The sequence below is a fragment of the Pacificoceanicola algae genome (assembly GCF_049341065.1).
Classification (GTDB): domain Bacteria; phylum Pseudomonadota; class Alphaproteobacteria; order Rhodobacterales; family Rhodobacteraceae; genus Pacificoceanicola.
On record NZ_JBMPIX010000016.1, the window covers coordinates 1 to 53,541 of the forward strand.

59 protein-coding genes and 3 tRNA genes (1 of these 62 only partly in view) are annotated in these 53,541 nt (G+C 62.6%); 35 read left to right on the plus strand and 27 right to left on the minus strand.

Annotated elements, in window-relative coordinates:
• Positions 1–903: 903 nt before the first annotated feature.
• The 8 genes from ACOYQJ_RS18580 to ACOYQJ_RS18615 all read left to right on the plus strand — a co-directional run bounded on the left by ACOYQJ_RS18580 (position 904) and on the right by ACOYQJ_RS18615 (position 11,445).
• Positions 904–3,996, plus strand: coding sequence for a Hint domain-containing protein (locus ACOYQJ_RS18580; protein ID WP_422907501.1), 3,093 nt, complete (start codon positions 904–906; stop codon positions 3,994–3,996).
• Positions 3,997–4,758: 762 nt separating this feature from the next.
• Positions 4,759–5,934, plus strand: a complete 1,176-nt coding sequence (locus tag ACOYQJ_RS18585) for a tyrosine-type recombinase/integrase (protein WP_422907502.1) — start codon at positions 4,759–4,761, stop codon at positions 5,932–5,934.
• Positions 5,925–6,455 (plus strand): hypothetical protein, encoded by a 531-nt coding sequence (locus ACOYQJ_RS18590; RefSeq protein WP_422907503.1) that lies wholly within the window; start codon positions 5,925–5,927, stop codon positions 6,453–6,455. The genes ACOYQJ_RS18585 and ACOYQJ_RS18590 overlap by 10 nt, the downstream gene beginning before the upstream one ends.
• A 100-nt stretch (positions 6,456–6,555) precedes the next feature.
• A complete protein-coding gene (locus ACOYQJ_RS18595; RefSeq protein WP_422907504.1) occupies positions 6,556–6,753 on the plus strand; it encodes a helix-turn-helix transcriptional regulator in 198 nt (65 codons plus the stop codon).
• Positions 6,750–9,263, plus strand: coding sequence for a bifunctional DNA primase/polymerase (locus tag ACOYQJ_RS18600; RefSeq protein ID WP_422907505.1), 2,514 nt, complete (start codon positions 6,750–6,752; stop codon positions 9,261–9,263). The genes ACOYQJ_RS18595 and ACOYQJ_RS18600 overlap by 4 nt, the downstream gene beginning before the upstream one ends.
• A 253-nt stretch (positions 9,264–9,516) precedes the next feature.
• Positions 9,517–10,179 carry a hypothetical protein gene (locus tag ACOYQJ_RS18605; protein ID WP_422907506.1) on the plus strand — a complete coding sequence of 221 codons (663 nt, stop codon included), beginning with the start codon at positions 9,517–9,519 and terminating at the stop codon, positions 10,177–10,179.
• 169 nt (positions 10,180–10,348) lie between these two features.
• Positions 10,349–10,972: a recombinase family protein gene (locus tag ACOYQJ_RS18610; RefSeq protein ID WP_422907507.1), complete on the plus strand. Its 624-nt coding sequence runs from the start codon at positions 10,349–10,351 to the stop codon at positions 10,970–10,972.
• Positions 10,969–11,445: a hypothetical protein gene (locus ACOYQJ_RS18615; RefSeq protein WP_422907508.1), complete on the plus strand. Its 477-nt coding sequence runs from the start codon at positions 10,969–10,971 to the stop codon at positions 11,443–11,445. The genes ACOYQJ_RS18610 and ACOYQJ_RS18615 overlap by 4 nt, the downstream gene beginning before the upstream one ends.
• On the opposite strand, the gene ACOYQJ_RS18620 is transcribed toward ACOYQJ_RS18615, so the two are convergent.
• Positions 11,446–12,135, minus strand: a complete 690-nt coding sequence (locus tag ACOYQJ_RS18620) for a HEPN domain-containing protein (RefSeq protein WP_422907509.1) — start codon at positions 12,133–12,135, stop codon at positions 11,446–11,448.
• 130 nt (positions 12,136–12,265) lie between these two features.
• Between ACOYQJ_RS18620 and ACOYQJ_RS18625 the strand changes: the two genes are divergently transcribed.
• The 3 genes from ACOYQJ_RS18625 (at position 12,266) to ACOYQJ_RS18635 (ending at position 13,616) form a co-directional block, all read left to right on the plus strand.
• Complete coding sequence (locus tag ACOYQJ_RS18625; protein WP_422907510.1) at positions 12,266–12,994, plus strand: hypothetical protein; 729 nt, start codon at positions 12,266–12,268, stop codon at positions 12,992–12,994.
• Complete coding sequence (locus ACOYQJ_RS18630) at positions 12,994–13,254, plus strand: hypothetical protein (protein WP_422907511.1); 261 nt, start codon at positions 12,994–12,996, stop codon at positions 13,252–13,254. The genes ACOYQJ_RS18625 and ACOYQJ_RS18630 overlap by 1 nt, the downstream gene beginning before the upstream one ends.
• Positions 13,255–13,478: 224 nt before the next feature.
• Positions 13,479–13,616 carry a hypothetical protein gene (locus tag ACOYQJ_RS18635; RefSeq protein ID WP_422907512.1) on the plus strand — a complete coding sequence of 46 codons (138 nt, stop codon included), beginning with the start codon at positions 13,479–13,481 and terminating at the stop codon, positions 13,614–13,616.
• A gap of 103 nt (positions 13,617–13,719) precedes the next feature.
• On the opposite strand, the gene ACOYQJ_RS18640 is transcribed toward ACOYQJ_RS18635, so the two are convergent.
• From ACOYQJ_RS18640 to ACOYQJ_RS18655, 4 genes are all read right to left on the minus strand, one after another.
• Positions 13,720–14,064, minus strand: coding sequence for a hypothetical protein (locus tag ACOYQJ_RS18640; protein ID WP_422907513.1), 345 nt, complete (start codon positions 14,062–14,064; stop codon positions 13,720–13,722).
• 118 nt (positions 14,065–14,182) lie between these two features.
• Positions 14,183–15,304 carry a DNA cytosine methyltransferase gene (locus ACOYQJ_RS18645; protein WP_422907514.1) on the minus strand — a complete coding sequence of 374 codons (1,122 nt, stop codon included), beginning with the start codon at positions 15,302–15,304 and terminating at the stop codon, positions 14,183–14,185.
• Positions 15,305–15,373: 69 nt separating this feature from the next.
• The gene (locus ACOYQJ_RS18650; RefSeq protein ID WP_422907515.1) at positions 15,374–16,399 is read right to left on the minus strand and encodes a NotI family restriction endonuclease; all 1,026 of its coding nucleotides are present in this window, start codon (positions 16,397–16,399) and stop codon (positions 15,374–15,376) included.
• A gap of 150 nt (positions 16,400–16,549) precedes the next feature.
• Positions 16,550–16,624: transfer RNA gene (locus ACOYQJ_RS18655), tRNA-Thr, on the minus strand.
• A 263-nt stretch (positions 16,625–16,887) separates the two neighbouring features.
• On the opposite strand from ACOYQJ_RS18655, the gene ACOYQJ_RS18660 reads away from it, so the two are divergent.
• From ACOYQJ_RS18660 to ACOYQJ_RS18670, 3 genes are read left to right on the plus strand one after another with little or no spacing between them, the layout of a single operon-like run.
• The gene (locus tag ACOYQJ_RS18660) at positions 16,888–17,016 is read left to right on the plus strand and encodes a hypothetical protein (protein ID WP_422907516.1); all 129 of its coding nucleotides are present in this window, start codon (positions 16,888–16,890) and stop codon (positions 17,014–17,016) included.
• A gap of 5 nt (positions 17,017–17,021) precedes the next feature.
• Positions 17,022–18,293: a UDP-N-acetylglucosamine 1-carboxyvinyltransferase gene (murA, locus tag ACOYQJ_RS18665; RefSeq protein WP_422907517.1), complete on the plus strand. Its 1,272-nt coding sequence runs from the start codon at positions 17,022–17,024 to the stop codon at positions 18,291–18,293.
• Positions 18,290–18,766: a DUF2948 family protein gene (locus ACOYQJ_RS18670; RefSeq protein ID WP_422907518.1), complete on the plus strand. Its 477-nt coding sequence runs from the start codon at positions 18,290–18,292 to the stop codon at positions 18,764–18,766. The genes murA and ACOYQJ_RS18670 overlap by 4 nt, the downstream gene beginning before the upstream one ends.
• Before the next feature lie 31 nt (positions 18,767–18,797).
• On the opposite strand, the gene ACOYQJ_RS18675 is transcribed toward ACOYQJ_RS18670, so the two are convergent.
• Positions 18,798–21,989, minus strand: a complete 3,192-nt coding sequence (locus ACOYQJ_RS18675; RefSeq protein ID WP_422907519.1) for a 2Fe-2S iron-sulfur cluster-binding protein — start codon at positions 21,987–21,989, stop codon at positions 18,798–18,800.
• 111 nt (positions 21,990–22,100) lie between these two features.
• Here ACOYQJ_RS18675 and ACOYQJ_RS18680 point away from each other — a divergent pair, with 111 nt between their 5' ends.
• The 7 genes from ACOYQJ_RS18680 to ACOYQJ_RS18710 all read left to right on the plus strand — a co-directional run bounded on the left by ACOYQJ_RS18680 (position 22,101) and on the right by ACOYQJ_RS18710 (position 27,762).
• Positions 22,101–22,691, plus strand: coding sequence for a Maf family protein (locus tag ACOYQJ_RS18680; protein ID WP_422907520.1), 591 nt, complete (start codon positions 22,101–22,103; stop codon positions 22,689–22,691).
• A complete protein-coding gene (locus ACOYQJ_RS18685) occupies positions 22,688–23,722 on the plus strand; it encodes a ribonuclease E/G (RefSeq protein WP_422907521.1) in 1,035 nt (344 codons plus the stop codon). Before ACOYQJ_RS18680 ends, ACOYQJ_RS18685 begins: the two co-directional genes overlap by 4 nt.
• Positions 23,719–23,913, plus strand: coding sequence for a DNA gyrase inhibitor YacG (locus ACOYQJ_RS18690; protein ID WP_422907522.1), 195 nt, complete (start codon positions 23,719–23,721; stop codon positions 23,911–23,913). Before ACOYQJ_RS18685 ends, ACOYQJ_RS18690 begins: the two co-directional genes overlap by 4 nt.
• Complete coding sequence (locus tag ACOYQJ_RS18695) at positions 23,913–25,154, plus strand: aminotransferase class V-fold PLP-dependent enzyme (protein ID WP_422907523.1); 1,242 nt, start codon at positions 23,913–23,915, stop codon at positions 25,152–25,154. Before ACOYQJ_RS18690 ends, ACOYQJ_RS18695 begins: the two co-directional genes overlap by 1 nt.
• Positions 25,155–25,229: 75 nt before the next feature.
• Entirely contained in the window at positions 25,230–25,979 is a 750-nt protein-coding gene (locus ACOYQJ_RS18700; RefSeq protein WP_422907524.1) for a 5-oxoprolinase subunit B family protein, read from the plus strand.
• On the plus strand, positions 25,976–26,986 hold the full coding sequence (locus ACOYQJ_RS18705; RefSeq protein WP_422907525.1) for a 5-oxoprolinase subunit C family protein: 1,011 nt from the start codon (positions 25,976–25,978) through the stop codon (positions 26,984–26,986). Before ACOYQJ_RS18700 ends, ACOYQJ_RS18705 begins: the two co-directional genes overlap by 4 nt.
• Positions 26,983–27,762 (plus strand): LamB/YcsF family protein, encoded by a 780-nt coding sequence (locus ACOYQJ_RS18710; protein WP_422907526.1) that lies wholly within the window; start codon positions 26,983–26,985, stop codon positions 27,760–27,762. Before ACOYQJ_RS18705 ends, ACOYQJ_RS18710 begins: the two co-directional genes overlap by 4 nt.
• Here the strand turns inward: ACOYQJ_RS18710 and ACOYQJ_RS18715 are convergent.
• The gene (locus tag ACOYQJ_RS18715; RefSeq protein ID WP_422907527.1) at positions 27,759–28,658 is read right to left on the minus strand and encodes a zinc ABC transporter substrate-binding protein; all 900 of its coding nucleotides are present in this window, start codon (positions 28,656–28,658) and stop codon (positions 27,759–27,761) included. The two genes, ACOYQJ_RS18710 and ACOYQJ_RS18715, sit on opposite strands and share 4 nt — an antisense overlap.
• A 98-nt stretch (positions 28,659–28,756) precedes the next feature.
• Here ACOYQJ_RS18715 and ACOYQJ_RS18720 point away from each other — a divergent pair, with 98 nt between their 5' ends.
• From ACOYQJ_RS18720 to ACOYQJ_RS18730, 3 genes are read left to right on the plus strand one after another with little or no spacing between them, the layout of a single operon-like run.
• Complete coding sequence (locus tag ACOYQJ_RS18720) at positions 28,757–29,236, plus strand: transcriptional repressor (RefSeq protein ID WP_422907528.1); 480 nt, start codon at positions 28,757–28,759, stop codon at positions 29,234–29,236.
• Complete coding sequence (locus ACOYQJ_RS18725) at positions 29,233–29,979, plus strand: ATP-binding cassette domain-containing protein (RefSeq protein ID WP_422907529.1); 747 nt, start codon at positions 29,233–29,235, stop codon at positions 29,977–29,979. The genes ACOYQJ_RS18720 and ACOYQJ_RS18725 overlap by 4 nt, the downstream gene beginning before the upstream one ends.
• A complete protein-coding gene (locus ACOYQJ_RS18730; protein WP_422907598.1) occupies positions 29,972–30,757 on the plus strand; it encodes a metal ABC transporter permease in 786 nt (261 codons plus the stop codon). Before ACOYQJ_RS18725 ends, ACOYQJ_RS18730 begins: the two co-directional genes overlap by 8 nt.
• Before the next feature lie 147 nt (positions 30,758–30,904).
• Here the strand turns inward: ACOYQJ_RS18730 and ACOYQJ_RS18735 are convergent.
• Positions 30,905–30,988: transfer RNA gene (locus ACOYQJ_RS18735), tRNA-Tyr, on the minus strand.
• A gap of 130 nt (positions 30,989–31,118) precedes the next feature.
• Between ACOYQJ_RS18735 and rlmB the strand changes: the two genes are divergently transcribed.
• The 6 genes from rlmB (at position 31,119) to ACOYQJ_RS18765 (ending at position 35,192) form a co-directional block, all read left to right on the plus strand.
• Positions 31,119–31,892, plus strand: coding sequence for a 23S rRNA (guanosine(2251)-2'-O)-methyltransferase RlmB (rlmB, locus tag ACOYQJ_RS18740; RefSeq protein ID WP_422907530.1), 774 nt, complete (start codon positions 31,119–31,121; stop codon positions 31,890–31,892).
• A 131-nt stretch (positions 31,893–32,023) separates the two neighbouring features.
• On the plus strand, positions 32,024–32,449 hold the full coding sequence (locus ACOYQJ_RS18745) for a hypothetical protein (RefSeq protein ID WP_422907531.1): 426 nt from the start codon (positions 32,024–32,026) through the stop codon (positions 32,447–32,449).
• A 93-nt stretch (positions 32,450–32,542) separates the two neighbouring features.
• Positions 32,543–33,670, plus strand: a complete 1,128-nt coding sequence (gene ribB, locus ACOYQJ_RS18750; protein WP_422907532.1) for a 3,4-dihydroxy-2-butanone-4-phosphate synthase — start codon at positions 32,543–32,545, stop codon at positions 33,668–33,670.
• Positions 33,670–34,221: a 6,7-dimethyl-8-ribityllumazine synthase gene (locus tag ACOYQJ_RS18755; protein WP_422907533.1), complete on the plus strand. Its 552-nt coding sequence runs from the start codon at positions 33,670–33,672 to the stop codon at positions 34,219–34,221. The genes ribB and ACOYQJ_RS18755 overlap by 1 nt, the downstream gene beginning before the upstream one ends.
• The gene (gene nusB, locus ACOYQJ_RS18760; protein ID WP_422907534.1) at positions 34,218–34,691 is read left to right on the plus strand and encodes a transcription antitermination factor NusB; all 474 of its coding nucleotides are present in this window, start codon (positions 34,218–34,220) and stop codon (positions 34,689–34,691) included. The genes ACOYQJ_RS18755 and nusB overlap by 4 nt, the downstream gene beginning before the upstream one ends.
• Positions 34,692–34,859: 168 nt before the next feature.
• Positions 34,860–35,192, plus strand: a complete 333-nt coding sequence (locus ACOYQJ_RS18765; protein ID WP_422907535.1) for a hypothetical protein — start codon at positions 34,860–34,862, stop codon at positions 35,190–35,192.
• Between the two features lie 386 nt (positions 35,193–35,578).
• Here the strand turns inward: ACOYQJ_RS18765 and ACOYQJ_RS18770 are convergent, their stop codons facing one another.
• Positions 35,579–36,322 carry a COG3904 family protein gene (locus ACOYQJ_RS18770; protein WP_422907536.1) on the minus strand — a complete coding sequence of 248 codons (744 nt, stop codon included), beginning with the start codon at positions 36,320–36,322 and terminating at the stop codon, positions 35,579–35,581.
• Entirely contained in the window at positions 36,319–37,629 is a 1,311-nt protein-coding gene (locus tag ACOYQJ_RS18775; protein ID WP_422907537.1) for a hypothetical protein, read from the minus strand. Before ACOYQJ_RS18775 ends, ACOYQJ_RS18770 begins: the two co-directional genes overlap by 4 nt.
• A gap of 142 nt (positions 37,630–37,771) precedes the next feature.
• Here ACOYQJ_RS18775 and ACOYQJ_RS18780 point away from each other — a divergent pair, with 142 nt between their 5' ends.
• Together ACOYQJ_RS18780 and ACOYQJ_RS18785 are read left to right on the plus strand one after the other, a co-directional pair.
• On the plus strand, positions 37,772–38,203 hold the full coding sequence (locus tag ACOYQJ_RS18780) for an MmcB family DNA repair protein (protein ID WP_422907538.1): 432 nt from the start codon (positions 37,772–37,774) through the stop codon (positions 38,201–38,203).
• Between the two features lie 145 nt (positions 38,204–38,348).
• Positions 38,349–39,383, plus strand: a complete 1,035-nt coding sequence (locus ACOYQJ_RS18785; protein WP_422907539.1) for a fatty acid desaturase — start codon at positions 38,349–38,351, stop codon at positions 39,381–39,383.
• Positions 39,384–39,463: 80 nt separating this feature from the next.
• On the opposite strand, the gene infA is transcribed toward ACOYQJ_RS18785, so the two are convergent.
• The 12 genes from infA to ACOYQJ_RS18845 form a co-directional block, all read right to left on the minus strand.
• Positions 39,464–39,682, minus strand: a complete 219-nt coding sequence (gene infA, locus ACOYQJ_RS18790; protein WP_005978431.1) for a translation initiation factor IF-1 — start codon at positions 39,680–39,682, stop codon at positions 39,464–39,466.
• A gap of 84 nt (positions 39,683–39,766) precedes the next feature.
• On the minus strand, positions 39,767–40,651 hold the full coding sequence (locus tag ACOYQJ_RS18795; protein ID WP_422907540.1) for a carbon-nitrogen hydrolase family protein: 885 nt from the start codon (positions 40,649–40,651) through the stop codon (positions 39,767–39,769).
• Between the two features lie 21 nt (positions 40,652–40,672).
• On the minus strand, positions 40,673–41,968 hold the full coding sequence (locus ACOYQJ_RS18800) for a TRAP transporter large permease (RefSeq protein ID WP_422907541.1): 1,296 nt from the start codon (positions 41,966–41,968) through the stop codon (positions 40,673–40,675).
• Positions 41,965–42,537 (minus strand): TRAP transporter small permease, encoded by a 573-nt coding sequence (locus ACOYQJ_RS18805; protein ID WP_422907542.1) that lies wholly within the window; start codon positions 42,535–42,537, stop codon positions 41,965–41,967. The genes ACOYQJ_RS18800 and ACOYQJ_RS18805 overlap by 4 nt, the downstream gene beginning before the upstream one ends.
• Positions 42,538–42,589: 52 nt before the next feature.
• On the minus strand, positions 42,590–43,606 hold the full coding sequence (gene dctP / locus ACOYQJ_RS18810; RefSeq protein ID WP_422907543.1) for a TRAP transporter substrate-binding protein DctP: 1,017 nt from the start codon (positions 43,604–43,606) through the stop codon (positions 42,590–42,592).
• Positions 43,607–43,751: 145 nt separating this feature from the next.
• Positions 43,752–44,540 carry an HpcH/HpaI aldolase family protein gene (locus tag ACOYQJ_RS18815; protein ID WP_422907544.1) on the minus strand — a complete coding sequence of 263 codons (789 nt, stop codon included), beginning with the start codon at positions 44,538–44,540 and terminating at the stop codon, positions 43,752–43,754.
• Between the two features lie 107 nt (positions 44,541–44,647).
• The gene (locus tag ACOYQJ_RS18820) at positions 44,648–45,232 is read right to left on the minus strand and encodes a GNAT family N-acetyltransferase (protein ID WP_422907545.1); all 585 of its coding nucleotides are present in this window, start codon (positions 45,230–45,232) and stop codon (positions 44,648–44,650) included.
• Positions 45,232–45,627, minus strand: a complete 396-nt coding sequence (locus ACOYQJ_RS18825; RefSeq protein WP_422907546.1) for a ketosteroid isomerase-related protein — start codon at positions 45,625–45,627, stop codon at positions 45,232–45,234. The genes ACOYQJ_RS18820 and ACOYQJ_RS18825 overlap by 1 nt, the downstream gene beginning before the upstream one ends.
• 2 nt (positions 45,628–45,629) lie before the next feature.
• Entirely contained in the window at positions 45,630–46,070 is a 441-nt protein-coding gene (locus tag ACOYQJ_RS18830) for an arsenate-mycothiol transferase ArsC (protein ID WP_422907547.1), read from the minus strand.
• 2 nt (positions 46,071–46,072) lie between these two features.
• A complete protein-coding gene (locus tag ACOYQJ_RS18835; protein ID WP_422907548.1) occupies positions 46,073–46,552 on the minus strand; it encodes a UPF0262 family protein in 480 nt (159 codons plus the stop codon).
• Positions 46,553–46,639: 87 nt separating this feature from the next.
• Positions 46,640–47,941 (minus strand): histidinol dehydrogenase, encoded by a 1,302-nt coding sequence (gene hisD / locus ACOYQJ_RS18840; protein WP_422907549.1) that lies wholly within the window; start codon positions 47,939–47,941, stop codon positions 46,640–46,642.
• A gap of 18 nt (positions 47,942–47,959) precedes the next feature.
• The gene (locus tag ACOYQJ_RS18845) at positions 47,960–48,154 is read right to left on the minus strand and encodes a DUF6324 family protein (protein ID WP_422907550.1); all 195 of its coding nucleotides are present in this window, start codon (positions 48,152–48,154) and stop codon (positions 47,960–47,962) included.
• Between the two features lie 81 nt (positions 48,155–48,235).
• Between ACOYQJ_RS18845 and ACOYQJ_RS18850 the strand changes: the two genes are divergently transcribed.
• The 3 genes from ACOYQJ_RS18850 to ACOYQJ_RS18860 all read left to right on the plus strand — a co-directional run bounded on the left by ACOYQJ_RS18850 (position 48,236) and on the right by ACOYQJ_RS18860 (position 49,872).
• On the plus strand, positions 48,236–48,715 hold the full coding sequence (locus tag ACOYQJ_RS18850) for a GNAT family N-acetyltransferase (RefSeq protein WP_422907599.1): 480 nt from the start codon (positions 48,236–48,238) through the stop codon (positions 48,713–48,715).
• A gap of 51 nt (positions 48,716–48,766) precedes the next feature.
• A tRNA-His gene (locus ACOYQJ_RS18855) sits at positions 48,767–48,843 on the plus strand.
• Positions 48,844–48,942: 99 nt separating this feature from the next.
• Positions 48,943–49,872, plus strand: a complete 930-nt coding sequence (locus tag ACOYQJ_RS18860; RefSeq protein ID WP_422907551.1) for an SMP-30/gluconolactonase/LRE family protein — start codon at positions 48,943–48,945, stop codon at positions 49,870–49,872.
• Between the two features lie 19 nt (positions 49,873–49,891).
• On the opposite strand, the gene ACOYQJ_RS18865 is transcribed toward ACOYQJ_RS18860, so the two are convergent.
• The 5 genes in view from ACOYQJ_RS18865 to ACOYQJ_RS18885 are tightly spaced (at most 49 nt apart) and all read right to left on the minus strand, a layout consistent with a single transcriptional unit that may run on beyond the window.
• Complete coding sequence (locus ACOYQJ_RS18865) at positions 49,892–50,623, minus strand: SDR family oxidoreductase (protein ID WP_422907552.1); 732 nt, start codon at positions 50,621–50,623, stop codon at positions 49,892–49,894.
• A 49-nt stretch (positions 50,624–50,672) separates the two neighbouring features.
• Positions 50,673–51,401, minus strand: a complete 729-nt coding sequence (locus tag ACOYQJ_RS18870; protein ID WP_422907553.1) for an SDR family oxidoreductase — start codon at positions 51,399–51,401, stop codon at positions 50,673–50,675.
• A 26-nt stretch (positions 51,402–51,427) separates the two neighbouring features.
• Positions 51,428–52,156, minus strand: a complete 729-nt coding sequence (locus ACOYQJ_RS18875; RefSeq protein WP_422907554.1) for an SDR family oxidoreductase — start codon at positions 52,154–52,156, stop codon at positions 51,428–51,430.
• Between the two features lie 12 nt (positions 52,157–52,168).
• Positions 52,169–52,933 carry an SDR family NAD(P)-dependent oxidoreductase gene (locus tag ACOYQJ_RS18880; RefSeq protein ID WP_422907555.1) on the minus strand — a complete coding sequence of 255 codons (765 nt, stop codon included), beginning with the start codon at positions 52,931–52,933 and terminating at the stop codon, positions 52,169–52,171.
• A gap of 1 nt (position 52,934) precedes the next feature.
• Positions 52,935–53,541, minus strand: the 3' portion of a protein-coding gene (locus tag ACOYQJ_RS18885) for a D-tagatose-bisphosphate aldolase, class II, non-catalytic subunit (RefSeq protein ID WP_422907556.1). It continues 677 nt past the right edge of the window; 607 of the gene's 1,284 nt are visible here — the last part of the coding sequence; its start codon lies off the right edge, out of view; it ends in the stop codon at positions 52,935–52,937.

The following is a 53,541-nucleotide window of genomic DNA, read 5'->3' on the forward strand; positions in this document are numbered from 1 at the left end:
GATCATGGCTGCGCCATGACCCTGCCGGGCAGTGCATGCGGCGCAAATGACGAATTCCTCCTCGCTGCAACCGCCCAAAACCTCCGGAAACTGGCCAAGACCCTTCCTGCACCGCAGCAACCGCGAAAAGCCTGACAGGAAAGGCGCTCGCGCCACGTTCAGCCGTCGATATTCTGCGCCAGCGAACGGGTGTTTTTCCACGGAATCGGCGGACAACGGACTTTCGCCGCAGTTGCGGTAGATAATTGGGTCAACGGCGAAAGCCGACATTCAAACGTTCAAGGATCAGGAGTTTGTTCTGCTGTGGGGAAGCTGGCTGTGAGAACGGTTTGCCCAATGCTTACAAATGCGAGAAGTCGAGCTTGGAAGGGGGCGATCTTTGGGCCCCCTACAGCGTGTATTAACAACATCGTCCAGAGCCATGCCGCAGTATCGTCAATCCGGCCGGTCCCTCAATGACGAGTGCCCAACAAAATAAGACGCATATCTACTTTGGCACGCTTGCTTTCCAACGCGCGGTCGCACAGACCCTGCCGGTCGATCGCGATGACAAGGGACGCTGAAAATTGGCTGGCCGCTCGCTTATCAAACCGCTCGATGGGCGCACGGATGGAAGTGGCCGCGATGCATGGGTGCCCACGCGAGGCAACACCGCTGAATTCTGCTCAACTTTTCAAGAAAAAGTCGATGTCGACTTACGCTCGTGCAATCCAAATAGGCGAAACTGAACACTAAACGTGGCGCATGGCACACCTGAGAAGCCCATTCACCGCAAGGCAGAGAATAGAGAATGATGGATGCTGTAGGGACCGCAATTATCCGGTTTTCCTGGTCGGCGCCTATTGGTGGCCGGGCCGGAAGGCATGTGTGCATCGCAGCCGGATGTGATGGCGACGGGGCGGCATGAGCACCACCTTTGACGTCTTCTTTCTTGGCAATATCGCCGATCTCGATCCAACCGAGGGCAATAGTGCCGCAGAAAATGCGGGCACGATTGTCGGCTCTACCTTTGGGTCGGCAGGCGACCCGCTTTATGACCACATCCAAAGCCTTTCACCGGGGACGGCGGGATTTTCCGGTGGGAATACATCCGGCTACGATACAGACAACCTCGTTACAAACGATCAGTTCAGAATAGACGGCGGCGCGGACCAGACCTTTGACAGCACCGTCATTTACAACGCGACCATCACCTATTTCGATGGCACAACGGCCACGATCACGGCCACCCTGATTCAGGACACGGCCGGCAATCTCTACCTGCTTCCCGAAACCGCCGCCGGTGCGGAGCAGGACGCGCTCGAGGCGGCGTCAATCCGATCCCTGACGCTTGACAGCGTCAACGCAACCCCAACCTGGGCATTTGCTGACCGCTTTGATGGCGATTTCGTCGAGGTTGTCGACGGCACCGCTGGCGACGACGCAATGGGCAGCGGCGATAGCGATTCCAATGGCGACCAGATTGATGGCGCCGATGGCGACAAAGACCTGATTGATACCGGGGCTGGCAACGATACGGTAAGTGCGGGCGCTGGCGATGACACCGTCTACGGCGGGACTGGTAACGATGTCATTGGTGTCTTTGGACCGGGCGACGCCGGAAATGACGTCATGTACGGTGGCGACGGGGACGACACCATCGTTGGCGGCGACGGCAACGATACGGTGTACGGCGATGCCGGAAACGATAACCTGTCCGGTGGTGCTGGGTCAGATACGCTCTATGGCGGTGATGGCGGTGATGTCTTTGCGATAACGGACGACCACAATACCGATGTCATAACTGGTGGCGAGGGCGGCAATGATTTTGACGCCATTGCTTTCAGCAATTTCCTCTCAACACAGGGCGTTACGGTCACGTTCAGTGGCCCCTCGGCGGGGGGTTATGACTATGGCGGGGGCTTTGCCTCTGGCACGTTCACAGAGATCGAGGCGATCTGGTCGACAGGCTACGCCGATTTCATCAATGGCGCGTCGGATACGCTGGGACTTTTCATTGGCGGCTTTGCTGGCGACGATACGCTCACTGGCGGCTCCGGCGTGGATTACATCTGGGGCGGCATCGGCAATGATGTGATCGACGGCGGCGGCGGCTCTGATAACCTGAGCGGCGAAGCGGGCGCAGACGCGATCACCGGCGGGGTCGGTGCGGACACCCTTGACGGTGGCACGGGCGCCGACACCCTGAGCGGTGATGCTGATGCGGATACCTTCCTTCTGGCGGACAGCTTCGGCAACGATAGCATCCTTGGTGGCGAAGGCGTCTCGACCGGAACCGACAGCGATACCATCGACGGCAGCGCCGTCACCACGAACATGTCCGTCAGCTTCAGCGCGGATGAAGTGGGCACAATCGTCTCCGGCGCGGATACGATCACCTTTTCGGAAATCGAGAACGTGTTCACCGGCAGCGGCAATGACACGCTCGACGCCAGCGCCGATGGCGTGGGCATCGGGCTGTTCGGCAACGAAGGCACCGACACGATTACAGGTGGCAGCGGTGCGGACTACATCGACGGCGGGGCCGACGACGACAGCCTGATTGGCGGGGATGGCGACGACACGATGGAGGGAGGAGCCGGGAACGACACCATAGCGGGTGGGCTCGGCGATGACAGCATCTCCGGTGGTGCCGGCAATGACGACCTACACGGGTTTGATGGCAATGACGTCATAGATGCCGGAGCTGGGGACGACACGATCCGTGCCGGATTTCATACTGGTCCAGGCGACACTTATATCGGTGGCACCGGCATCGATGTCATGCAGATCGAGGCTGAGGAAACGGATGTTCTTGGGTACGCATACGATCTTAACCTGACCACTGGCACTGACCAGTATGGCAACACCTATTCAGGCATCGAAAACGTCAACTCTGGCGGCGGCGATGATACTCTGACGGGCGACACCGAAGATAACGTGCTTTCGGGCGGCGATGGCGCAGACACAATCTTTGGCGGCATCGGTGACGACACACTCATCGGTGGTTCGGGCAATGACGCCGTTACCGGCGGTGCGGGGGACGACACGTTTACCTACACCCCCGGCGACGGTGCTGACACGATCAGCGATTTCAACGCCGGCAATACTGGCACGCTCTCAGACAGCGACGCCACCAACAATGACTTTCTGGACCTGAGCGCCTTCTACGACGACATCTGGGAACTGCATGCAGATCAGGCCGACGACGGCGTGCTCAATCAGTCGAATGACGGCGTGGGAGACGTCGACTATTCCGACAACACTCAGTTCGCGCCCGGCGATAGCCTGACCTTAACCGGAGCGGCCGCCGATGGCAGCAGCTTTACCGTCGAGAACACCGGCGTCGCGTGTTTCGTGCGCGGCACCCGCATCCGGACCCCGGACGGTGAGGTCGAGATCCAGAAACTGCAGGCAGGCGACACGATCCTCACACAAGACAACGGCCCGCAAAAGATCCGCTGGATCGGGTCTTCGCGGGTACCGCGAAGTGACAGGCTGCGACCGATCCGGATCGCGCGCGGTGCGCTCGGCGACGCAATCCCGAACCGAACGCTCTTCGTCTCGCCACAGCACCGCATGCTGATCCGCTCGGACATCGCCTGGCGCATGACCGGCATGCCCGAGGTCTTCGTCGCCGCCAAGAAACTGATCGACATGCGCGGCATCCACGCCGACACGCGCGAGGGCCACGTGCGCTATTTTCACATTCTCTGCGACAGCCATGAGATCGTGTTCGCCAATGGCGCCCCGGCCGAAACCCTACTGCCCGGCCCACAGGCCCAACAGATGATGGGTTCCGATGCCTGGCGCGAAATCACCGCGATTTTCCCCGGGATCGGCGACCGCCTGGCCGGAATGATACCCGCCCGTCCCGTGATCTGCGGCAAACAAAAAGCCAACCTCACCCGCCGCCATCGCCGCAACGGCGTGGTATTGGTCCAACCGGTTTCAAAGTACCAACAAATCGATTTTACGCGATTTGCGTCCGACTGGGGCCGCCGCACAAAGCGATAGCTGGGGTGGGACCGCCGTTGTTGCAGAAGCGCTTCACACGCTTGTCCCGGCGGAAGGTAAGAGTCCAAGCGAACCTCTTCGTCCGCGGGCCCTCTGGGCGAAATACCAGGCAGTTAAACGCCTCCAGCGATAAGCTGACACCGGCAATTGCATCCGAACTGGGCAATGGTCCGCATCTTCCCAATTCGCGGCCGGCTCGATTTCGCACCTGCAGCGAAAGTCCGGAATGACGGGCCGCACCGCAGCGTTAGCAAGGTCGTGCGAAAGGTAGCAAAGGGCCGAACGAGTATGAATTTACCCTAATGTATTGGCGCTACGCGGCAATATACAAGGAATATGTCTACGATACAGCCCTCAAACAGGGGGCTGTATGCAACGCTTACGGTTGAACTTATATCGCTCGTTGCGAGTCTTCGTTCCTTAGACCTTTCGCGTCTTCATACTGCGTCCGATGTGCCAAGTGTGATTGGCACCTCAGTTGGCACAATGGTTGGCACACCGCCAGACCGCCAAAGCCCTGTTTTTCTAAAGATTTTGATTTCCATGGGAAGAAAGTGGTGCTGCTGGAGAGAATTGAACTCTCGACCTCTCCCTTACCAAGGGGCGGGCCTACGGTTTCCCACGGTATCCGTCAGGCTCCGCGCATAGCCTAAACCCCTATCTTTGCAGGCACTTGGACGCTATAGTCGGCTCCGATGGTATCGGCCCGTAAAGCCGAATAGCCCCCTAGTCCGTTACCCGAGCGTTACCCCGGAGCCGCATATGAAGAAGAAGCTGACAGAGATGGCCGTGTCCAAGATCGCACCAGAAGCGGGGCGACGGCTGGAGGTGTTCGACACGCTGACGCCGGGCCTCGCCCTGCGCGTGACAGAGCGCGGCAAAAAGAGCTGGTCGGTGATGTATCGGGTCGCGGGCCGGGGCGCAGGCGGCAACCGAGGGACGCTGCGCCGGATGACCCTCGGGGCCTATCCCCTGATCGACCTCAAGGCGGCGCGTGAGCGGGCGCGGGCCGCAATCGACCTTGCCGACCGGGGCGACGACCCAGCGGACAAGCGCAAGGATGAAATGCGCCAGAAGGGTGAGCGGGTGTTCGAGGTCATCTGCGCCCGGTTCATCGAGCTTCACGCAAAGGCCCACACCGTCAAGTGGCGCGACACTGAGCGGCTTCTGGACACCTACGCCGTCCCGGCTTGGCGGGGCAGGCCCATCGACCAGATCGACCGGGCGGCGGCGCACGAGCTGCTGGACGACATTGCGTTGGAACACGGGACCGGCGCGGCGCGCGAGGTCCGCAAGCACATCACCAAGCTGTTCAACTGGGCGGTGGACCGGGGACTTTTGGCCGCGAGCCCGGTGGCCGGGATGCGCCGTCCCGAGCTGGGATACACGCCGCGAGAGAGGGTGCTGTCGATGGACGAGCTGCGCGCCGTCTGGGCGGCGGCGGGCAAGATGGGATACCCGTTCGGGCCGATGGTGCGGCTGCTGATCCTGACTGCGCAGCGCCGGGCGGAGGTAGCCAACCTAGAGCGCGGCTGGCTGCTGCCCGACCAGCAGGCATTCGAGGTCCCGGCCAGCCACTACAAGACCGACCGCCCGCAGGTGGTGCCGCTGTCGGCCCCGGCGCTGGCCGTTGTCGAGGGCCTGCCCAAGTGGAACAGCGGGGACTTCATGCTGTCTACCACGGCGGGCAAGCGGCCCGTCTCCGGCTTCTCCAAGGCAAAGGCCCGGCTGGACAAGCTGTCGGAGGTGGAGGGCTGGACCTTGCACGACCTGCGCCGCTCCGCCGCAACGCACATGGCGCGCCTCGGGGTGGCGCAGGAACACATTGAGCGCGTCCTGGGCCACGCTATCGAGGGCGTGGCAGGAACCTACAACCGATACAGCTACCTGCCGGAGAAGCGGGCGGCTCTAGACGCATGGGGGCAAGAATGGAATTGACTGACGAGGAATTGGCCCGTGTGCGTGAAGCCTATGACCGGGTTGCCCAGATGGCAGTCTGGGAGGGCTATGCCGACGACAAGGCCCGGGGCGAGCGGCCCGCGCTGATGCGCCTGATGAAGGCGTGGAACAAGCTCGACATTGAAGAGCGGGCGGCGGTGTCGCTTGAGCTTGCGCAGATGGTCTCACCCGATGCCGACCCGCACGACCTTGACGTTGGGCTGGCGGCAACGCGGGCGGCTGAATACGGGCGAGGCCGCGCCGGGGCGAAGGTCCGTGCGCCGGGTTTCCGCGAGGCAGTGCGTGAGGCGGCGCAGGTCTGGGTTGACCGGGGCAACGAATGGAGCCGGGGCAACATCCACCGCAACACTAACCGCTATGAGCCATACCAGATGCTGGCATTCGTAGTGAACGCCGTGACCTGCGCCCTGCCACCCCATGCCATTGCCCGGGCCACCTTGGGCAACCCCCCGAGCCCTGAGGAGGTCATGGCAGCGGTAGACAGCCAGCTCCGCTCGTAGCGGCTATGTCGGTCGGAAACGCCCCTGAATGGCGCGACCGACTGCGTGGGTAGGCCCCCGTAGTCTCTCCCCAGATGAAGCCATATCCGGGGATAAACCGATGCCTGAGACCGACACACTGCTGACGATAGAGGAGGTTGCCGTGCGCACCCGCCTCTCCAAGCCCACCATCTACAAGCTGATCCGGCAGGGGGACTTCCCACGCCAGCTCCGCCTCTGCGCCAACAAGGTCGCATGGCTTGAGCGCGAGGTAGGCGACTGGGTTGCCGCCCGAGCTGAGGCGAGGACCACGGGATGAAGGGGGCGGAAAGGAACGCCCCCGGCGCGGGAAAGCAGGCCGGGGGCGAAGGAGAGGACAGGACCCATCATCAAAACCCTGATGCCAAGAGTATAGCTGGGAACGCCTCACCGACCGACCAGAAAGAATTGTTAGACGCCGCGCGCGGATACCTAGCGCGGGGAATGACGCCAATCCGGCTGGGGCCGGGGAGCAAGGTTCCGCCGGGCAAGCATGACCCGAACACCGTCAGCAGCGACAACGCTGCGAAGTTGCTGAATATGGGCGGCTTCAACCTCGGGCTCCGGTTGGGGCCGGACCACGGCGGTCTGGTGGACTTCGACCTTGACTGGCCGGAGGCGCGGCGGCTTGCGGAGCTGAACCTGTTTGCGCTGGCCCGGTTCGGGCGGTTCGGCGCACCCGGCTCGCACCGGCTGGTCCTCTGCCCAGAATTGAAGGGCATCAAGAAGTACGACATCCCCGAGCTGAAGGGCATGGACGGGCTGCCCGAAGAACACGCCACATGCGTATTGGAGGTCCGGGCAAACGGCCACACGATGGCACCGCCGTCGATCCACCCCGGCGGTGAGGCAGTGGCTTGGGAGAACGACCGGACGCCGCCACGCTGGGAGGCCGCGCTTGTGCTGTCATCGGCGGGCCTGCTGGCCTTCTTGTCGGTGGTGGCGCGGTTCTACCCTGCGCAGGGCTCGCGTGATGATTTCTGTATGGCGCTCGCTGGCGCGCTATTGTCGGCTGGGCTCCCCACGGAGGATGCGGACAGGTGCATCGTAGCGGTTGCCGAGGCGGCAGGCGACGAGGAGGCAGGCAAGCGCCGCAAGGCAGGCCAGACCGCCGCGAAGATGGAAGATGGCGAGGCCGCGACGGGCATCCCGCGGGTGGTCGAGATGCTGTGCCTGCCCGAGCCTGTCGGCAAGCGTTTCCGGCTCTGGCTGGGCATGTCTGGGCGCGAGGACGAGCGGACCCGGGTGGAGTTATCGGAGAACCGGCTGCATGAGACGCAGGACGCGGCGGAGGCCGCGATGATGGCCGCCGGGCTACCGGTCTACCAGCAGATGGGGCGGCTGGTCCGCGCCGTCAGGCTCGACGTGTCCGAGCTAGATGGCGACGTGGTGCGGCAGGAGGGGGCGCTTGTCGTCCGCGACGTGCAGCCCCACAGCCTGCGGGACCTGATGACCCGCGTGGCCAACTTCGTGAAGGTGGTCGAGACAGAGGAAGGGACCAAAGACAAACCCGTTGGCCCGCCGGTTTCACTGTCGCTGGCCTACATCCAGCGGGTGCGCGAGGGCGACGGGCGGCTGCCCGTCTTGCGCGGCATCGTGGAATGCCCGACGCTCCGAGCCGATGGGACAGTGCTGGCGCAGGAGGGGTATGACGCGGCCTCCGGCCTGATATTGGACACCGGCGGCGCGACCTTCGACGCCGTTCCTGATGCGCCGACGCAAGAGGATGCGGTTGCGGCGCTGGCAAAGCTCAAGTGGATCATCGAAGGCTTCCCGTTCGTGGAGGACGGTGACGGGCGCTCGCCGTCGCGCTCTGTGGCCCTGTCCGCGATGCTGACGGCGGTGTGCCGCCGGTCCCTGCGCACGGCCCCGATGCACGGCTTCACGGCCCCGACCATGGGGACCGGAAAGAGTCTGCTGACCGACGCAGTGGCGCTGCTGGCGATGGGCCGCGCCGCGACCGTGCTGAACCAGTCGGGCGACGGGGACGGGGAGGAGGAGCGCAAGCGCCTCATGTCGGTCTTGATGCAGAGCGATCCCGTGGTGGTGATCGACAACGTGGACCGCCCGATGGGAGGCGCGCGCATGTGTTCGATCCTGACGCAGGAGACGTGGCAGGACCGGATGCTGGGCGGCAACGACCAAGGCCATGTCTCGACGCGGACGCTTTGGCTGGCCAACGGCAACAACCTTGAGTTCCGGGAGGACATGAGCCGCCGCGCGATCCTCTGCACCATGGACGCAGGAATGGAGCGGCCTGCCGAGCGGAAGTTTGAAGTTGACCTCAAAGTGGAGGTGTCGAGGCGGCGGCATGAGCTGGTCCCGGCGGCGTTGACGGTCCTGCGCGCTTTCATCGTTGCCGGACGCCCCGGGCTGGAAGAGCTGACGCCGTTCGGCGGCTTCGAGGACTGGTCCAATCTCGTGCGCGGCGCGCTGGTCTGGGCAGGCGAGCCCGACCCGCACGACACGCAGGCCGATGTGGCTGCTGTCGATTCAGTCCGTGAGGAGCTTTCGAGCCTGATCGAGGCATGGGAGCAGACGATTGACCTCGGCATGGTGGTGACGGCGGGCGAGTTGGTTCGGAAGGCGGGCGAGGAGGCCGCTGGTGGCCCCGGGCGCGATGGGCTGATGCTGGCGCTTGATGCCGCCTGTCCGAGGGGCGCAAGCCCGAAGGCCGTGGCGCGGTATCTGAAACGGGTGAAGGGCCGGATCGTGCGTGGCCGCAAGATCGTGGCTTTCCAAGGGGAGAACAACGCCCTCGCTTACAAGCTGGTGCAGGTGTTGCAGTGATCGCCGCCGGGCATTCAGGGCTTTCGGGGCTTCTTTCCCCCCAGCCGCGCGCGGCGGTCCGTTCCAACCGTATCCGGAGGGCTCCGCCGGGCTGCGTTCTTCGCGGATACCGGCCTTTACTGTTCCTTTCTGTGAATCTTCCGCGCCGGGGGAGAAGAACCCCTGAAAACCCTGAATGCCCTGAGATGGATGAATGACCCACTGGGAAAACACCGAACCGCGCGCTGTGCGCCGCATAAAAAGGAGACTGTAAATGACACCGACTGAATTGGCCGACTGCTATCTGGCGGAGAAACACCCCGAGGGGCTGCACTTCACCAAAAGGGCCTTCTACCCCGCGTCCGGCGGTAAGCTCTGGCCGGGCGACGTGCACAATGAGCCCTGTGACCTGATGGAGGGTCTGTCACACGCATGGACCGCGCGCGAGATGGAAGGCCAGCACCGGAAGATCCGGGCCGCTGTCCGCCTCCTCGGCAAGCAGAACGCCACGCCTCCGCGCCCGATGAGTGGCGATGCGCTTGCGGCATGGCTGGACAGCTTCCATCGGTTCGTGGAGGTCAAGAACCGGCATGAGGTGTCGCGCGACCTGCCGCTTTTGAACGGGGGCAACTGGGCAGAGGCGTATCCGGTGCACCACACCGAGCGCCCCCGTGGAATGTCATTTGTCCCGCGCCATGCGGCAGGCGAGGCGGTTCTGCGGGTGCGCAACTATGATCCGTTCGCGGCGGGATGGAGCTTCTGTTACCGCGTGATCCAGCCGGGCGCAGTGACACGGGCCTTCTGGCGCGGGCTCGCCCCCGACGCCACGGAACCGATGCCACAGGGCCTTGACCGTCCGCTTGATGGCGCGGGCGGCTCTTGGAACCAGCGCCTTGCGCGATGGGTGCCAGACCGGCCTGAAATCGCGGCGCGCTGACCCCCACCCGCAAAGGGTCTGCCGGTCTGCCGCCATGTCGGCCCATCTTCGCTGGCGTCCCGGCGGCTCCGCTTTCCACACCTGTATCCGTTCGGTTTGCGGGTAGACCGCCCCATATCGTTCACGGTATGTTCTGCCTCAGGTTGAGCGAAGAAATGGAGCAACAACAATGCACTGTCAGACCAATCCGCGCCGCGCCGCGATCTACGCCCGGGTATCGACCGGCCAACAGGACACCGAGAACCAGCTAGGGGTGCTCAGGGACACGGCAGAACGTGCGGGCTGGGGGATAGTCCATGAATACCGCGAGACGGCATCCGGTGCCACCGCCCGCCGCCCCGAGCTGGACAGGATGCTGGCCGACGCCGCGCGCCGCCGCTTCGATGTGGTGATGGTTTGGGACATATCGCGTCTGGGTCGGTCCCTCCGCGACCTCCTGAACACCTTTGAGACGCTGCGCGCCGTGAAGGTGGACCTGATGATCCAGCAGCAGGGGATCGACACCGCTACCCCCTTGGGCGAGGCCATGATGCAGATGAGCGGCATCTTCGCCCAGTTTGAGCGGACCATGATTGTCGAGCGCACCAAGGCCGGGATGGAGCGCGCCCGCGCGAAGGGCAAGCGCATCGGTAGGCCCCCGGCGGGCGAGGCCATCGTGGCATCCATCCGCGCCCTGCGCGCCAAGGGTCGCGGGATGGACGCAATCGCCAAGGAATTGAAATGCGGCAAGTCGCTTAGCCTGCGCGTCTGCCAAAAATACGACCGTGAACAGACGGAGGCGAACGCCCCATGACCGACGAACAAAATGACGACCTGCCCGCGCGCCTTGTCTCGCCCGGCCCCGGCGGCGAAGGTCGCACCCGCTGGGAGGTGACGGCCAAGGGACTGGCGATCATAGAGGAGCTGGCCGGGCGCGGCTGCCACCTCACAACCATCGCGCAGGTGTTGGGGATGCACGTCGCCACGCTGCGCGAGGTCCGAAAGCGCGACCCCGAGGTTGACGAGGCTTACCAGCGCGGCCTCGCCCGAGAGCATGACCAGCTTGTTGGAAACCTGCGGACACTTGCAGATGAAGGCAACGTGGTGGCGAACATCTTCCTCCTCAAGGCCAAGCACGGGTTCAAAGAAGGGGAAGCACAGGCCAACCTGAGCCTGAGCGTCAACACTGGCGGGGTATTGGTGGTGCCACAGAAACAGAGCGTTGAGGACTTCCTCAGGGATGCCGAGATGCGAGACGTGACCCCCAGAATTGCGCGTGATGAATGACTATTTCTTCTTGGGTCGCGGCCTCGCCCAGAGGCGCTTGCCAGTAACTTTCATGCAATGCGAGTTGACCACACCGCCGGTCTTTGGGACGAGTATTTGAACGAATTCAAAATAGTCCGTCACGTTCTGCTTGGTGACGCTGGTTTCATGTTTCCCCCTGTGAGCTATTGCTCCTCGGAGGGTGACATACTTATCTAATTTTTCAGAAGCGCGGGCGGATTTCATTTTGTTGGGCCAATGCCAATTTCCTGACATTTTCTCGATGCCCACTGCGGCTTTGAATAGGTCATTGATCTGATCTGTCTTTGGGGTGTTTAGGCGGCGATCACGTTCCTTTTTCAAATCCTCAAGGTGGCCTGACAGGTAGTCTCGCCATCCATCGTCAGCGACCTTCCAAATCTCCAACTCGTGCTTTTCCGCTTTCAACTTCTTGGCGATCTGCTTCTTCAGTTCATCCGGCAAAGCATCGGCGGATTTGGCGTGCTTCACTATGTGCTCTAACCCTTCTGCTGCGATGTCTTCACAGTACGCCTCCCAGAATGCGGTCATCAGAACAATTGCGGACTTGTTCAGGACCTCTAGGCCATACCTGCGCCCGGGGGCCGTTCCGCCGACATCCTCGTGCAACTTCAACAGGCGCTGAATATCCTTTGCGTTCTTGTCGAATGCCGCTCTTGCTTTGCTTGCCATTACACAGACCTCTCTTTTCGCAATCCTATGGCAAGCGCTATTGCTTGAACAACAATCCTTTCCAGTCGCCTCTCAGACCAGCGGCGCGGTATTCTCTGGGCGAAGGGACGGCAATGGAGCCGCCCACGGCATGAGGAGCCCGACAATGGCAGACCCCGCCCCATCACTCCCCCTAGACATCCCTGACAAGCCCATCCTGTCCACGGCTGAGGTGGTCAGCCTCGCTGAGGTCGCGGCCCGCCGTGCTGAGAAGTTCGGGACGCTGATCGACACGCTGGACGCTGGCGTTGCCAAGCGTGCGGCAGATGCCGCTGAGAGCCTCTCCCGGGCGGGCTTCCAACCCAAGGACCAGCAGACGGCGGCTGACAAGGCGGCGGCCATCGCCCGCCGCGAAGTCGTCACCAACTCCTCCGATGCCCGCTGGGCTCACCTCAAGGAGTTGAGCGCGGCGTCTGACAGCCTCGCCACCACGGCCCAGCTCTGGGCCTCGCCCGTGACCGTCCTAGCCCGCGCTGGCCTCGGGACGCCGGAGCGCTCTGCATATCAACAGCAGCTTGACGGCTCGGGCGTCGTGGACCTGAAGAACGCCGCGCTGCTGGCGGTCGCCACGAACAACAAGGCTCTGGGCGCGGCCATCGTCTCAATCATCGACCGGATGCCCGCGCGGTCCCGCCCGTTCAGCGCTCAGGACCTTGCCGACAAGCTGGTAGGTGAGGAGACGCGCAGCGTCCAAGCCGCCATCGCCGCCGTGAAGCTGGCGGCCCAGCGCGCGATCAACCGCAACCGCGAGTATGAGGCCGGGCGCGTTCGCCCGATGGACCGCGTGAAGCTCGCTCTCAACAAAAAGGATGCCAACTGATGCCCCTCTACCTCGTCACCCGCCCCAAGGGCGCTGCCCACCTCAAGAACCCCTCCGCAATCCACTCCGCTCTCGTGAACGCGGCGGACGGCCCGGCGGCGGTCCTTGCCGCAGACGCCCTCACGCCGCACCTGAACACCCCTTTCGCGGGCTTCGACACAACGCAGGTCGCGGCCACGGCGGCGGGCGGCTTTGTCCCCTGCGTGTTCCAGGGCGATGCCTTGGGCGCAACCTACACCGGCCCGGGGCGCGGCGCGTGAAGATGGACGCAGACCGGCTGACAGACGCCTACGGGCAGTTGTTCCCCCGGCGTCTCCAACTGGCGCACCTCGCGCTGGTGGCCCACGCGGAGGAGGCGAGCGCAGACGGCTGGGCCACGCCCGATATGGTTGTCCAGTTCTCGCGCCTCTACCGCGTTCCCCGCGCCCGGTTAGGGGCCTTGGTTGGGCTCCTCTGTCAGCGATACCCGGGGACCCGGCGCGACGTGTGGACAGATGCCGTCCGCGACCCTGAGCGGGCCACGCCGCATTTGATCCAGCAGCACGACCGCGCCGTGCGTGTTGCGCTTGGCTGGTGCCTGTTCGCCCGCGACCTCTGGCTGCCACGCCCCGTCCTGCACTGACCCGTAAACCGACCGTTTCCGGCGGTGGTCCGGCTGGCCTTCCTTGGACCCACAGAAACAGGGCCGCGCGGCGATAGTCCGGCGCGGCCCTTTTCGGGTGAGGTCAGCACCTGTCGAAGGTGACGGTCAGTGAGAGCCCCAAATGATTGGTCGGAATGTCTAGGGCCACGAAGGGCAGCGAGTGGTTGACGGCCCACGTAAGGACCTCAGCAGCATGGTGAATCTTCTCCAGCACGTCATCACTCAGAAGCGGGCGCTCCCTCGGGATGATGTAGGGGTTGACCACCACTCGCTTCCTGCCCCGGCGCTCCTCCAAACTGGCCCAGCCGGTCCCCCCGAGAAGCCGCCTCGCCGCCGCCAGCGTCTCCGCCGCGCCGACGATCTCCGCCAGCGTCGGCTTCTGTTCCGGCAGGACTGCCTCCGAAATCAATTCTTGTTTCTGTTTCACGTCTGTCTCTCCTTTTCCATCCGGCTCCATCGGCCAGTGGTTGAGAAGTGACACACCGCGCGCCCTGCGTCGGTCGCGCCAATCGCGCGCTGAATCGGCGGGGATTAGTGCGACAGTGTCAGGCGGCAGCCTCGCCCTTGGCAGCCATGAGCCGCATCAGGTGGTCGCCAACGGCCTTGCCCAAGAGGGGCGGGACCGCGTTGCCGACCTGCACATACTGTTCTGTCTTCGACCCGGCAAACTCAAACCAGTCGGGGAAGGCTTGCAGCCGCGCGGCCTCGCGCACCGATATGGCGCGGTCCTGATCCGGGTGGATGTATGCCCCCCAGTGGATGTCGCACTTGGTAAGGACCGTGCAGGACAGCCCGTCCCACGTCATTCGCCCGTAACGCTTGGTGTGGTCCGACCGCTTGGCCCGCTTCATGCCCTCGGGCAGCAGGTCATGCGGAATGTCGCGCCAGCTCCCGCCGGGCGGGATGAAGGGCAGCCGGTCCATGTTCACCTTGCCGAGCCTCGGGGCCGCATGGTTGCCCACGGTGGTCGCGTTGCCGCGCATCCGTCGCTGGTATTTGGTCGGCTTGCCGTCAGCGTAGGCGACCCGGCCCGGGTCCTCGCCGTTGTTGAGCGGTGGCAGGTCCCCGATTGCGTCCCTGATCTTGGTGAACGGGTCCGCGCGGCCCGGCCCGTGCGTGGGCTCCGGGTGCGAGATTGGCGCACCAACGCGGTTTCCGATGAACACGACGCGCCGCCGCTCCTGCGGCACCCCGTAGTCCTCCGCCCGCAGCACCGCGTCCTCAACCGCATAGCCCAGTGCGGCAAACTCAGCCTTGATTGCCCGGACGGCTTCCCCGTTGGCGATGGAGTAGATGCCCGTGACGTTCTCCATCACGATCCACTCGGGCCGCAGGCCATCGACAATCCGCAGGTATTGCTTGAACAGGGAGGCCCGGGCGTCGTGCATCCCGCGCTGATGGTTGTAGACCGAATAGGCCTGACAGGGCGGGCCACCGACCAGCACCGACAGCTCGCCCTTGCGCAGCCCTGTGACCTCCATCAGGCGCTCAACGGAAAGCTCCTCAATCGGCCCGGGGATAAACTTCGCCCTCGGGTGCGTGGCCTCAAAGGTCCGGCCAGCCGCGTCAAAGAGGTCATTGCCCGCCAGCACGGTGAAGCCTGCCATCTCAAGCCCGGCGGACAGGCCGCCAGCCCCGCAAAACAAGTCTATCGCCGTGTATGTCATCGGGCTCGCCTCCGCTTTTGTTCTCATTTTGTCCCAGACTTACCTTACAGGGGGTTAACTGGGCAACTTCTATTTCTGGGCCTTCGCCGTGATCCGCGCCTCAAACTCGCCCTGTGACACGGGGACGCCACCCGTCAGCCCGAGGGTTGCGCTCTCAAGCGTGGTGTAAAACTCCTCCACGACCTCAAGCTGGAACGGCGCGCCGGGTGCGGCCTGCTTGAAGTCAACGAGGAACCAGACAATGTCGGCATTCGAGAGGTGCGGGACCCGCTCCATCTTGCCCATGGAGTAGAAGAACGGGGCGTCAACGACCACGGCCATCTTCTTGCCCCAGCGCCGGAGGGTCGGAACCTTGGTCAGGAGCTGCGGCATCAGGCGCTTGACCCCGCTGCTGCGGTAGTCCGGGCGGCGCTTCTCTTGGGCCATCGACAGCTTGCCCTGCGTCAGCTTGAGGTGGTCAAACTCAATGCTCATCTTCTTGCCGGAAAAGTAGACGGCCTGCACCTCCACGGCCACCCAGTTCATCGGTGCGCCGTCCGCGCTGTTCGACTTCACGAGGATCATGTCGATGCGGCCCACGTCCTCGCCCGGGTCACTGTCGAGGTTGCCGGTTGATTCGAGGAAGCCCACTTCACCGGCGCGCAGGGGCGACGGGTCCGCAAGAAGGCTCTCACCGATCTTGTCGAAGGCCGTGCCGTGCTGATGGAAGCGCCAAGGGCAGAGGGCGCGCAGCCGCCCGCGTTCCCCGTCTATCGGCGCGATGCTCCCGGCTTCCTCGTGGTAGATGCGGATTGAGCAGACGCCGCCGGGCTTGGTGCAGGTCGGGTGCGGGCTGTCGGTGCGGAACGGACACGGCAGCTCCTCCGCCTGCTGCTGGGCCAGCTTGTCGCGCAGCACGTTGAGCCGGTCGGCCTCTTTGGGCTTAATCGTCCCGAGGGCGTCCTTCTCCTCAAGGGCAACCATCCGGGCCAACTCCGCCTTCGACATTGCCGAGCCGCCCACGTCATGCCCGGCCAGCCTCACGCGGTCCCAGTCGCCTAGGTCCTTGAATGGGTGTCCATACCACTCCGCAATGTGAAACCGCTCTTCTGCCAATGGGTTGCCTCCGCGCCTTGCGGTGCATTGGACAACTTCCACAACATGTAGTCAATGATTCACCGGGCGCTGAAATCCGCCGGGTAATGCTGGGGTAACGCGGACATGGGGCCGGAGTGATCCGGTAAGTGCTTGATTTGTAGAGGGAGATGGTGCTGTGAGAGAGGATTGAACTCTCGACCTCACCCTTACCAAGGGTGTGCTCTACCACTGAGCTACCACAGCATCTCGTTTTCCAGATAGCTACCCCGGGCGTTACCCCGGGTCAAGCGGGCTCTGGAAAAGCCCTTTAGTTTCAGCCGCCCTGCCGCCTAGAGCTTCCCCTTACCAAGGGAGTGCTCTACCTCTGAGCTACAGCAGCGCCGTCGTCGAAACGTGGGCGGTGATTAGCCCCAAAACTTTTCGGGTGCAAGCGTAAACTGGACCCTTTTTTGTACCTGGGTTACAGAGTGCTTATGCAACGCAAATCAACACCCGAAAAAACGCCCATGAAAGACCGCGACGCACGCCTCAAGGCGGCGCTCAAGGCGAATCTGGCACGGCGCAAGGCGCAGACCAAGGCACGCTCGGGGGCGGATAAATGCGAAACAGAACAGAGCAGCGGTAACAAGGACTGACAGGCATGGATTCGATTTTGGTGACGGGCAACGGCCCGCTGAACGGGGAAATCCCCATCGCGGGTGCGAAAAATGCCTGTCTGACCCTCATGCCAGCAACGCTTTTGTCTGACGAACCGCTGACGCTGACCAATGCGCCGCGCTTGTCGGATATCAAAACCATGACCGCACTGCTGCAATCGCTGGGCGCCGAGGTGCAGTCTTTGCAGGACGGTCAAGTGCTGGCGATGAGCAGCCATGACCTGAACAACCTTCACGCTGACTATGACATCGTGCGCAAAATGCGCGCCTCGATCTTGGTTCTAGGGCCGATGCTGGCCCGTGCGGGGCAGGCGGTTGTGTCCTTGCCCGGTGGCTGTGCCATCGGTGCGCGCCCCGTGGATCTGCATCTCAAGGCGCTTGAAGCTATGGGCGCCGATCTGGAACTGCGCGATGGCTATGTGCACGCCAAGGCGCCTTCGGGCGGGCTCAAGGGCGCGGTTGTCGAATTTCCCTTTGTCTCGGTTGGGGCCACTGAGAACGCCTTGATGGCGGCGACGCTGGCCAAAGGGACAACGGTGCTCAAGAATGCCGCGCGCGAGCCCGAGATCGTCGATCTGGCACAATGCCTCAGGGCGATGGGCGCGCAGATCGACGGTGAGGGGACAAGCACCATCACCATTCAAGGCGTCGATCGCCTGGGCGGTGCGACGCACCGCGTGGTCACCGACCGGATCGAGCTGGGCACCTATATGCTGGCGCCAGCGATTTGCGGCGGTGAGGTGACCTGTCTCGGCGGCAAGCTGAGCCTTGTCGAAGCTTTCTGCGAACGTCTCGACGCGGCGGGTATCTCGGTGGAAGAAACCGACAAGGGCCTGAAGGTATCGCGCAAAGGCGATCGTATCCGCGCCGTTGACGTCATAACCGAGCCATACCCCGGTTTCCCGACCGATTTGCAGGCGCAGATGATGGCACTGCTTTGCACCGCCGAGGGCACAAGCGAGTTGGAAGAGAAGATCTTTGAGAACCGCTTTATGCATGCGCCGGAACTGATCCGCATGGGTGCGAATATCGAGGTGCACGGCGGCATGGCAAAAGTACATGGTGTTGAACGGCTGAAAGGCGCGCCGGTGATGGCGACCGACCTGCGGGCCTCGGTTTCACTGATCCTTGCCGGGCTTGCTGCCGAAGGGGAAACGGTGGTCAGCCGGGTCTATCACCTTGATCGCGGCTATGAACACGTGGTGCGCAAGCTGTCTTCGGTTGGCGCCAAGATTGAACGGGTCAAAGGCGAATGAGCGAAGATGCACGCTTTGAAGATGGCGGCGAACGCCCCCTGAACCTCGGCGCTTTTGACGCCGATGATTTGCAGGTGATTTCTGCGCTTGTGCAGGACGCGGTCTTGCCGGTGACGGAAATCAAGTGGCAACCCAACCAAAGACGGTTGGGTTTGCTGCTGAACCGTGTCCGCTGGGAGGACGTGGACGCCGCCAAAAAGCGGGGCCGCCCGGTCGAGCGCGTGCAGGCGCTATTGGTGATCGAAGGCGTGCTTGGCATGGCCAGTCAGGGCGTGGATCGCAGCGACAAGGATATGATCCTGTCGGTGCTGTCGGTCACCTTCGAAGAGGGCGAAGCGCCCTCCGGTCATGTGGTTCTGACGCTGGCGGGCGATGGCGCGATCCGCGCGCAAGTCGAAGCGCTGGAGTTGACCTTGCGCGATGTGACCCGGCCTTACGTCGCGCCATCTGGTAAGACGCCGGACCACGGCTGAGGCGTCTGACCCGCGCGATGCCCGGGTAACCTTACAGGTCAATCTCGATCACACCGTCTGGCTGCGCCGCGCGGCTTTGGCACAGGATGATCCGTGTTTCGCGCTGGGCCTTGGACAGTACGAAATCGCGATGCTCTACCTCGCCGGAAACCAAGCCGCATTGGCAGACCCCGCAGATTCCGTCGCTGCATTTCACGTCCACATGGATGCCCGCGCGGGCAAGTGCGTCTGCCCCGGTTTCTTCTTCAGAAACAATGATCTCCCGCCCGTCCTTCAAGCGAAGGGTGAACAGATGGTTAATGTATTCCGGCAACTCGGGGACCGAGAAGAATTCGAAATGGCGGGCCTCGTCCGGGAAACCGGCCCCCTCAGCGGCGTCCAGAACCGCGTTCATGTAGATCTCGGGGCCGCAGGTATAAACATGGGCGCCGGGCGTGTACTTGAGCGCGCTGGCAAGATCGCAGCGCGTGCCTTCGTCTGAAACATGCAGCATGACATTGGCTGACCACGGCATCTTAAACAATTCGTTAAGGAAACCGGCGGAGGCTTTTGATTTCACGGAATAATGCAGCGTGAAGGGGCGCCCCAGCGCGTGCAGACGATGGGCCATGGCAATCATCGGTGTCACGCCGATCCCGCCCGCCATCAGATAGCTGTGGGTCGCATCTTCGACCAAGGGGAAATGGTTGATCGGCTTGGAGATGAACACCTTGCGCCCTTCGCTGAAAATCCGGTGCAGCAGTTTCGAGCCGCCGCGGCCTTCGTCTTCGCGCAGGACGGCGATCTGGTATTTTGACCGATCCGCCGGATCGCCGGACATCGAATACTGCCGCAGGAATTCGGGCGCCACGACGATGTCGATATGGGCACCCGCCGTCCATTCCGGCAAAGGGCTGCCGTCGATTGACGTAAATTCGTACTTTGTCAGGCCGGGGGCCATCTCTTCGGCTTTGCTCACCTGAACACGCAGCACGGGGCTGTCCTCGGCGGCGGCGTATTTGTGCAAAACGCTGGCATCCCCGGCGTCGCGTCGCCGCTGGTATTCCTGCGCGGTGACCATGGCCTGATAGGCTTCGATCCCGGCTTCGCGGTCCATCGGAAAGGGATAGGGCCAAGGATGCGGGGCAAGCGGCGCGGGGTATACGGCCAGTGTCTGATCTTCGTATTTCAGATCCAGATCCTTTTGCAGGCCGCGTTCGTTCAAAGGTTTGTCCGTGGGGCGATAGGCGCCGTCCGGTTGCAGTTCCAGATCCCACCACCATTTCTTGACCGGGTTCAGGCTGCCCCGGTTCGCGGCGTCGTCCAGTTTCGCCAGAAGCGGGGCCGCGCCGGGCATGTTCATCGCGGCCCAGCGGAAGGGCGCTTCGGCGAACAGCCCTTCAAGGTTCCAAGGGCAGGTCTTCATGCAGCGCCCGCACATGGCGCCGCCTTCGGTGGTGATCCGGTAGGTGGCGCATTTCTGGCTGTCGCTTTTCCAGATTTCATAGCCGTTGAACATCAGCTTTGGCCCGGCGGTGATCGCCCCCGAGGGGCATTCGCGGGCGCATTTGTTGCAGGCCTCGCAAAAGGCCTGAAGTCCAAAGTCGATGGGGCGATCGTGCGCCAAGGGCATGTCGGTGGTCACAACGCCGGATTTCAAACGCGGGCCAAGGAAGGGGTTGAGGATCACCTCGCCGATGCGGCTGACCTCGCCCATGCCGGACAGCAGCAACAGCGGCGGTTGTAGAACTTCGCCGTCCATCACGGTATGGGCCTTGGCGGAAAAACCCATGCGGCGGATCTGCGCGGCGATCACCCCGCCCAGCAGGGAAAACCGCAGGTAGGCGCGCATGGATTGAGCGACGCTGATCCAGTCGTCGCCGCTGGCGCCTTCCATCGTCTCAAAGCCTTGATCGACGATCATGCTGATGGCGTTGGTGTGGGTCGGGTTGATCGGCTCTCCGGCGGCGTCATGGCTGTACCAGGCCCAATCCGGGCAGCGCGAAATGCCGGCGGCGTCGACGCCCAGAAAATAGCTTGCCGCCTTGATGGCCTCGGCATTGGCCTGCGGGTCAGGGGGACGTGGCGGCGCCAAGGGCTCGCCGCCCTGCAAAAGCACGAAAGCCCCCAAAAGGCGCCGTTGGGCCCCGGAAGGGGCCGCCTTGCGGGCGTAGTAGCCGCCGGTGGCGCCTTTTTGCACGGACTTGCCCATGTCTCCGAACTGGGCGCGGGCAAACATATCGGTGCGCTTGGGCACCCGGGCGACGTTGGGCTCATCGATATAGGTTGTCGGGTTGTCCACCCGTTTCAGCGTTTCGAACGGGTGCGGGCCATCCACGAAGCGCCGTTTTGCAAAGGGATCTTGCGTGCGTGCCGATTTGGCCGCCCGCGTGCCAAACCGCCAGTGAATGCCGGACAGTTCCGCCTGCGGCTGCTGCTCACGCGGGGCAAGAGGCGCGTCGGGCGCGATTGCCAGCGTGGTGGACACCGCCGCCAATCCATAGCGTCGCCCCAGCCAAGGCGCGCTGCCATCGGCAAAGGCCAGCCCCGAGGCGACCGCAAGCCGTGTCAGGTCCAGATCCGAGGTGGTTCCGGTATGCGCCTTGGCATCCCAGCCCAGCAATCGGATATAATTGGCAATAACCGTCGCGGTTTCGGCGGCGCGCAGACAGGCCCGTTCCGCCTGAGCGTCTTTGATGCATGTATAACCCGGCTCGTCCGGGCGGGGATCGCGGGGATATTCATAGGCAAAGACCAGCACATGGCTGTGCGCTTCGATCGAAGCGGGCGGGGCCTGCATAGATTCCTTGAGGTCGGCCATGATCATGTCGATCCCCGCCGCCAAGGTCTTGGTTTGACGGGTTCTCAGCGCCTCAGACAGGGCCTTGATGTCGGGGTTGATGACCGGGGTCTTCAGGCGGACGCCTTCGGGCAGAAGGGCGCAACCAACCATCGAGGCGTCAGAGAAATAGCCAAAGGCCTTGAGATGGTTGGCGCGGTCCTGCAGATCATCGGGGATGGTCGAGCGTTGCTTGTTCACCAGCCCGTCACGGATCGCGTCCATCATCGCCTGATGTTCGGCCATGGCGTTCACAAGGCTGTCCGGATCATCCCGATGAAAACTCAGGGGCTGCCAGCCGGGCAGGGCGTTCAGATCGGGCATGGGGCCGCGTTCAAGGCGCTCCAATGCATAGGGGCCTAGGTGCACCGGACGTGCCCGGTCCGAAAAAATACGCAATGCCATGATCTTCCTCCCGGTGGTGGAGAGTATAGAGAATGCGTCCCTCGGCAAGAGGGGCATTTGCCCATCGTCCCTCAAAGAGTTATGGGCAGGGCAGATAGACAAGGGACGCCCATGACCGACACCCCCCGCCTGATTCTGGGCTCTGGCAGCCCGCGCCGCCGCGAATTGCTGGCACAGCTGGACCTTGCGCCACATGACATCCGCCCGCCTGACATTGACGAAGACCCTCTCGAGGGTGAATTGCCGCGCCCTTATTGTGTGCGCATCGCTCGGGAAAAGGCGCAGGCGATCACTGCCGCACCGGATGAGATTGTGCTGGCGGCGGACACCACCGTGGCGTTGGGCCGCCGTATCCTTGGCAAACCAAAGGACGCAGGCGAGGCGGCTGAGTTTCTGACGATGCTGGCGGGCCGTCGTCACCGGGTGATCACCGCCGTGGCCGTGCGTAGGGGCGACAGGCTGTGGGAACGCGACGTGGTCACACAGGTCAAGATGAAGACCCTCTCGAACGCCGAGCTGAATGCTTATCTCGCCAGTGGTGATTGGCAAGGCAAGGCAGGGGGCTATGGTATCCAGGGCATGGCGGGGGCTTTTATCCCTTGGATCAACGGATCATTTACGGCTGTGGTGGGATTGCCGCTGGCAGAGACAGCGAACCTGCTGCTTGCCGCGGGCTATCCGCTTTATAAGGACAAGACATGAAGGGTTTGACTGTTGCACTGGACCATATCGGAGACCGGGAAGCGGCGGCGCTGATCCGCGATGGCAAACTGGACGATCTGCTGATCGACAGCGATGCGCCGCGGCCGGGAACTTTGTACCGGGGGATTGCCGAGCGTCCCGTCAAAGGGCAGGGCGGGATGTTCCTGCGCACGCCGGACGGCACGGCCTTTCTGCGGCAGGTCAAGGGGCTGACACCGGGGCAGGCGCTGCTGGTGCAGGTCACCGGCTTTGCTGAACCGGGCAAGGCGATCCCGGTCACCCAGCGCCTGTTGTTCAAGTCGCGTTATGCCATCGTCACGGCGGGCAAACCGGGCATCAACGTTTCGCGTCAGATCAAGGACGACGATCTGCGCGACGCGGCGCTTGAGGCCGCGCATGAGGCTTTGGAAAATGCACCGCTGCCGGATGAAGCCGGGCTTATCCTGCGGTCCTCCTGCGCCAATGCCTCGCCGGATGAGATCGCCGAGGATGTCGAGGCCATGGCGCGCCTTGCCGCCCATGTGCTCAGCGACGAAGGCGCAGGCCCCGAAGTGCTGGTCGAAGGAGACGGCCCGCATGCGCTGGCGTGGCGCGAATGGGTCGAAGAGGCCGAAGTCGATTCCGACGATGGCAGTTTCGAACGCCAGGGCGTTGATGAGATGATCGCGGATTTGCGCCGTGCGCGTGTCGCCCTTCCGGGCGGCTACTCGATGATCATCGAGCCGACCTCGGCGCTTGTCGCGGTGGACATCAACACCGGCGGCGATACCTCGCCCGCGGCCGGGCTCAAGGCCAATCTGGCCGCAATGCGTGATCTGCCGCGTCAGTTGCGTTTGCGCGGCCTTGGGGGGCAGATCATCGTTGATCCCGCGCCCTGTCCCAAGAAGGACCGCAAGCAGCTTGAAGGGCTGTTGCGGGCCGGCTTGAAACGCGAGTCGACCGAGTCGATCCTTGCGGGCTGGACGACCCTTGGCCTGATGGAAATCCAGCGCAAAAGAGACCGCCAGCCGCTGAAGGAATTGCTGAAATGAGCTGTCCGATCTGTTCCCGGCCAAGCGACGAGAAATACCGCCCCTTCTGCTCAAAGCGCTGCGCGGATGTAGATCTGGCGAAATGGCTGGGCGGAAGCTATGCGATTCCCTCGGACGATCCCGAGGATATCGAAAAGGCCGCCGAGGAAGCCGCCCTCGCCTTTGAAGACCAACAAAGAAAGCCGCACTGATGTTTTCTGACGATCTATCGGCGCAGGTCCGCGCCCGTTTTGCCCATGTCGAAACCTGCCCCTTTACCGGCCCGCGCATCTTTTTCGAGAACGCCGGCGGCGCGCTGACGCTGAATTCGGTGGTCGAAACCTCGGCGCGTTTTGCCGCGATTCCGGACAATCAGGGGCGGGACAATCCGGCGTCCAAGGCCTTGGTCAAGGTTATCGAGGCTGCGCGTGAAGACGTGCGGACCTTGTTCAACGCGCCGAGCGGCGCCGTGCTCTGGGGCGAAAGCGGGACCGAGCTGTTGTTCCGTCTGGTGCAGGACGCCTGCCTTGGCGCCGAAGCCGGGGGCATCGTTCTTGGATCAACGGTCGAGCATCCGGCCTCGCGCAGCGCCTGCGCCCGTTGGGCTGCCATGACGAAACGCCCGCATGTTCTGGTGCCACATGACGATGAAACCGGTTTGGTGACGGCGCAGGCCTATGCCGATGCCGTCACGCCGGACACCCGCGTGGCGACGATCCTGCACACCTCGCCGGTGACGGGGATGGGCAACGACGTGGCGGCGATTGCGCAGGCGATCCGCGACGTCAGCCCCGAGTGCTTCATCATCGTCGACGGCATCCAGCACGCCTGTCACGGGCAGATCGATGTCAGTGCCGCGCCGATCGATGGCTATGTCATCTCGCCTTACAAGGTGTTCTCGCGGCATGGCTATGGCGTGGCCTGGGCCTCGGACCGGCTGACCATGCTGGCGCATGACGCGCTGGTTGGCGGGCCGGATGGCAATTGGGAATTGGGCACGCGGGACACTGGCGCCTATGCCACGATGTCCGATGTGGTGAATTATTTTGACTGGTTGGGTGCGCAGGTGTCCGACACTACAGATCGCCGGGCGCGGATCGAAGCGGCTGGCGCGGCGATCCATGCCCACGAAAGCGCTCTGACAACGGCGATGCTGGACGGCGTCGGAAACCTGCCGGGATTGTCCGACCTGCCGGACGTGCGGATCGTCGGCGGCGCTGATAATGCGGCGCGCGAAGGGCTGGTCAGCTTCTGGATCGACGCGCGCCCCTCTGGCGAGGTGGTCGAGGCGCTGAATGCGGCGGGCATCCGCACCCATATCCGCAAGTCCGACCACTACTCAGGCAATATTCTTGGACCGCTGGGGCAGGCCGATTGCATCCGCGTCTCGCTGGCGCATTACAACACGCTGGACGAGGTGCGCGCCTTTCTGGCCGTGGTCAAGGATCTGTGACAGGCCGCGCGGCAATCCCGTGCTTCGGGTTTTCGACCTCTGGACAGGGCCTGCGCCGCGTGGCTTCATGCGGCCATGACCGAACCCGCCTTGCAAACCCCCGGCTTTCCCCGGATCGACTCCGTCGGCTTGGACGGGCTGTTGGTGCGCTTTGGCGAAACTTTGATGGAACCGGCGAACAGGGCCGCCTTGGCCTTCAAGGCAGAGGTCGAGCGGGAATGCCCTGAGGGGGTCGAGGAGTGTTCGACCTCGCTGGTGTCGTGCTTTGTACGCTTTGATCCTTTGGCGGTGAACCCAACGGACCTGACAGCGCGGCTGGCGCGTCTTGTATCAGCCCGCGACTGGTACGACGCGGCTTTGCCTGAAGGGCGGCGTTTCCTATCCATCCCAACGGTTTACGGCACGGAACTGGCCCCGCAACTGGACGAGGCCGCGCAGGCCGCCGGGATGAGCGCCGCCGAGGCGATCCAATCGCTTTCAAGCGCCCGCGTCCGGGTCACCGCCATCGGTTTTGCGCCCGGTCAACCCTATCTGGGCACGCTGCCCGAGGCTTGGGACATCCCGCGCCAGACGGCCCTGACGCCGCAGGTGCCGGTCGGGGCGCTGGTGGTGGCGATCCGGCAATTGGTGCTGTTTTCGGTGACGACTCCGACTGGCTGGCGCCATGTGGGACAGACCGCGGTGAGGCTGTTTCAGCCCGAAAGCGACCGGCCTTTCCTGCTGCGTCCGGGTGACGAGGTGCAGTTTCCCTCGGTCACGCGTGAAAGATTTGAAACCCTGCGCGGCGATCCCTTGGGCGGCTTGACGCAAGAGGCGTTGCCATGAGCCGCGCTCTCATCGTTCAACAGGTCGGGCCGGGCGTGACGGTGCAGGACAGGGGCCGCACCGGGTATCTGTCGCAGGGCCTGTCGCGCGGAGGCGCGGCGGACCCTTTGGCACTGGCCGAAGGGGCTGCGCTGCTGCGACAGCCGATTGGCGCGGCTTTGGAAATGGCCGGCATGGGCGGCCGGTTTGAAGTGACAGCACCCACACGCATTGCCCTGACCGGCGCACCGATGAAGGCAACCCTGGATGGCGCGGCCTTGGCGTGGCAGGCCTCGCATTTGATCCCGCCCGGCGTGGTTCTGGAGATCGGCGGTGCCAGTGCTGGTGTCTATGGCTATCTGACCTTTGGTGGCGGACTGGCTGTGCCCGAGGTGCTGGGCGCGCAAAGTGCGCATCTGGCCGCTGGTCTGGGGGCGCCCTTGGCAGCAGGGGATCGTTTGCCGCTGAGCGAAGATCCGGGTAAGGACACCGGGCTGATCCTGATGCCGGAGCCGCGCTGGAGTGGCGGTGAGCTGCGCATTCTGCCCAGTCTCCAAACCGGGCTTTACCCCGATGAAGACCAAACCCGATTTGCCGAAACCCGCTTTTCCCGCGATACGCGCGGCAACCGGATGGGGGTGCGGCTGGTGCCCGAGGGCGAAGGTTTTGGCTTGCATGCGGGGCAAACGATCCTGTCCGAGGTCATCACCCCCGGCGACATCCAGATCCCCGGCGATGGCGCGCCCTATGTGCTGCTGTCCGAATGCCAGACTACGGGCGGCTACCCGCGCATTGGCACGGTCATCCCGCCGGATCTGCCGCGGATCGCTCAGGCGCCTGCGGGCAGCGAAATCCGTTTTCGCTTTGTAACCCGGGACGAGGCGCTGGCGGCGCAGGCGTCTTTCGTCAAACACATCAAGGCGCTGCCGGGGCTGGCCGCGCCGATGTTCCGCGATCCGGCGCAGATCGCGGACCTTTTGTCCTACACTTTGATCAGCGGCGCCATCACCGGAGAAGAAGAGCCATGACGACAGTCGATCTGAACGCCGATATGGGCGAAAGCTTTGGTCCATGGGTAATGGGGCAGGACGCGGAACTGCTGAAAGTCGTGAGCTCGGCCAATATCGCCTGCGGGTTTCACGCGGGCGACCCGGACGTGATGGCGCAGACCATGCGCGTCGCCACGGCGCAGGGCGTGGGCATCGGCGCGCATCCCGGTTTTGCCGATCTTCAGGGCTTTGGTCGCCGCCGTATGCATCTTCCCGAGGCATCCTTGCGCAACATGGTGCAGTATCAGGTTGGGGCTGCGCTGGCCGTGGCGCGGGCGCAGGGGGGCGCGGTGCGGCATCTCAAGCTGCACGGTGCCTTGTCCAACATGGCCTCGGAAGACGAGGCGCTGGCCGAGGCCTGTTATGGCGCCGCGCTCGAAGTCGCGCCCGAGATCATCGTCATGGTGCTGGCGGCAACGGCGCAACAGCGCGTGGTCGAACGTCTTGGCTGTCTTTGGGCGGGCGAGATTTTCGCCGATCGGGCCTATAATGCCGATGCGACGCTGGTGGATCGCAGCCTGCTCGGGTCGGTGATCCACGATCCCGAGGTCGCCGCGCCGCGAATCGTCAAGATGGTGCAGGCCGGGGCGATCTTGCCAGAAGAGGGCGCGCCGATCCCGACTGCGGTCGATACGATCTGCCTGCATGGGGACGGTGCAACGGCCTTGCAGATCGCCCGCGCGGTGCGCGCCGGATTGGAAGGCGCCGGGATCAAGGTCCGCGCCTTTGAAGGACGGCGCGGAGCTTTGCTCTAGTTGGCGCAGTCCGCCAGACGCTTGGCCATGTCCTCGATCAGCGCCGGGTAAAGCGCGCTGCCCGGTGTCAGGGCCGTACCCATCGGGTCCAGTTCGACCGCCGGCACATCGGGGGCAATCGCCTGCACCAGTTTCCGGTTGGCGCCGGGCTCCAACAGGATGCAGGCGGGCGGCTCAGCTGTGAGACGATCGCGCAGGCCGTCCAGAAACGCAGGGCCCGCCGGGGCGGCCTCGCTGTCCGAAAGCGCGCCAATCACCGTCAGATCAAAGCTATGCTCAAAGTATTGAAAGGCATCGTGAAAGACCGCGATGGGAACACCTTTCAGGGCAGACAGATTTTGCCCTGTTTGATTGGCGAGGTTTTCGATCCGCAACGCAGATTTTACGGCATTCTCCTTGTAGTTCAGTGCGTTGTCCGGATCCTGTTCAGCCAGCGCATCGGCGATGATGCCCAGCCAAAGCTGCGCATTTTCGGGGGCCAGCCATAGGTGGGGATCAACGTCTTCGCCCGCGTGAGCGTCATCTCCGTGGTCATGTTCGTGGCCGAACCCTTCAAGTTCGCGGTAGGGCAGCGTCAGCGTGCCTTGCGTCTCGCTCAGGACAATCCGCGCGGCATTTGGCGCAAGTGTATCCAGCGCTTCGGCCAAAGGCGGTGTCAGACTGGGGCCGATCCAGATCACCAGATCAGCCTGCGCCAAGGTCCGCGCCTGACTGGGTTTCAGCGCAAAATGATGCGCCGAGGTGCCGGGCGCCAGCAGCAGGTCTGGCTCTGCGACCCCGTCCATCACCATGGCCACAAGGCTGTGCACCGGGGCGATGTCGGTGACGACATGCAAAGGTTCGGCCCGGGCAGAGGCGGACATCAATATCAGGGCAGCGACAAGGCGAAACAGCATGGCAAGATCTCGGAGTGTTATGATATAACGTTTCCTGCGGCTTGTAGCGCGTTACGATATAACATATCAAGCCCCGGAATCTCGCCAGGGAGCAGGCCATGGATGCCAAAGGCTTTGTCCGCCATGATCACGACAATTGCATCGCCTCGACCTTGCAGGTGGTCGAACGGGAATGCGACGAGCGCGGTCTGCAACTGACCCCCGTGCGGCGCAAGGCGCTTGAGGTATTGGTGGCGCAGCATCGTGCCATGGGTGCCTATGATGTGCTGGAAAAGCTGCGCGATGCGGGGCTTGGCTCGCAGCCGCCGGTGGCTTACCGGGCACTCGATTTCCTTGTGACGCATGGCTTTGCGCATCGGATCGAGCAAATGAACGCCTTTATCGCCTGCGCCCATCCGGGCCAGCGGCATGCCCCAATCTTTCTGATTTGCCGCGGCTGTTCGGCGGTGGTCGAAGCGCCGGGAAGGGCGGCCAGTGATGCCTTGCAGGCGGCGGCGGCCGAGATTGGCTTCGTCACCGAACGGGTGGTGATCGAGGCCGAAGGGCTCTGCCCCGGATGCGCAAAGGCCAAGGCATGAGTGTTCTGATCGAAACCGATGGGCTGACGTTGCATATGGGCGGTCAAGAGGTGCTGCGTGATGTGAATTTCGCTCTGCATCCGGGCGAAATCGTCACTGTCGTTGGTCCGAATGGTTCGGGCAAATCGACGTTTCTGCGCAGCCTGATCGGTGCGGTGCCGCCGTTTGCGGGCAAGGTAAGCCGCAAGCCGGGCTTGCGTCTGGGCTATGTGCCACAAAAGTTGGCGCTTGATCCCAGTCTGCCGATGACGGTCGATCGGTTCCTGAGCCTGCCCGACCGGATCCCGGCCCATATGAGCGCCGCCGCCCTGTCCGAAGCCGGAGCGGCAGGGTTTGCAGGCCGCCAGATCGCCGATTTGTCGGGCGGGCAGCTTCAACGCGTTTTACTGGCGCGGGCGCTTCTCAATCTGCCCGAGGTGTTGCTACTGGATGAGCCGACCCAAGGGCTGGACCAGCCGGGGCAGGCGGCTTTCTATCGCCAGATCGAAGAAGTGCGCGACCGGCTGGGCTGCGCTGTGCTGATGGTCAGCCACGAGTTGCACGTCGTGATGAGCGCCAGTGACAGGGTGATTTGTCTGAATGGCCATGTCTGCTGCGAAGGGCATCCCGAAGTCGTCGCGCAGGCCGAAGAATACCGCGCGCTGTTCGGCACTGGCACGGGCGGCGCGCTGGCGCTGTACCGGCACGAGCATTCGCACAGCCATGACCACGCGCATGACCACGAGGGATGCGACCATGCTTGACGATTTTCTGGTGCGCGCTGTCTTGGGCGCGGTTGGCGTGGGGCTGGCGGCGGCGCCTTTGGGCAGCTTCGTCGTCTGGCGGCGCATGGCTTATTTCGGCGACGCCACGGCACACGCCGCGATTTTGGGCGTCGCACTTGCCCTGGCATTTTCAGTGCCGGTGATGGCGGGCACTCTTGTCGTGGCTCTGGCCATGGCGCTGCTGGTTTCCCGTTTGAGCGGGCGCGGATACGGCAGCGACATGCTGCTTGGCGTCGCCTCGCATTCCGCTTTGGCTTTGGGGCTGGTGGCGGCCAGCCTCGTGGCCGGCGCGCGGCTGGATCTGAATGCGTTCCTGTTCGGTGACATCCTGAGCGTCGGCAAGACTGATCTCGCGGTGATCTGGGGTGGTGGCGCTTTGGTGTGGGGATTGCTGGTCTGGCGCTGGCAAAAGCTGCTGACCGCGACCGTTTCCCCCGATCTTGCCTGGGCCTCGGGGATCAATCCCGAACGGGAATCGCGGATTTTGATCGTGGCGCTGGCCATTGTAGTCGCGGTGGCGATCAAGGTTGTGGGGGCGCTGCTGATCGGGGCTTTGTTGATCATCCCGGCGGCGGCGGCACGCGGCCTTGCCCGCACGCCGGAGCAAATGGCGCTGTGCGCCTGTGCAATCGGCGTTCTCGCGGCGCTGGCCGGATTGTGGGGCGCGTGGGAGTTTGACACACCCGCAGGCCCGAGCATTGTTTGCGCGGCTGCTGGGCTGTTTTTGATCAGCCTGGTGTTCCGCAAGGTGAACTGACGCGCCAAGGGGCTTTGCCTCGGGGTGGCAAGGGCCGGTTATTGCAAGACATTTTTGCGCGACAAACTGCGATGTGAAAGTTCTGGTATCCACCTGAGTGTGCCGCCTGTTCACAGGCGACTTGCAACGTTCTGATCTGAAAGAAAATGGTGGGCGACCCTGGAATCGAACCAGGCGTGAGTCGCCTCGAGGGAGTTACAGTCCCCTGCCACACCTTGCGGCCTGTCGCCCACCGTGCGCCGGGGCAAACCCGGCGTGAGGGGGGGATTACCTATCCACAAAAGCGGCGTCAACAGGAAATTCCCTTGCTCTGGCAGGTTCGCCCGTGCAGACAGGCGCCAAAGGGCAAAAGGCGCGGATCATGGTGAAGAAACCAAAGTGGGTTGTGGCAAAGGAACAGGCGAAAAAGGCCAGTGCAGCCGAAACGGTCTGGCTGTTTGGCTTGCATGCGGTGCGTGATGCCTTGCTCAACCCAAAGCGCGAAAAGCTTCAGCTGATTCTGACACCAAACGCGGCGGCCAAGCTCGAGGATGCAATCAAGGACAGCGGTCTCGAACCTGAAATTCAGGATCCGCGCCGCTTTGACGTGCCGATTGATCCGCAATCGGTGCATCAGGGCGCGGCGCTGGAAGTGAAACCGCTGGATTGGGGCAGTCTTGAGGATGTCGCGCTAGGCGAAGGGCCTGCGCGGGTGATCCTGCTCGACCGGGTAAGTGATCCGCACAACGTCGGGGCGATTCTACGCTCGGCCGAAGTGCTGGGGGCACGGGCAGTGATCGGCACGCGGCATCACGCCGCGCCGGAAACCGGGGCGCTGGCCAAGACCGCCAGTGGCGCGCTTGAACGCCAACCTTACCTGCGCGAACGCAACCTTGCCGAAGCCATCGAGAAACTTCAGGCCATGGGCTATCTGGTCCTCGGGCTGGACGGCGAGGCCGAGCAAACCATCGAAGAGGCGGTCGAGGGGCTGCGCGACCGCGCCATCGCGCTTGTGCTGGGGGCAGAGGGGCCGGGGCTGCGGCCGAAGACCAAGGAAACAGTCGATAAATTGGTCAAGATCGAAGCGCAGGGGGCTTTTGGCTCGCTCAACGTCTCCAACGCCGCCGCCGTGGCGCTTTATGCGGTGCGTGGCTAAGGGACGGGCGATTTTTCCGAGTGTCGCCATCGGCGCGACGAAATCCGCGCCCTTGTTTGCCCCCCCAAAGCAAACCGCAAGGGCTGGAGGTGTAGGATAAAAAGCAGGCGCGATGTGCCGAATTTGCTGTCATGGCGCAGATCAAGTCGGGATGGAACTGGCCTGACGTCGACCGAAGGTTGAGGCTTGAAAAATCGGACGGCCCCGCCCATTTAGCCGTCATGCCCCACACCAAGATCGCAACCTGTACATACTGCGGCACCCGCGCCGCGCTGGTCATCAATCAGCAGCGGCACGAGCTTGTCTGTTCCAGCTGTGGCGCGCCGCTGCACGACCTCAAGATGCTGAAACAGGGCGCGGCCGACCCTGAGCGCCATGCGCCGCCTCGCAAGGGGAAAAAGGGCAAGACCCGCCATGAAGGCTGGCACGGCGCGCCGCACGCCCCGCAGGAGCGTAAAGGCCACCCCGAACGCAGGCGCAAAAAGAAAAGTCGCAAGGGGCTGGCGCGCTCGATCTTTGAAGAGGCTTTCGATCTGATCGAGGATATCTTCGATTAACGCGCATCCAATGTGCCCCACGTCATAGCGCATCCGCTCTGGTCTTTGCGGCCCCTCTGGCGTATCTGCAAAGGCGAAAGAGACGGAGGCCCCATGGTCGATTACGAGACTCCCGGCGCGGTGGAAGAGAACCTGCGCGACGCGATTTCTTCGGTCGAAGAGATCATCGAGGACGCCCGCAACGGACGAATGTTCATTCTGGTGGACCACGAAGACCGCGAGAACGAAGGCGATCTGGTGATCCCCGCGCAATGGGCGACGCCGGATGCGATCAATTTCATGGCGCTTTACGGTCGCGGGTTGATCTGCCTGTCGATGACCAGCAAGCGGATCGACGATCTCGGGCTCGAGCTGATGTCGACGAACAATTCGTCGCGGCACGAAACTGCCTTTACCACCTCGATCGAGGCCCGCGAGGGCGTGTCCACTGGCATTTCCGCCGGGGATCGCGCGCGCACGATCGCGGTGGCGGTTGATGCCTCGAAAGGAGCGCAGGACATTGCGACGCCGGGACATGTGTTCCCTTTGCGCGCCCGTGACGGCGGGGTGCTTGTTCGTGCTGGCCACACCGAGGCCGCTGTGGATGTCGCGCGTCTTGCGGGGCTGAACCCCGCCGGGGTGATCTGCGAGATCATGAACGACGACGGGTCCATGGCGCGTCTGCCGGAACTGATCGCCTTTTCGCAAAAGCATGGGCTGAAAATCGGCACGATCAGCGATCTGATTTCCTATCGCCGTCGCCACGACAACCTCGTCCGCGTCTGCAAGGAAGAGGTGATCACCAGCGAATTTGGTGGTGAGTGGAACATGCGTGTCTACACCGATACCACCCACGGCGATGAACATATCGTTCTGTCCAAAGGCGACATTTCGACCCCCGAGCCGGTTCTCGTGCGGATGCACGCGATGGACCCGATGCTGGATGTGATCGGCACCGGCCCCAAGGGGCGGGCGGATGAATTTGCCCATGCCATGCAGGCGGTGGCCGCCGAGGGGCGCGGAGTGGTTGTGCTGCTGCGTGACACCTCGATGAAGCTGGACATGCAGGAAGACGTGTCGCCCAAGACGCTGCGGCAGTACGGGTTGGGCGCGCAGATCCTGTCTTCGCTTGGATTGTCCAAGCTGGAATTGCTGACCAATTCACCCACGCCCAAGGTCGTCGGGCTTGATGCCTATGGGTTGGAAATCGTCGGCACCCGCAAGATCTCGGAGCTGGGCTGATGGCATCGAACGAAACACACTACACCCTGCCGCGCCCGGAATTTGACAAGCCGGTCAAGATGTTGATCGTGGTGGCGCCGTATTACAAGGACATCGCCGACCAGTTGGTCCAGGGGGCGATTGCCGAGATCGAAGCCGTCGGCGGATTTCACGAAACCATCGAAGTGCCCGGCGCTTTGGAAGTGCCTTCGGCCATTGGCATCGCCGAACGGATGAGCAACTTTGACGGTTATGTCGCCCTTGGCTGCGTGATCCGGGGCGAAACGACTCATTACGATACGGTGTGCAATGACAGCTCGCGCGGGCTGACGCTGCTTGGCCTCCAAGGGCTTTGTGTTGGCAACGGCATTCTGACCGTTGAGAATTACGAACAGGCCCGCGTGCGGGCCGAGGCTGCCGGTCAGAACAAAGGCGGTGGGGCTGCGGCTGCGGCCTTGCATCTGATCGCGCTTGCCCGTAGGTGGGGCGCTTCGCGCAAGGGGGTCGGATTCGTCCCGTCGCGCGATGAATTCCAGATCGCAGGCGAGCCCAAGGGACCAAACCGCGCATGAGTGCACTTTCCGGCAACCAGAAACGTAAAATGAAAAGCGCCAGCAGGCTTTACGCGGTGCAGGCGTTGTTCCAGATGGAACAGTCCAACGTGGCCGTTGACCGGGTCCGGCAGGAGTTTCTGGACTTTCGTTTTGGTGAAGAACAGATCGAAGGCGAAGAGATGATCGAAGGCGACGTCGAGCTGTTCGCCAAGCTTCTGGACGAGGCCGTCAGCTATCAGGCGAAGATTGACCAGATGACCGACCGCGCTTTGGTCGCAAAGTGGCCCATCGCCCGGATCGACCCGACGCTGCGCGCGCTGTTCCGTGCCGCTGGCGCTGAACTGGTGGCGATGCAAACGCCGCCAAAGGTTGTGATCGTGGAGTATCTGGACGTGGCGGCGGCGTTTTTCCCGGACGGGAAAGAGGCAAAATTCGTCAACGCCGTTCTGGATCACATGGCACGCGAAGCGCGGCCCGACGCGTTCTGAGAACGGGCCCTTTCAACCGAAACACCGCTGCGGGACATCCGCGAACAAGCCGGACATAGCGACGATAGTCCGAGCGAGGATTGGCCTGCGTCCATCCATCGCGTGATTGCCTCTTGTTTCCTCGCAAATTCGATCTATTCTATTTATGGAATGCGAAGGAGACGATCCATGCCACAGCTTATCCGCCTCTACATCCGTCAGGTGATCGCCGGTTTCGGCCTGTCTGCGATCTTTGTGGCGCTTTTGCTCAAGTTCGACGTCGCCAACCTTTGGCATCTGGTGACGCATAGCGATGGCGGGATGGTCGCCGTGCTCATGCTTTGGGTGTTCAACGGGATCGTCTTTGCCGGAGTACAGTTCGGGATCAGCATCATGCGGATGGCCGATCATGATGACACCAGCGGCGGCAAGCGTCAGTCACAGGTCACGCCGGTCAAGGCGCGGGTCTTGGTTGCGGCAGACAAGCCACGCAGCGTGCTGAAATTCCGTAAGTTGCGGTAATCATCGCCGATACTGTCTGACAGGCGCTCCGGATTGGGGCGCCTTTTTTGTGTGTGGTCAGAGAGTTCGAGGACGGCTTTGGCAACCGGCATATTTTGCCGGTGTAAAATATGACGGGAACCGCCGCGGACGTGTGGATAGTGCATTCCCGAGGACCTGTATATACAGGTGGGCGCCAGGTAACGAAGCCACGGCTACGACAGAGCCAGCTCCCTCGGATTTGCTTAAGGCCACCGGAATGTATCCGTTCACGGAAAGGGCAGAACCCGCCAAGCCCTCAGGTAAGGCGCCACAGCGGCTATGACAAGGGGGGCCTGTATAATCGTGTTGGAAATGCGGGCCGATATCTAAATTGTCCCATATAAACAATCGCTTGCCTCAGGCGCTTAGCCATCGTCTTTTGTGACGAAGCCGTAGCGCGCCAGTTCTTCGGGCAGCAGGACATAGATTTCATCGGCAGGCGTGGCCAAAGCGTGGCGCATGACCAGCGGATCGATGCCCATATCGGACAGATACTCCATGACTTCGGCCTGCCCGCGCTGAATATCCGAAACCGCCAGAAAGGCCGGCAGCAGAGAGTTTTCGCCAAAGCTGTGCTGGTGCACGCCGACGCTTGCGGCAGGGGCGATGTCGCGCGTGGTGCCGCCCGCAAGAAGGTAGGGGCAGGCGGAATAACAATACTCGCCGGGCAGCATCCGGGTGGCTATGCCTGCGTCCCGAAGGTGCCGCCCGATCTCCAGCGCGTCGCGGACCGATCCGCCGGGGCTTTGCACGATCAAGGTTTCGACAGCCGGAGAGGTGCCCGACAGTTGCGAGATGATGCGCGGGGCATCGTCCGAGGCGATAGCGCCTTCCAGCCGCCACGTGCCGTTCTCTTGGGTGAGAGTCAGGCGTTCGGGCAATTGGCCGGGGTCGCGGGCAGGGCGGATTGCCGGGCGGTCTTTGTCCGGGGCGAACAGCCGGGTCTGATCGCCAGGGCGAACCGGTTCAGACAGGCGCGGGGCATCCGGGGCAAAAGACGGCAGGGCAAAGGCGCCGGCCTGCATGTCAGACAGCACCAGAAAAGCGCCAATCCCGAGCTGAAAGATCAACACGGCGGACAGGGTGCGCGCAACCGTGCGGGCCTTCATGCGCTTTTGCCTTTCAGCTCTGACACCTTGTCACTGGCGTGCGGGGCACTGTCGTCGGTTGTCTGCTTGGCAGCGTCAGGGTGGCCGAGGGCGCCTTCCACATCGCGGATCGCGTTCACCGCGGCGCGCAGTTCGGCCAAGGTCAGGGTGTCCTCGATCGAGGCGCCTTCGCGGCCTTGCCGGATGGCGGCATGGGTGATGGCAAGGATAAAGACCAACACGGCTGGCAGCAGGTCAATGGCGATGGCGCCCGCCCACGAGGGCACAAAATTGCGGGCGTACAGGATCACAGCATCTGCCGAAGAGATCGGAGTATAGGTGACTTCGGACGGGGCCTGCTGCGAGGCCACGTTTTGCGCCGCCTTTTCCAGCGTGGCCGCGCGGCTTGCCAGAACATTCAGCACCGATGTGATGGTCGCCGCCTGATCCGACCGGGTTTCTTCGGTGCGCCCGTCCAGTTCCGGCAGAACAACCGAGGCCGAAAGGTCTTGCGCCGCCCGCTCCACCAGTTGCGCGACGGAAAGCTGGCGCAACTGGGTGATCAGGCCCTGAAGGCGCACGGCGGCCTCGGAAAACTCGACCGAGCGGGCCTCGACCGGGCCGGGCTCGACCGTGAGGGCGCGCATCCGGGACAGGATGGTATTGCCCTCGGTAAAGGCGTTTTCCACCAGTGGGGTCTGGGCCTTGATCTGCGATTCGAGGGCGGTCAGCTCGGCGCTTTTCTGGCGCAACACGCGGAACACAGCGCCGCGGCCAGCCAGACCAGACAGCGATCCGGCAGCCTCTTGTTCGGACAGATCTTCAAACGATTGGCGCACCCGCGCAACATCACGTTCCAGTGCCTGCCCGGACAAAGCGATCTCATGCGCCCGTTCCAGCGCGCTTTGGTAATCCTGCACGGTTTCGGCAAGGTGTTGTTCGACGGCGGCGGATCCGGCCAGTGCGGCGGCGTTCAGCCACGATGACATGGCGATGATGGCCAGCGACCCAAGGCCCATGGCGCCCAGCAGTCCGGCGCGGGCGCGGGCCGTGCGCACGGCGGGGAACAGCCGCATGAGATAGGACCAGAACACGAAGATCCCAACCGACACGGCGACGGAATAGGCGATCGCGGCAAAGACCGACATGGCGCCGTTTTCGTCCAGCAGGGAAGACACCCCAAGATAGGTGTAGATCCCCGAGGCCACCGCCAAAACGCCAAGCGCGGTCCCCGAGAAGGTTTCCAGCCAGTTCAGGTGGGTTTCGAGTTCGCGCGCATGGCGCACCCCGCGCGCCTCGGCGCGGGTGAGGTTGTGATCGTCTGCCATGCGGCCCCCATCTTAGATACAGTCCATAAAGATAGCGGGATTTCAGAGATTTAGAAGGTCTGCTCAGCGGGGGCTTGCATTTGTTCACCTATTGTTCATATTTTTGGGCATGGTTTCGCCCGTCCTCACTCCTGCTGCCTTGATGCCCGGCCAGATATTGGCGCGGGGCGTCTGCCGCCATCTGGCCAGCCTCGGCTTTGCGGTGATCGAGGAATTCGTACCCGAGCGCGGCCTGAGAGTGGACGTGATGGCCATGGGCCCAAAGGGCGAGCTGTGGGTGGTAGAATGCAAAAGCAGCCGCGCCGATTACATGGGCGATTCCAAGTGGCAGGGTTATCTGGACTATTGTGACCGGTACTTCTGGGCGGTGGATCAGGCGTTTCCGGTGGAGTTGTTGCCTGAAGAGACCGGGTTGATCATCGCCGATGGCTATGACGGGGAAATCCTGCGCATGGCGCCCGAGGACAAGTTGGCGGCTGCGCGGCGCACCAAGCTGACGCGGAAATTCGCCATCCACGCGGCCCGGCGTCTGCATGCTGTGCGTGACCCGGACGCCGCCATTTGGGGCGGCTAGCCTGCCAAAGCGGTGTGAACGTTACGTCAACCCTTAGCGTAATGGACACCAGAAACTTCAGAAATTTCGTATAGGTGTTAATGTCACGTTTGCTCGGACCGAGTATTCGGGTATGCAGACCGTCGACAAAGATAAAAGCAGGCGTATGTTCGACACATCTGAATCTTCCCGGCAAGAGCCGGAAACCCGTGCTGCCAAGGACTGGGTAAAGGTCTTGGCAGGGTATCGCGACCCAAATTTGCTGCGCAGTTTGTTTGAACTTGCCGTAACTATTGGCCCCTTCGTACTTTTGTGGGCCTTGGCCTGGTGGTCCATGGGCGTCAGTTACTGGCTGACCCTCGGGATTTCCGTGGTCAACGCGGCTTTTGTGTTGCGCTTGTTCATCATCCAGCACGACTGTGGCCACGGCGCCTATTTCAAGAATCGGGTCGTCGGCGATTGGCTGGGGCGTTTTCTTGGGGTGCTGACCCTGACGCCTTATGATGTCTGGCGGCGGACCCACTCGATCCACCACAGTTCGTCCGGGAACCTCGGGCGGCGCGGCATGGGCGATGTGCATACCCTGACGGTGGCCGAGTACCGTGAATTGTCGCGGTTTGATCGGTTGGTTTACAGGATGTATCGCCATCCCATCGTTCTGTTTGGTCTTGGGCCAAGCTATCTGTTCTTTGTGCAGAACCGGGTGCCTTTGGGCCTTATGGGCAATACCCGCTATTGGGTCAGCGCCATGCTGACCAATGCCGTGATCGTCGCCGGGCTGGTCGCACTGGTCTATTTCGGCGGCTGGGCACCGGTCTTTCTGATCTATCTGCCCTCGACGCTTTTGGCGGCCACGGCAGGGGTCTGGCTGTTCTATGTCCAGCACCAGTTCGAAACCACCCATTGGGAGGCCGAGGAAAACTGGCAGTTGCATGACGCGGCCCTGAAAGGCAGTTCGCACTATGTCTTGCCCGCAGTGCTGCAGTGGCTAAGCGGCAATATCGGCATCCACCATGTGCACCATCTATACAGTCGCATCCCGTTCTATCGGCTGACCGAGGTGCTGCGGGATCACGCGGACTTGGCGCAAAGCAACCGGATGACGGTGCGCGAAAGCCTTGTCAACGCGCGGCTGCACCTTTGGGATGAGGACAGCAAGCGGCTCTTGTCCTTCCGACAGGCGCGGGCGCTGACCTCTTAAACGAGGCCTTCAAAGACCGCCCCTTGAAACGCAAAACGCCGGGCAATTGCCCGGCGCAAGCGGTTGTCTACGGAAATCGCTTACTTGAAGCGATAGTTGATCCGACCCTTGGTCAGATCGTAAGGTGTCATTTCCACCTGTACCTTGTCGCCAGCCAGAACACGGATGCGGTTTTTGCGCATCTTGCCTGCCGTATGTGCGATGATCTCATGGCCGTTCTCAAGCTCGACCCGAAATGTCGCATTGGGCAGGAGTTCCTTCACGACACCGGGAAATTCGAGCGTATCTTCCTTGGCCATGGTCTCTCCTATGTTGATCGCCCCGTCGCAGAGTGGGGCGAGCGCTTATATGGGCGCAAAGGGGCGCGAATTCAAGCCCACATTTCATCGCAGCCGGGTCAGCGGCGCAGGGGTGTCACGGCCCGTCTGTTCAGCCCAATGGCGGCTGTTCAGCACGACACCGTCGGCGCGCACATGGGCAATCTGCGCCGGGTCCACCGTGGCGTAGGTCCAGCCGGGGGTGTTCAGCGTGCCACTGGCCAGAACCCCAGTGGGCGGAAAGCCGGTATCGGGCGGGCCGAATATCCCGCCGGTGCCGGTGCTGGTGTCGATGACCTGTGACCAGGGCGCCTCGCCCACGACCGAGGACATGACGGTAACGCATTGATTTTCCAATGCGCGCGCCTGCGCCCCAATGCGTACGCGTGAATAGCCCGCCAGCGCCTCGGTGACCGACGGGACAAGGATCAGGTCGGCGTCCTTTAAGGCGCGTCCAAGAAGGGGAAATTCGCTGTCATAACAGATCAGCACGCCGATCTTGCCAAGCGCGGTGTCAAACAGGCGCAGCGGGCCGCCGGGCGCGATGTCCCAATCCTCGCGTTCGAACCGCGTCATGATCTGCTTGTCCTGTACGCCCATGGCACCGGTGGGCGTGAAAAACCGGGCGCGGTTCACCGGACGAGCCGCCACGGTTTCGTCAATGACGGGGGCAGAGGCGGCGAGGATATGCACCTTGAACCGCACGGCCAGATCCGCGTGCAAGGCATCCGCATCGAGGATTCGGGCGCTGGTGGCGTGAATGCAGCGTTCCAGATCCAGCGCGGTGTCGTGCCCGTCGAGCGTGGCCAGCTCCATCGCGCCGTATTCGGGAAAGACCAGAAGCTCGGCGCCATTCCCGGCGGCGGTTTGCACCCAATCGGTGATCTTTTCGGCATAGGCCTTCCAGCTCTCAAGGAAACTGGTCGGATAGGCGGCGGCGGCGATTTTCATGGACTGTCCTCTGGCGCGGTCCTAGCCAAGGTAGCCAAAGACCCGTGGCAGGAAAAGCACCAGATCGGGGATCAGGATCAGCGCCAGCAGGGCAAAGAGCAGGACAAAGAGGAAAGGGATCACTTCGCGGATGATCTCGCCCAACGGGATCTGCGTCACGGCGTTGATCACGAACAATAAGATGCCATAGGGCGGGGTGATCAGCCCGATCATGCAGTTGACCACAGCGACGACGCCGAAATGCACAAGGTCGATACCCAATTCGCGGCAGGTCGGCAGGAACAGCGGGATGATCACGAGGATGATCGTCGTCGCATCCAGCACGCAGCCCAGCAGCAGGATCAGCAGGTTGACCGCCAGTAGGAACATCAGAGGCGAAATGTCGAGATCCACCAGATAGCCCGCCATCATGTTCGGGATGTTTTCCGAGGCGACGACATAATTCAGGATCAGCGCGCCGCCGATGACCAGCCCCACGGCGGCCGAGGATCGGGCGCTTTCAACGAGGATGTGGTACAGCGCCTTCAGCGACAGGGCGCGATAGAACAGTCCCGCCAGCAGCAGCGCATAAAAGGCAGCGACGGCGGCGGCCTCGGTCGGCGTGGTGACGCCGCCGTAGATGCCATAAAGCAGGATCGCGGGCATCAGCAGCGCCGGAAAGGCGCGCACAGTCAGGGCGGGCAATTCGGACAGCGGGACAGGGTCTTCGGTACCAAAGTTGCGGCGGTGCGACATCCACCAGTTCATGCCCATCAACACCACGCCCATGAACAGCCCCGGCACGATGCCCCCCAGAAAGAGATACCCAATCGAGGTGTTCGAGACGAGCGCATAGAGCACCATGGGGATCGAGGGCGGAATGATCGGACCGATGGTGGCCGACGCGGCGGTGATCGCGGCAGCGTAGCCTCGGGTGTAATGACCTGATTTGGTCATCATCTCGATGATGATCTTGCCGATGCCCGCGGCATCCGCCACGGCCGAGCCGCTCATGCCCGAAAAGATCAGCGAGGCGACGACATTTACGTGTCCCATGCCCCCCTTGAACCGCCCCACAAGCCCGATGCAGAACCGCAAGAGCCGGTCGCTGATCGTGCCCGCGTTCATGATGTTGGCGGCGACGATGAACAGCGGAACGGCCAGCAGGATAAAGCTTTGGTACAGGCCGTCCATAAGGACCTTGCCCGCGACGCCGACGCTTTGCCCCGCAGCGGCCAGATACACGAAAGAGGCGACAAGGATGGAATAGGCGATCGGTGTGCCGATGCCCGCCAGAAAGAACAGCGAGAGCAGGCAAAGCGTGAATTCAAAGCTCATTTCTTGACCTCTTCCACGAGGTCTTCGTAGTGGTGCAGGTCAGCTTCGGCGCCGTGCCGAAAGATATGAAATGCGCGCCACGCATAGCGCAGCGAGACCACGACAAGGAAGAAGGCGTAGATCGAATAGATGTCGCGCATCCGCACCCAATCGCCAAAGACGTTGGACAGTGTGGCGGTTTTTTTCAGACGCAGGATGTAGAACTTGCCCCATGTGGGCTCCAGCGACCACAGCAGGCCAATGCAGATGGCAAGGCCAGAGACAATGGCAAAACCCTTGCGCAGGCGCGGGTTGACCGTGGTGTACAGCAGGTCAAAGGTGACGTGATCGCGTTCGCGGACAATGGTCGCATTGCCCCAAAAAACGATCCAGACCCAAAGCGCGAGACAAAATTCCAGCGTCCAGCCGTATCGAGTGGGATCAAGCAGCGGCACCGCCTCGGCGATCCATTCCAGACGCGCGGTGTAGCGGATGGCAACTTGCAGAATGAAGGTGCCGAACATGGCGGCCATCATCATGGCCGCCACGAATTCACCGACGCGGGTGCCCCATTTCAGAAGTGTTTGCATGGAGTCCCCCCGCGACGGCGTTGTCAGATCAGCTTGGGATCAGGCGCCCCGATCAGTTGCCAAGCGCGTTGATCTTTTCCAACACGCCCTCGGGCCAGGAGGCGGCGAATTCCGAGCCGACATACTGTTGTTGCACATGGTTGCGGAAGGCGGCGAGGTCGGGCTCGTAGATCGACAGGCCCTTGTCTTCAAGGAAGGCGACGAGATCGGCCTCTTTCTTGAGCTGCGCCTGACGGCCGCTTTCGGCGGCGGCATCCGCAGCGGCCTGCACGGCCTCTTGCTGTTCGGGGGTCATCTCGTCCCAAACGGCCTTGGAGAAGGCGACATAGTTCAGGTCAACCAGATGCGAGGTCAGAACAATCTGGTTGGTGACCTCATAGAACTTTGCGTCCACCACGGTGGGCAGAGGGTTGTCCTGGCCATCAACCGAGCCGGTCGACAGGGCGGTGTAGACCTCGGTAAAGGACATCGGCGTCGGGTTTGCGCCAAGGGCCTTGCCAAGGAACTGCCATGCGTCCGTGCCGGGCATACGCAGGTTTACACCGGCCAGATCGTCCGGCGTCATCACGGTCAGCTCGTCCTTGGTCTGGCGCAGGTTCACGTGGCGGCGGCCCAGATACATGACCGACAGCAGCTTCACGCCTAGTTCGTCCTCGACCGTTTTCTTGAACGGGTCCATGAGCGCATCGTTGAAGACGCGGACCTGATGTTCGGCGTCCTGATGGACATAGCCGGTGGCAAAGATCGAGAATTCCGGGAAGAAGGTGGCCAGTTCCTGCGCCGAGGCGATGGACATTTCCAGATCGCCCGACGCGATGGCTTCAAGCTCCGAGCCCTGCGCGACCAGGGACGCGTTGTAATGCGGCTCGTAGGTGGCAAAATCAGCGACGGCGGGGGCGAAAACCTCGGCCAGCGCGACCGAGCGTTGATCAGTTTCCGACGCCGGAGTCGACATGCGCAGGGTGATCTTGTCCTGCGCCGAGGCGGCCATGGGGGCAAGGAACGCGGCCGATGCAGCAAGCGCGCTCATCGTGGCCATAACGGCCCGACGGGTTGTCAGTTTGGTCATGTTTTCTCCTCCCAGAGAGCTTTTTGGCTGTTCTTGATGTCAGCCGATTGGTGCGTTGAACACGCAAAAAGGGTAGCGAGGTGATGCCGTACACGCAAGGAAAACGCAGGGCAGCAATGGGGCACGCCATGCGGCCCCGGCCATGTTAGTATCCGGCGATTTTCGTGGCGATTTGTCCCGTGGCGGCAGCCAGTTCGGCGCGCGACGTGTCGATCACCATGGAAACATCATTGACCCCGGCAACAAGGCGATACCCAAGCGCGTCCAGTTCATTCCAGTCGCGCCCGGCGCTGCGCACGGTGGCCAGCGGTTTGCCGTGGCGCGCGGCGGTTTCTTCGATTCGGGCCAGAAGCGCCAGCACATCGGGGTGATCAAGGTGTTCCAGATGGCCCGCCGTCGCCGCCAGATCGTTGGGGCCGACAAAGATCATGTCGATACCGGGGACCTGCATGATCTCGTCAAGGTTTTCGACGGCCTCGACGTGTTCGCATTGTACCATCACGACCAGATCGTCATGCGCCTCTTGGCTGGCATAGGCTTCGCGGGCGCCCCAATCGGAGCCACGCACAATGGGCGCGGCGTAACCACGATGCCCGCGCAAAGGGTAGTAAAAGGCCGAGGCGATGCGCTCGGCTTCGGCGCGGGTGTTGACCATGGGTACGACAAAGTTGCGGAACCCCCGGTCGAGCGCGCGTTTGATGCGGGTGTCATCGCCATCGGGCAGACGCAGAATCGCGGTTCCGCCTGCGGATTCGACGGCGCGGGCCATGTGGACCCATTGCTCAAGATCGCCGCGGCCGTGTTCGCCGTCGATGATGATCGCGTTCCAGCCGTGGCGCACCATGATTTCCGCCGTATCCGGCGAGCCAAGCTCGGCCCAGGCGGCAAGGATCATGGAGTCTTGGGCAATGCGTGCCTTGAATGGGTTGGTCATGACGGGATCCGTTTCTGAGGATGGCGGTGGTCGCCGATTGCGACGACAATTTGGTATACCATCTATGCAGAGCGCCATTCGAAACGCAAGAGACCCTGCGTCACGCCTTAGACCAGCTTGCGGATCCAGAATTGCAGCGCATGGTCTGTTTCATCCGGCTGATCCACGTCTTTCCAGCGAAACTGCGCTTGCACGCCGGGTAGGGGGGCATAGCCGCGCTTGCGCCAGAAGTGATCGAGCGGGGCATAGTCTGCAGGACGCAGGGGATGATCCTTGGGGCGGATGACTGCGCAAAATGCGCTGTGGCTGCGGTTCAGCTTGCGTGCGTGCGCCTCGCGCAGGTCAAAGAACTGATGGCCGATGCCGCGACCGCGATAGTCAGGAAGCAAAAGGGATTCGGCGCAGTAAAAGATGTCCTCAAGCGCCAGATCGGTTTTGGCGAAGGGCGCCGCGAAATCGCTGGCGTGGTCCTCCATCGGGGTGCCGGTGGCGGCGCCGACCAAGCGGGGGCCATCAAACGCGCCGACCAGAACCGCACTGTTACTGTCGCGATAGGTTTGCAGATAGCGGCGTTCATACGCAAGATCGCCGTCATAGAGGTAGGGGAAAGCTCGAAAGACGGTGATCCGCAGGCGGGCAACATCATCAAGGGCAGCATCGAGGTCTGCCCCGGTCAGCACCCGAACCTGCATCACGACACCTGCCGGATCCAGTCGGACAGGTTGTAATAGGTCACGACGCGGCTGATCTTGCCATCGTCCAGTGAAAAGAACGATCCGGCGGGCAGGCGGTAGGTCTGGCCCTTGGCCTCGGGCAGGCCTGCGTCGGTTTTCAGATAGGTGCCGTTGACGATGTATTCAGCAGCGCCGCGCGTGCCGTCGTCATTGGCGAAGATCACCATGTCGGTCAGGGTTTCGCCGTAACAGTGGCTCATATGGGCGCAGAATTCGGCGAACTGCACCTTGCCGACGCGGATATCGCCTTCGTTGACGTGATGGGCCACGTCGGTGGACAGGCACTCGAGCATGGCCTGCGTGTCGCCTGCATTGAAGGCGTCGAAATAGGCTTGGATGGTCTCTCGGCTCATGGCTACCCCCATTTTTTCTGTAGATGATCGCGGATCTGGTCGCGGGTCTGGCGATAGGCGTTCAGCTTTTGCTCGCGCGTCTCGCCGATGCCGCTCGGGTCCATGATCGGCCAATACTCCACCGTCAGATGGTAATAGCGAGTCAGTTCCAGCGCCTTGCGCTGCGAGGCCGGAGAAAGCGTGACAACCACGTCAAAGCCAGAAAGGGCCTCGCCGTTTTCTTCGAGTTCCTCAAAGCTGCGCGAACGGTGGCGCGACAGTTCGACCCCGACCTCCTCGCAAACTGCGATGGCAAAGCCGTCAATCTCAAGATCGTTCACCACGCCGACCGACTGCACATAGGTATCGGTGCCGAAAAGGCGCTTCATGATTCCCTCAGCCATCGGCGATCTTACAGCGTTGTGATCGCAGCAGAACAGGACAGACTGAGGGAGGCTACCCAAATTCAGCCCCCGAAGTGCAACACGCAAATCAGCGTGAACAGGCGTCGGGCGGTGGCGTCATCAACCTCGGCCTTGCCTTCGAGGCGTTCCTGCAGGATACGGGCGCCTTCGTTGTGGATGCCGCGACGGGCCATATCGATGGTTTCGATCTGGCTGGGCGGCAGGGTTTTCACCGCGTCGAAATAGCTTTTGCAGATCTGGAAGTAATCCTTGACCACTTGCCGGAAGGGCGACAGGGAAAGATGAAATTCCGCGGCCTTTTCATGGCCTTCGGTGCTTACGTCAAAGACCAGTCGTTTTTCGCGGATCGACAGGCCAAGGTTGTAGGGACCCTTGGGCAAGGGGCGATCGTCACGGTTGGGCAGGGAGAAAGAGTTTTCTTCCATCAGATCGAACATCGCGACACGGCGCTCTTGTTCGATTTCCGGTGTGGGCGGCGGCAGGTTCGCGTCGTCCAGTTCGATATGCGCGATATGAGTCATGAGCTGCCTTTCGCAGGTGCAGCATTTTGATAACAGCCCCCCGGCGGTCTTGGCAATATGGTGCTTTGGTGCCGCATCCTCACAGCCCTAGCGATTCAACTTGTCCAGCCGCGCGGTCACGCTGAGCCCGTGCGCCTCAAGGCTTTCGGACTTGGCCAGCACCTCGGCTGCGGGACCGATGGCGCGCAGAGCCTCGGGCGACATCCGGGCCATCGTGGTGCGCTTGAGAAAATCCAACACCGACAGGCCCGAGGAAAACCGGGCCGAACGCGCCGTCGGCAAAACATGGTTCGGTCCGCCGACATAGTCGCCGATGGCCTCGGGCGTCCATTGGCCAAGGAAGATCGCACCTGCATGGGTGCATTTCTCGGCAAGCGTTTCTGGGTCCGCGACGCAAAGCTCAAGGTGCTCGGGGGCGATGCGGTTCGACAAGGCGGCGGCCTCGTCCAGATTGGGCACGGTGATCACGGCGCCAAAGTCGCGCCAGCTGGCGCCCGCGATGGCGCGGCGTTCCAAAGTCTCAAGCCGTTTGTCCACGGCCTCGGCCACGCGCTGGCCAAAGGCAGCATCGGTGGTGATCAGCAGCGACTGGGCGCTTTCGTCATGTTCGGCCTGACTGAGAAGGTCCAGCGCGATCCAGTCGGGATCATTGTCCGCATCGGCAATCACCAGAATTTCTGAGGGGCCTGCGATCATGTCGATGCCGACCTTGCCAAAGACCCGGCGCTTGGCAGCGGCGACAAAGGCATTGCCCGGCCCGGTGATCTTGTCCACCGGGGCGATGGTTGCGGTGCCATAGGCCAGCGCCGCAATCGCCTGAGCGCCACCGATGCGATAAATCTCATCGACGCCAGCGATGCGCGCGGCCAGCAATACGGCGGGGTTGGCGATGCCGTCAGGGGTAGGCACGCAAATCGCAAGCCGGTCAACGCCAGCAACCTTGGCCGGAATGGCGTTCATCAGAACCGAAGATGGATAAGAGGCCAGCCCGCCCGGCACATAAAGCCCGGCCGCCGAAACTGGTGTCCAGCGCCAGCCAAGGGTCGCGCCCTCGGGGTCTGTCCATTGCGCATCTTCGGGCATCTGACGGATGTGGTAGGCGCGGATTCGTTCGGCGGCCTGTTCCAGCGCGCGGCGCTCCGCCTCGGGAACCGAGGCGCAGTGAGCTTCGATTTCGGCCTCGGAAAAGCGCAGGGTTTCGGATGTCAGGTCGAGCCGGTCGAATTTGGCCGTCAGTTCCAGAACAGCGGCGTCACCGCGCGCACGCACGTCGGCGATGATCCCGGCGACGATATCGTCGACATCGGGGCTGTCTTCGCGCTTGGCGTTCAGCAGCGTGGTGAAGGCGACTTCAAAATCAGCCTGCTGGCTGTCCAGAAAGACGGGCATGGCGCTCTCCTGATCGGGTTAGCGGCGCGGTTTGACGGCGCGGGCACCCTGCGCGGCGGCGCGGATTTCGTCAGCGATTTCCTCGGCCTCTTCGGGCGAGAAATCCATCGGGATTTCGACGTCGTCGCCGTAGATGAACAGGCGCACCATCCCCTTGTCGGTTGGCCCGATTTGCAGGTTGGCTTCGATATCGCGTTCGTCGTTGATGCCCATGATCTGATCCGCCTTGTTGTGCCTTGGCTAGGTAGCGGCGGCAGGCTTGCTTTGCAAGCGCGGGCAGGGTTTCATCAGACGATGGAGATCACGCTAAGACATCTTGGCCCGGGGGATCGGGCCTGGCTGGTACATCAGCACGGCGAACGCTATGCGCAGGACGAAGGTTTTGACGAAACCTTTGGCCCGCTGGTGGACAGCATCCTTGCGGATTTTGAGGCGGATCACGATCCGCTTTGCGAGCGCGCCTTTATTGCGTGGCAGGGCGACCAGCGGCTGGGCAGTATCTTTTGCGTGCGCCTTGATGAGACCACCGCCAAGCTGCGCCTGTTCTTTCTGACGCCAGAGGCGCGCGGCAAGGGGCTGGGCAAGCGTTTGCTGACAGAATGCATGGATTTTGCGCGCGCTGTGGGCTATACTAAAATGGTGCTTTGGACACATGAAAGCCACCGGGCCGCCTGCGCTTTATATCAAAAGGCGGGCTGGCGGTTGCTGCGGTCCAAACCAGTGCGCAGCTTTGGCGTCGATTTGGTCGAGCAAAGCTGGGAAGTGGATTTATAGGGGCATTTCGGTCTTGCAATCATTCTGAGCAGATTGTATTTCGCCGCCAGTGCCGCCTTAGCTCAGTAGGTTAGAGCGCCTGATTGTGGATCAGGAGGTCCCCCGTTCGAGCCGGGGAGGTGGTACCACCCTTCCAACCGATCAAAGAACCAAGCCGCTGGCGCGCCCCTTGTGGATTGCATGCCGTTTGGTGTTATGAGTCTCGTGGACGCAGCGCGGAGGCTCTTATGTGGCAACAGGCGACAAGTTACCCCGATCCAAGGGTCGAGATTCTGGACGAGCGGTTCCTGCCGCTGGTCGTGACTCACGCAGCGGTGGAGCGGTTGCACACGGGCATGCGCTGGGCCGAGGGCCCGGTCTGGTTTGGCGATCTGCGGTGCCTGCTGGTCAGTGATATCCCGAACAGCCAGATCCTGAAGTACGAAGAAGAAACCGCTGCGGTTTCGGTCTTTCGGCGCGGGCCTTTCACCAACGGCAACACCCGTGATCGACAAGGGCGACTGGTATCTTGCGAGCATGGCCCGCGCCGGGTGACGCGGACCGAACTGGACGGCACGATCACCGTGCTTGCGGACAGCTATCAGGGCAAACGGCTGAATTCCCCGAATGACGTGGTTGTGAAATCCGATGGCTCGGTCTGGTTCACCGATCCGGCTTTTGGGATTCGTGACTTTTATGAGGGCTATAAGGACACGCCAGAACTTCCGACCAATGTTTACCGCATTGATCCCTCGGGCGAGTTGACGGCCGTCATCGAAGGCATTGATTACCCCAACGGACTGGCGTTTTCGCCAGATGAGAACCTGCTTTACGTGGTGCAATCCGGGGTGCCGCGCTGCATCCATGCCTTTGACGTCAGCGCCGATGGGCGCGGGGTCTCGAATGGGCGGCACCTGATCGAGGCGGGCGAACATGGCACACCGGATGGCTTTCGGTTGGATACCGATGGCAACCTGTGGTGCGGCTGGGGTGTAGGTGACGGGCTGAACGGCGTGCGGATCTTTGCGCCGGATGGTACGGTGATTGGCCACATCCATCTGCCCGAGCGCTGCGCCAACCTGTGCTTTGGCGGGACGCACCGCACGCGGCTGTACATGGCGGCGAGCCAATCGCTTTATGCCCTGCATGTACGGGCGCAGGGAGTCGCCTACGCCTGAGGTGAGCAGCGACGTGGGGCTAGCGAATGCTGTAGCCGCCGTCCGCCATCAGTGTCGCGCCGTTGATGATCCCGGCGTCTTCCGAGGCAAGATAAAGCGCTGCGGCCGCGATTTCCGAAGGCTTGGCGAAACGCCCCACGGGGATTTCGGCCTTGGCGCGTTCGCCCTTTTCGCCGGACCAGCCGACCAGCGCCATCGGGGTTTCGACCACCGTGGGGGCGATGGCGTTCGAGGTGATGCCGTGCTTGGCCCATTCCACCGCCATGACCTTGGTCAGGTTGATCAGCGCCGCCTTGCTGGCGCCATAGGCGGCGTGTTCGGCGATGGCGATGACCCCGGCCTGAGATGAGATATTGACGATCCGTCCGCGCCCAGAAGCCTTGAGATGAGGCAGCGCCGCGCCGGACAAAAGCCAGGGCGCGCGCAGGTTGATGGCCATGGTACGGTCCCAATCCTCGATCCGGTCCTCTTCGGCGGGAAAGACGATGCCCAGCCCGGCGTTGTTGATCAGGATGTCGATGCCCATCTCTTCGCCGATCTGCGCGGCGCTGTTGCCAATCGCCTTGGGGTCGGACAGATCGCAGACATAGGCGCGGTGATCTTTGCCCAGACGATGCGCCAGATCGCTTGCGTCGTTGATATCGACAAGGGCCAGCCGCGCACCGGCCTTGGCAAAACCTTCGGCTAGGGCGGTGCCTATGCCGCCTGCTGCTCCGGTGATCAGGGCGGTCAGCCCTGTAAGGTCGCTCATTGCTTGTCCTCCCGGTAGAGAGGGCGGGGGGGCGTCCCGCCGCCCGCCATCAAATGTCGAAGTTGGTCGGCAGCACGATCATATCACGGATCGTCACCGTACGCTTGCGAGTCAGCATGTAGATCACCGCGTCGGAAACTTCTTCGGGGTCCATCAGGGCGCCATTGTCCTTGGCCTTTTGCAGGTTTTCCTCGGGCCAGTCGGCCAGCAGCGCGGAAATCACCGGTCCGGGCGACACTTGGCCAACGCGGATCCCGCTTTTGTTCAACTGGCGGCGCATGGTCTGCACAAAGCAGGTCATCGCCCATTTCGAGGCGGAATAGACTGGCTCCCACTGGATCGGCATGTGGCCCGCCACCGAAGCCGTCACGACGATATCGCCGGTGCCGCGTTCAATCATGTGAGGGATCACGTCACGCACGTTTTTCATCACGGCATTGACGTTCAGGTTCAGCATCCGGTCGATCGTGGCGCCGTCGGTTTCGATCAGATCGCCGCCGATATAGGTGCCGGCGTTGCAGTGCAGGATGTCGATATGGTCCACCTTGGACAGAATTTCTGGCACCATGGCGGCGCAGCTTTCCGCGTCCAGCAGGTTTGTGACCTGCGCGATGGCCTTGTCGCCAAGCTCGGACGCAAGCCGGGTCAGCGCGGCCTCGTCGTAATCGACCATGACGACAGTGGCACCGGCGTCAAGCAGCGCGCGGGTGGTGGCAAGGCCGATGCCGGATGCGGCACCGGTGACGGCGGCAATCTTGCCGGTAAGGGATTCGGACATTTCAGATACTCCGGTTTGAAAGGGAATCAGACGGCCAGAAAGCCGCCATCGATGGGCAGGATCGCGCCGGTCACGACAGGGGCGTCATCGGACAGCAGCATGGCGATGGTCTTGGCGACATCCTCGACCTCGGCAAAGCGGCCCAGGGGATGGCGCACCATCATCGGGTCTTTTTTGGCGGGGTCGGACCATGCCGCGGCAGCCAGTTCGGTCATGGTTACGGTGGGGGCAACGGCGTTGACGCGGATGCCATGGGGACCAAGCTCTTTGGCCATCACCCGCGTTGCACCTTCGAGCCCGGCCTTTGAGGCGGCATAGACCATGTGATCCTGAAAGCCGCGATGCCCGGCGATCGAGGTGACGTTGACGATGGCGCCGCCTCCGCCCGCCTTTACGCGTGCGCGGGCGAATTCCTGTGCGCAGATCAGCGCGGCGCGCAGGTTGATGCCCATGATGGCTTCATATCCCTCTTCGGTCATCTCCAGAACGCTTTCCAACACGTTGGTTCCGGCGCAATTGATCAGGAAATCAGCGGTCCCAGCCTGCTTCATGGCGGCGCGGGCGGCGGCGTTGTCGGCCAGATCCACCTTGATGCCAGTCGCGCCGCACTCTGTCTGCAAAGCATCCAGATCGCCTTGTGTGCGGGCCATGGCGATCACCGATGCGCCGCGTTCCGCCATAAGCCGCGCGCAGGCCCGGCCAATGCCCTTGCCGGCGCCGGTGATGATAACGGTTTTTCCAGAAAACTGGCTCATGCGAGAGATCCTTCAGTGCGTGGTATAGCCGCCGTCCGCCACAAGCGTGGTTCCGGTGACATAAGAGGCCGCGTCCGAGGCGAGGAACAGCGCGCAGGTCGCCATTTCCGACGGATCGGCAAAGCGGGCCATCGGGGTGTTCTCGGTCCAGACCTTGGACCATGCTTCGTTGGCAATGCCGCCCTTGGTCATGTCGGATACGACATAGCCGGGTGCCAGTGCGTTCACCCGAATGCCCCGGCTTGCGTATTCAAAGGCCATGGTCGTGGTCATGGTGTGGATCGCCGCCTTGGAGGAATTATAGGCCACTTGAAGCTGTGGTTTGTTCGCCACCAGCCCCGAAATCGAGCCAATGTTCACCACTGCACCGCTGCCTTGCGCCAGCATCGGTTTGATTGCCGCGCGCGCGATACGGAACGGCGCGATCAGGTTTGTCTCCATGATATAGGCAAGCTGTTCATCGTCGAATTCGTGGAAATTGCCATTCGCCGCAACGCCCGCGTTGTTGACCAGCACATCCAGCCTGCCGAAACGCTCCAACGTCGCCTGAACCAGCGCTTCGGGCATGGCGGGATCGGTTACATCCCCTTGCACCCAGGCGGCGGTGTCGGGGTTCGCTTCCAGCAAAGCGGTCAGCCCGGGGGTGTGCGAACGCGAGGTCAGCATCAGGTTCGCGCCCGCTTCGGCAAAGAGCTGCGCTATGGCAAGGCCGATGCCGCGGTTGCCGCCGGTGATCAGGGCAGTCTTGCCATCAAGGCGAAATCTGTCGAGGGACATGTCAGGCTCCTTTCGGGTCGGGAAAACAGGCGGCGTGATAGCTGGCAAGGCTGCGGGTCACCCGCCAGATCAAAACGTCTTCGGGGATCAGCGGCCGCCCGGCAAAGTGATCCGCCCCAGGCAGGTGCTGCCAGATCAGCGGCAGGGGCAGGTGTTGGCCGCGCAGCGCCTCGGTCAGCCGGTTTACGGCGGCCTGCGCCTGCGGCGCCGTCCAGTAATAGCGGATGCGATCGGACAGAGAATAATGCCGCAAAAGATGTTGTTCTTCGGGCGTGCCGCTGTAATGGCGGTCCCAATTGTCGGGGGCCTGTAGCATCAGCGCCTCCATCGCCTGCATCAGCGGACGCTCGCCATAGCCGGGGATCAGGTCGCTGGCGATCAGGTCCAGCGCATACAGCGCCTCGCGCAGCACAAAGGTCAGCTCCGGTCCGACCTTGAGGATCGGGAAACCGTCGCAGACCAGTTGCGCCAGCGGCGCCGTGCCCTGGTAATCGGTGGAGTGGGCCTCGAAGATCAGCGCGGGTTCATTGTCCAGCACGCGGCACAGCGATTGCGCCGAGGCAGAGTCATAGCGGATTACGTTGTGATTGCCGAACTCGACACCCGGT

Excerpts from the sequence above, each read along its gene's own strand:
- ACOYQJ_RS18835 (WP_422907548.1), bottom strand. The coding sequence starts at position 46,552 with ATGACTCATATCGCGCATATCGAACTGGACGACGCGAACCTGCCGCCG.
- ACOYQJ_RS18690 (WP_422907522.1), top strand. The coding sequence starts at position 23,719 with ATGAGCTGTCCGATCTGTTCCCGGCCAAGCGACGAGAAATACCGCCCC.
- ACOYQJ_RS18585 (WP_422907502.1), top strand. The coding sequence starts at position 4,759 with ATGAAGAAGAAGCTGACAGAGATGGCCGTGTCCAAGATCGCACCAGAA.
- ACOYQJ_RS18880 (WP_422907555.1), bottom strand. The coding sequence starts at position 52,933 with ATGTCCCTCGACAGATTTCGCCTTGATGGCAAGACTGCCCTGATCACC.
- ACOYQJ_RS18705 (WP_422907525.1), top strand. The coding sequence starts at position 25,976 with ATGAGCCGCGCTCTCATCGTTCAACAGGTCGGGCCGGGCGTGACGGTG.
- ACOYQJ_RS18725 (WP_422907529.1), top strand. The coding sequence starts at position 29,233 with ATGAGTGTTCTGATCGAAACCGATGGGCTGACGTTGCATATGGGCGGT.
- rlmB (WP_422907530.1), top strand. The coding sequence starts at position 31,119 with ATGGTGAAGAAACCAAAGTGGGTTGTGGCAAAGGAACAGGCGAAAAAG.
- ACOYQJ_RS18820 (WP_422907545.1), bottom strand. The coding sequence starts at position 45,232 with ATGCAGGTTCGGGTGCTGACCGGGGCAGACCTCGATGCTGCCCTTGAT.
- ACOYQJ_RS18685 (WP_422907521.1), top strand. The coding sequence starts at position 22,688 with ATGAAGGGTTTGACTGTTGCACTGGACCATATCGGAGACCGGGAAGCG.
- ACOYQJ_RS18610 (WP_422907507.1), top strand. The coding sequence starts at position 10,349 with ATGCACTGTCAGACCAATCCGCGCCGCGCCGCGATCTACGCCCGGGTA.
- ACOYQJ_RS18825 (WP_422907546.1), bottom strand. The coding sequence starts at position 45,627 with ATGAGCCGAGAGACCATCCAAGCCTATTTCGACGCCTTCAATGCAGGC.
- ACOYQJ_RS18600 (WP_422907505.1), top strand. The coding sequence starts at position 6,750 with ATGAAGGGGGCGGAAAGGAACGCCCCCGGCGCGGGAAAGCAGGCCGGG.
- ACOYQJ_RS18860 (WP_422907551.1), top strand. The coding sequence starts at position 48,943 with ATGTGGCAACAGGCGACAAGTTACCCCGATCCAAGGGTCGAGATTCTG.
- ACOYQJ_RS18785 (WP_422907539.1), top strand. The coding sequence starts at position 38,349 with ATGTTCGACACATCTGAATCTTCCCGGCAAGAGCCGGAAACCCGTGCT.
- ACOYQJ_RS18870 (WP_422907553.1), bottom strand. The coding sequence starts at position 51,401 with ATGTCCGAATCCCTTACCGGCAAGATTGCCGCCGTCACCGGTGCCGCA.
- ACOYQJ_RS18730 (WP_422907598.1), top strand. The coding sequence starts at position 29,972 with ATGCTTGACGATTTTCTGGTGCGCGCTGTCTTGGGCGCGGTTGGCGTG.
- infA (WP_005978431.1), bottom strand. The coding sequence starts at position 39,682 with ATGGCCAAGGAAGATACGCTCGAATTTCCCGGTGTCGTGAAGGAACTC.
- ACOYQJ_RS18845 (WP_422907550.1), bottom strand. The coding sequence starts at position 48,154 with ATGGGCATCAACGACGAACGCGATATCGAAGCCAACCTGCAAATCGGG.
- ACOYQJ_RS18770 (WP_422907536.1), bottom strand. The coding sequence starts at position 36,322 with ATGAAGGCCCGCACGGTTGCGCGCACCCTGTCCGCCGTGTTGATCTTT.
- ACOYQJ_RS18805 (WP_422907542.1), bottom strand. The coding sequence starts at position 42,537 with ATGCAAACACTTCTGAAATGGGGCACCCGCGTCGGTGAATTCGTGGCG.
- ACOYQJ_RS18875 (WP_422907554.1), bottom strand. The coding sequence starts at position 52,156 with ATGAGCCAGTTTTCTGGAAAAACCGTTATCATCACCGGCGCCGGCAAG.
- ACOYQJ_RS18715 (WP_422907527.1), bottom strand. The coding sequence starts at position 28,658 with ATGCTGTTTCGCCTTGTCGCTGCCCTGATATTGATGTCCGCCTCTGCC.
- ACOYQJ_RS18745 (WP_422907531.1), top strand. The coding sequence starts at position 32,024 with ATGGCGCAGATCAAGTCGGGATGGAACTGGCCTGACGTCGACCGAAGG.
- ACOYQJ_RS18605 (WP_422907506.1), top strand. The coding sequence starts at position 9,517 with ATGACACCGACTGAATTGGCCGACTGCTATCTGGCGGAGAAACACCCC.
- hisD (WP_422907549.1), bottom strand. The coding sequence starts at position 47,941 with ATGCCCGTCTTTCTGGACAGCCAGCAGGCTGATTTTGAAGTCGCCTTC.
- ACOYQJ_RS18755 (WP_422907533.1), top strand. The coding sequence starts at position 33,670 with ATGGCATCGAACGAAACACACTACACCCTGCCGCGCCCGGAATTTGAC.
- ACOYQJ_RS18775 (WP_422907537.1), bottom strand. The coding sequence starts at position 37,629 with ATGGCAGACGATCACAACCTCACCCGCGCCGAGGCGCGCGGGGTGCGC.
- ACOYQJ_RS18720 (WP_422907528.1), top strand. The coding sequence starts at position 28,757 with ATGGATGCCAAAGGCTTTGTCCGCCATGATCACGACAATTGCATCGCC.
- ACOYQJ_RS18695 (WP_422907523.1), top strand. The coding sequence starts at position 23,913 with ATGTTTTCTGACGATCTATCGGCGCAGGTCCGCGCCCGTTTTGCCCAT.
- ACOYQJ_RS18780 (WP_422907538.1), top strand. The coding sequence starts at position 37,772 with ATGCCCGGCCAGATATTGGCGCGGGGCGTCTGCCGCCATCTGGCCAGC.
- ACOYQJ_RS18670 (WP_422907518.1), top strand. The coding sequence starts at position 18,290 with ATGAGCGAAGATGCACGCTTTGAAGATGGCGGCGAACGCCCCCTGAAC.
- nusB (WP_422907534.1), top strand. The coding sequence starts at position 34,218 with ATGAGTGCACTTTCCGGCAACCAGAAACGTAAAATGAAAAGCGCCAGC.
- ACOYQJ_RS18795 (WP_422907540.1), bottom strand. The coding sequence starts at position 40,651 with ATGAAAATCGCCGCCGCCGCCTATCCGACCAGTTTCCTTGAGAGCTGG.
- ACOYQJ_RS18680 (WP_422907520.1), top strand. The coding sequence starts at position 22,101 with ATGACCGACACCCCCCGCCTGATTCTGGGCTCTGGCAGCCCGCGCCGC.
- ACOYQJ_RS18675 (WP_422907519.1), bottom strand. The coding sequence starts at position 21,989 with ATGGCATTGCGTATTTTTTCGGACCGGGCACGTCCGGTGCACCTAGGC.
- ACOYQJ_RS18765 (WP_422907535.1), top strand. The coding sequence starts at position 34,860 with ATGCCACAGCTTATCCGCCTCTACATCCGTCAGGTGATCGCCGGTTTC.
- ACOYQJ_RS18630 (WP_422907511.1), top strand. The coding sequence starts at position 12,994 with ATGCCCCTCTACCTCGTCACCCGCCCCAAGGGCGCTGCCCACCTCAAG.
- ACOYQJ_RS18620 (WP_422907509.1), bottom strand. The coding sequence starts at position 12,135 with ATGGCAAGCAAAGCAAGAGCGGCATTCGACAAGAACGCAAAGGATATT.
- ACOYQJ_RS18595 (WP_422907504.1), top strand. The coding sequence starts at position 6,556 with ATGCCTGAGACCGACACACTGCTGACGATAGAGGAGGTTGCCGTGCGC.
- ACOYQJ_RS18850 (WP_422907599.1), top strand. The coding sequence starts at position 48,236 with ATGGAGATCACGCTAAGACATCTTGGCCCGGGGGATCGGGCCTGGCTG.
- ACOYQJ_RS18800 (WP_422907541.1), bottom strand. The coding sequence starts at position 41,968 with ATGAGCTTTGAATTCACGCTTTGCCTGCTCTCGCTGTTCTTTCTGGCG.
- ACOYQJ_RS18700 (WP_422907524.1), top strand. The coding sequence starts at position 25,230 with ATGACCGAACCCGCCTTGCAAACCCCCGGCTTTCCCCGGATCGACTCC.
- dctP (WP_422907543.1), bottom strand. The coding sequence starts at position 43,606 with ATGACCAAACTGACAACCCGTCGGGCCGTTATGGCCACGATGAGCGCG.
- murA (WP_422907517.1), top strand. The coding sequence starts at position 17,022 with ATGGATTCGATTTTGGTGACGGGCAACGGCCCGCTGAACGGGGAAATC.
- ACOYQJ_RS18865 (WP_422907552.1), bottom strand. The coding sequence starts at position 50,623 with ATGAGCGACCTTACAGGGCTGACCGCCCTGATCACCGGAGCAGCAGGC.
- ribB (WP_422907532.1), top strand. The coding sequence starts at position 32,543 with ATGGTCGATTACGAGACTCCCGGCGCGGTGGAAGAGAACCTGCGCGAC.
- ACOYQJ_RS18645 (WP_422907514.1), bottom strand. The coding sequence starts at position 15,304 with ATGACATACACGGCGATAGACTTGTTTTGCGGGGCTGGCGGCCTGTCC.
- ACOYQJ_RS18710 (WP_422907526.1), top strand. The coding sequence starts at position 26,983 with ATGACGACAGTCGATCTGAACGCCGATATGGGCGAAAGCTTTGGTCCA.
- ACOYQJ_RS18615 (WP_422907508.1), top strand. The coding sequence starts at position 10,969 with ATGACCGACGAACAAAATGACGACCTGCCCGCGCGCCTTGTCTCGCCC.
- ACOYQJ_RS18625 (WP_422907510.1), top strand. The coding sequence starts at position 12,266 with ATGAGGAGCCCGACAATGGCAGACCCCGCCCCATCACTCCCCCTAGAC.
- ACOYQJ_RS18580 (WP_422907501.1), top strand. The coding sequence starts at position 904 with ATGAGCACCACCTTTGACGTCTTCTTTCTTGGCAATATCGCCGATCTC.
- ACOYQJ_RS18590 (WP_422907503.1), top strand. The coding sequence starts at position 5,925 with ATGGAATTGACTGACGAGGAATTGGCCCGTGTGCGTGAAGCCTATGAC.
- ACOYQJ_RS18815 (WP_422907544.1), bottom strand. The coding sequence starts at position 44,540 with ATGACCAACCCATTCAAGGCACGCATTGCCCAAGACTCCATGATCCTT.
- ACOYQJ_RS18660 (WP_422907516.1), top strand. The coding sequence starts at position 16,888 with ATGAAAGACCGCGACGCACGCCTCAAGGCGGCGCTCAAGGCGAATCTG.